The 57,671-nt window shown below is 54.8% G+C and carries 46 protein-coding genes and 5 pseudogenes (1 of these 51 running past the window's edge); 39 read left to right on the top strand and 12 right to left on the bottom strand.

What is annotated here, in order from left to right; translation table 11 throughout:
- From SM755_RS23095 to SM755_RS23080, 4 genes and pseudogenes are all read left to right on the top strand, one after another.
- Positions 1–579: the 3' portion of a formate/nitrite transporter family protein gene (locus SM755_RS23095; RefSeq protein WP_008415516.1), read on the top strand. 378 nt of this gene lie to the left of the window's left edge; 579 of the gene's 957 nt are visible here — the last part of the coding sequence; the start codon falls outside the window, past its left edge; it ends in the stop codon at positions 577–579.
- Positions 580–778: 199 nt separating this feature from the next.
- Positions 779–937, top strand: coding sequence for a hypothetical protein (locus SM755_RS23090; protein WP_013199640.1), 159 nt, complete (start codon positions 779–781; stop codon positions 935–937).
- Positions 933–1,076 (top strand): annotated as a pseudogene (locus SM755_RS23085) (IS1595 family transposase); the annotation flags it as partial. The gene SM755_RS23090 and the pseudogene SM755_RS23085, both read left to right, overlap by 5 nt.
- Before the next feature lie 51 nt (positions 1,077–1,127).
- Positions 1,128–1,433: a putative quinol monooxygenase gene (locus tag SM755_RS23080; protein WP_248898341.1), complete on the top strand. Its 306-nt coding sequence runs from the start codon at positions 1,128–1,130 to the stop codon at positions 1,431–1,433.
- A gap of 97 nt (positions 1,434–1,530) precedes the next feature.
- Here SM755_RS23080 and SM755_RS23075 read toward each other — a convergent pair.
- Positions 1,531–1,956 (bottom strand): annotated as a pseudogene (locus SM755_RS23075) (type 1 glutamine amidotransferase domain-containing protein); the annotation flags it as partial.
- Here SM755_RS23075 and SM755_RS23070 point away from each other — a divergent pair.
- From SM755_RS23070 to SM755_RS23050, 5 genes and pseudogenes are all read left to right on the top strand, one after another.
- Positions 1,942–2,463, top strand: a pseudogene (locus SM755_RS23070) (recombinase family protein); the annotation flags it as partial. The pseudogenes SM755_RS23075 and SM755_RS23070 sit on opposite strands and share 15 nt — an antisense overlap.
- A gap of 304 nt (positions 2,464–2,767) precedes the next feature.
- Positions 2,768–4,663 (top strand): transposase, encoded by a 1,896-nt coding sequence (locus SM755_RS23065; RefSeq protein ID WP_323174757.1) that lies wholly within the window; start codon positions 2,768–2,770, stop codon positions 4,661–4,663.
- 203 nt (positions 4,664–4,866) lie between these two features.
- Positions 4,867–6,075 (top strand): hypothetical protein, encoded by a 1,209-nt coding sequence (locus tag SM755_RS23060; RefSeq protein WP_323174756.1) that lies wholly within the window; start codon positions 4,867–4,869, stop codon positions 6,073–6,075.
- Positions 6,072–9,035, top strand: a complete 2,964-nt coding sequence (locus SM755_RS23055) for an AAA family ATPase (RefSeq protein WP_323174755.1) — start codon at positions 6,072–6,074, stop codon at positions 9,033–9,035. Before SM755_RS23060 ends, SM755_RS23055 begins: the two co-directional genes overlap by 4 nt.
- A 186-nt stretch (positions 9,036–9,221) precedes the next feature.
- Positions 9,222–11,159 (top strand): annotated as a pseudogene (locus SM755_RS23050) (PD-(D/E)XK nuclease family protein); the annotation flags it as partial.
- A 9-nt stretch (positions 11,160–11,168) separates the two neighbouring features.
- On the opposite strand, the gene SM755_RS23045 reads toward SM755_RS23050, so the two are convergent.
- Together SM755_RS23045 and SM755_RS23040 are read right to left on the bottom strand one after the other, a co-directional pair.
- On the bottom strand, positions 11,169–12,605 hold the full coding sequence (locus SM755_RS23045; RefSeq protein WP_323174754.1) for an IS66 family transposase: 1,437 nt from the start codon (positions 12,603–12,605) through the stop codon (positions 11,169–11,171).
- A gap of 244 nt (positions 12,606–12,849) precedes the next feature.
- On the bottom strand, positions 12,850–14,208 hold the full coding sequence (locus SM755_RS23040) for a cytochrome P450 (protein ID WP_323174753.1): 1,359 nt from the start codon (positions 14,206–14,208) through the stop codon (positions 12,850–12,852).
- A 201-nt stretch (positions 14,209–14,409) separates the two neighbouring features.
- On the opposite strand from SM755_RS23040, the gene SM755_RS23035 reads away from it, so the two are divergent.
- From SM755_RS23035 to SM755_RS23020, 4 genes are all read left to right on the top strand, one after another.
- A complete protein-coding gene (locus tag SM755_RS23035) occupies positions 14,410–15,492 on the top strand; it encodes an ArsR family transcriptional regulator (RefSeq protein ID WP_323174752.1) in 1,083 nt (360 codons plus the stop codon).
- 262 nt (positions 15,493–15,754) lie between these two features.
- Positions 15,755–16,243 (top strand): TrkA C-terminal domain-containing protein, encoded by a 489-nt coding sequence (locus tag SM755_RS23030; RefSeq protein WP_323174751.1) that lies wholly within the window; start codon positions 15,755–15,757, stop codon positions 16,241–16,243.
- 32 nt (positions 16,244–16,275) lie between these two features.
- On the top strand, positions 16,276–18,018 hold the full coding sequence (locus SM755_RS23025) for a cation:proton antiporter (protein ID WP_323174750.1): 1,743 nt from the start codon (positions 16,276–16,278) through the stop codon (positions 18,016–18,018).
- A complete protein-coding gene (locus SM755_RS23020) occupies positions 17,993–19,696 on the top strand; it encodes a cation:proton antiporter (protein ID WP_323174749.1) in 1,704 nt (567 codons plus the stop codon). Before SM755_RS23025 ends, SM755_RS23020 begins: the two co-directional genes overlap by 26 nt.
- A gap of 176 nt (positions 19,697–19,872) precedes the next feature.
- On the opposite strand, the gene SM755_RS23015 is transcribed toward SM755_RS23020, so the two are convergent.
- The gene (locus SM755_RS23015; RefSeq protein ID WP_323174748.1) at positions 19,873–20,097 is read right to left on the bottom strand and encodes a hypothetical protein; all 225 of its coding nucleotides are present in this window, start codon (positions 20,095–20,097) and stop codon (positions 19,873–19,875) included.
- 480 nt (positions 20,098–20,577) lie between these two features.
- Between SM755_RS23015 and SM755_RS23010 the strand changes: the two genes are divergently transcribed.
- From SM755_RS23010 to SM755_RS22960, 11 genes are all read left to right on the top strand, one after another.
- Complete coding sequence (locus SM755_RS23010; protein WP_323174747.1) at positions 20,578–20,859, top strand: hypothetical protein; 282 nt, start codon at positions 20,578–20,580, stop codon at positions 20,857–20,859.
- Entirely contained in the window at positions 20,852–21,337 is a 486-nt protein-coding gene (locus SM755_RS23005) for a pilin (RefSeq protein ID WP_323174746.1), read from the top strand. The genes SM755_RS23010 and SM755_RS23005 overlap by 8 nt, the downstream gene beginning before the upstream one ends.
- Positions 21,338–21,551: 214 nt before the next feature.
- Positions 21,552–23,114, top strand: a complete 1,563-nt coding sequence (locus SM755_RS23000) for a hypothetical protein (protein WP_323174745.1) — start codon at positions 21,552–21,554, stop codon at positions 23,112–23,114.
- Positions 23,115–23,287: 173 nt separating this feature from the next.
- A complete protein-coding gene (locus SM755_RS22995) occupies positions 23,288–23,971 on the top strand; it encodes a hypothetical protein (RefSeq protein WP_323174744.1) in 684 nt (227 codons plus the stop codon).
- Entirely contained in the window at positions 23,972–25,180 is a 1,209-nt protein-coding gene (locus SM755_RS22990; protein WP_323174743.1) for a hypothetical protein, read from the top strand. It abuts the gene before it with no gap.
- A 3-nt stretch (positions 25,181–25,183) separates the two neighbouring features.
- On the top strand, positions 25,184–28,516 hold the full coding sequence (locus tag SM755_RS22985; protein ID WP_323174742.1) for a conjugal transfer protein: 3,333 nt from the start codon (positions 25,184–25,186) through the stop codon (positions 28,514–28,516).
- Positions 28,509–29,657, top strand: coding sequence for a hypothetical protein (locus tag SM755_RS22980; RefSeq protein ID WP_323174741.1), 1,149 nt, complete (start codon positions 28,509–28,511; stop codon positions 29,655–29,657). The genes SM755_RS22985 and SM755_RS22980 overlap by 8 nt, the downstream gene beginning before the upstream one ends.
- Positions 29,650–32,754, top strand: a complete 3,105-nt coding sequence (locus SM755_RS22975) for a type IV secretory system conjugative DNA transfer family protein (RefSeq protein WP_323174740.1) — start codon at positions 29,650–29,652, stop codon at positions 32,752–32,754. Before SM755_RS22980 ends, SM755_RS22975 begins: the two co-directional genes overlap by 8 nt.
- Before the next feature lie 346 nt (positions 32,755–33,100).
- Positions 33,101–34,375 carry a hypothetical protein gene (locus SM755_RS22970; RefSeq protein ID WP_323174739.1) on the top strand — a complete coding sequence of 425 codons (1,275 nt, stop codon included), beginning with the start codon at positions 33,101–33,103 and terminating at the stop codon, positions 34,373–34,375.
- Between the two features lie 227 nt (positions 34,376–34,602).
- Positions 34,603–34,905, top strand: a complete 303-nt coding sequence (locus SM755_RS22965) for a hypothetical protein (protein WP_323174738.1) — start codon at positions 34,603–34,605, stop codon at positions 34,903–34,905.
- A gap of 899 nt (positions 34,906–35,804) precedes the next feature.
- The gene (locus SM755_RS22960) at positions 35,805–36,242 is read left to right on the top strand and encodes a universal stress protein (RefSeq protein WP_323174737.1); all 438 of its coding nucleotides are present in this window, start codon (positions 35,805–35,807) and stop codon (positions 36,240–36,242) included.
- Positions 36,243–36,260: 18 nt separating this feature from the next.
- Here SM755_RS22960 and SM755_RS24610 read toward each other — a convergent pair whose 3' ends face one another.
- Positions 36,261–36,485: a universal stress protein gene (locus SM755_RS24610; protein WP_369335286.1), complete on the bottom strand. Its 225-nt coding sequence runs from the start codon at positions 36,483–36,485 to the stop codon at positions 36,261–36,263.
- A gap of 197 nt (positions 36,486–36,682) precedes the next feature.
- On the opposite strand from SM755_RS24610, the gene SM755_RS22955 reads away from it, so the two are divergent.
- Both SM755_RS22955 and SM755_RS22950 read left to right on the top strand, forming a co-directional pair.
- Positions 36,683–37,450 carry a transposase gene (locus tag SM755_RS22955; RefSeq protein ID WP_323174736.1) on the top strand — a complete coding sequence of 256 codons (768 nt, stop codon included), beginning with the start codon at positions 36,683–36,685 and terminating at the stop codon, positions 37,448–37,450.
- A gap of 284 nt (positions 37,451–37,734) precedes the next feature.
- On the top strand, positions 37,735–38,493 hold the full coding sequence (locus SM755_RS22950) for a TrkA C-terminal domain-containing protein (RefSeq protein WP_323174735.1): 759 nt from the start codon (positions 37,735–37,737) through the stop codon (positions 38,491–38,493).
- Between the two features lie 156 nt (positions 38,494–38,649).
- On the opposite strand, the gene SM755_RS22945 is transcribed toward SM755_RS22950, so the two are convergent.
- From SM755_RS22945 to SM755_RS22930, 5 genes are all read right to left on the bottom strand, one after another.
- Positions 38,650–39,795, bottom strand: coding sequence for a zinc-dependent alcohol dehydrogenase (locus SM755_RS22945; RefSeq protein WP_013199655.1), 1,146 nt, complete (start codon positions 39,793–39,795; stop codon positions 38,650–38,652).
- A 273-nt stretch (positions 39,796–40,068) separates the two neighbouring features.
- Positions 40,069–40,227, bottom strand: coding sequence for a universal stress protein (locus SM755_RS24605; RefSeq protein WP_369335285.1), 159 nt, complete (start codon positions 40,225–40,227; stop codon positions 40,069–40,071).
- 139 nt (positions 40,228–40,366) lie between these two features.
- Positions 40,367–42,055: a cation:proton antiporter gene (locus SM755_RS22940; RefSeq protein ID WP_323174734.1), complete on the bottom strand. Its 1,689-nt coding sequence runs from the start codon at positions 42,053–42,055 to the stop codon at positions 40,367–40,369.
- Positions 42,048–43,733, bottom strand: coding sequence for a cation:proton antiporter (locus SM755_RS22935; protein WP_323174733.1), 1,686 nt, complete (start codon positions 43,731–43,733; stop codon positions 42,048–42,050). Before SM755_RS22935 ends, SM755_RS22940 begins: the two co-directional genes overlap by 8 nt.
- Before the next feature lie 362 nt (positions 43,734–44,095).
- Positions 44,096–44,359, bottom strand: a complete 264-nt coding sequence (locus SM755_RS22930; protein WP_323174732.1) for a hypothetical protein — start codon at positions 44,357–44,359, stop codon at positions 44,096–44,098.
- A gap of 227 nt (positions 44,360–44,586) precedes the next feature.
- Between SM755_RS22930 and SM755_RS22925 the strand changes: the two genes are divergently transcribed.
- From SM755_RS22925 to SM755_RS22885, 9 genes and pseudogenes are all read left to right on the top strand, one after another.
- Complete coding sequence (locus SM755_RS22925) at positions 44,587–45,147, top strand: hypothetical protein (RefSeq protein WP_323174731.1); 561 nt, start codon at positions 44,587–44,589, stop codon at positions 45,145–45,147.
- 317 nt (positions 45,148–45,464) lie between these two features.
- Positions 45,465–45,665 carry a hypothetical protein gene (locus SM755_RS22920; RefSeq protein WP_323174730.1) on the top strand — a complete coding sequence of 67 codons (201 nt, stop codon included), beginning with the start codon at positions 45,465–45,467 and terminating at the stop codon, positions 45,663–45,665.
- Positions 45,662–45,967 (top strand): hypothetical protein, encoded by a 306-nt coding sequence (locus SM755_RS22915; RefSeq protein ID WP_323174729.1) that lies wholly within the window; start codon positions 45,662–45,664, stop codon positions 45,965–45,967. Before SM755_RS22920 ends, SM755_RS22915 begins: the two co-directional genes overlap by 4 nt.
- 250 nt (positions 45,968–46,217) lie before the next feature.
- A complete protein-coding gene (locus SM755_RS22910) occupies positions 46,218–46,508 on the top strand; it encodes a hypothetical protein (protein WP_323174728.1) in 291 nt (96 codons plus the stop codon).
- Entirely contained in the window at positions 46,509–46,844 is a 336-nt protein-coding gene (locus SM755_RS22905; RefSeq protein WP_323174727.1) for a hypothetical protein, read from the top strand.
- A 51-nt stretch (positions 46,845–46,895) separates the two neighbouring features.
- Positions 46,896–47,498, top strand: a complete 603-nt coding sequence (locus SM755_RS22900) for an ArsR family transcriptional regulator (RefSeq protein ID WP_323174726.1) — start codon at positions 46,896–46,898, stop codon at positions 47,496–47,498.
- The gene (locus SM755_RS22895; protein ID WP_323174725.1) at positions 47,495–47,995 is read left to right on the top strand and encodes a hypothetical protein; all 501 of its coding nucleotides are present in this window, start codon (positions 47,495–47,497) and stop codon (positions 47,993–47,995) included. The genes SM755_RS22900 and SM755_RS22895 overlap by 4 nt, the downstream gene beginning before the upstream one ends.
- A gap of 827 nt (positions 47,996–48,822) precedes the next feature.
- The gene (locus tag SM755_RS22890) at positions 48,823–49,722 is read left to right on the top strand and encodes a DNA-binding protein (protein WP_323174724.1); all 900 of its coding nucleotides are present in this window, start codon (positions 48,823–48,825) and stop codon (positions 49,720–49,722) included.
- 204 nt (positions 49,723–49,926) lie between these two features.
- Positions 49,927–50,811 (top strand): annotated as a pseudogene (locus tag SM755_RS22885) (IS1595 family transposase).
- Positions 50,812–50,882: 71 nt separating this feature from the next.
- On the opposite strand, the gene SM755_RS22880 reads toward SM755_RS22885, so the two are convergent.
- Positions 50,883–51,659, bottom strand: coding sequence for a hypothetical protein (locus SM755_RS22880; RefSeq protein WP_323174723.1), 777 nt, complete (start codon positions 51,657–51,659; stop codon positions 50,883–50,885).
- A 12-nt stretch (positions 51,660–51,671) separates the two neighbouring features.
- Positions 51,672–52,541, bottom strand: coding sequence for a hypothetical protein (locus SM755_RS22875; protein ID WP_323174722.1), 870 nt, complete (start codon positions 52,539–52,541; stop codon positions 51,672–51,674).
- A 164-nt stretch (positions 52,542–52,705) separates the two neighbouring features.
- Between SM755_RS22875 and SM755_RS22870 the strand changes: the two genes are divergently transcribed.
- The 4 genes from SM755_RS22870 (at position 52,706) to SM755_RS22855 (ending at position 57,572) form a co-directional block, all read left to right on the top strand.
- Positions 52,706–54,094 carry a hypothetical protein gene (locus SM755_RS22870; RefSeq protein WP_323174721.1) on the top strand — a complete coding sequence of 463 codons (1,389 nt, stop codon included), beginning with the start codon at positions 52,706–52,708 and terminating at the stop codon, positions 54,092–54,094.
- Positions 54,091–55,509 carry a hypothetical protein gene (locus SM755_RS22865; RefSeq protein ID WP_323174720.1) on the top strand — a complete coding sequence of 473 codons (1,419 nt, stop codon included), beginning with the start codon at positions 54,091–54,093 and terminating at the stop codon, positions 55,507–55,509. The genes SM755_RS22870 and SM755_RS22865 overlap by 4 nt, the downstream gene beginning before the upstream one ends.
- A gap of 157 nt (positions 55,510–55,666) precedes the next feature.
- Positions 55,667–56,593: a transcription initiation factor IIB family protein gene (locus SM755_RS22860; RefSeq protein ID WP_323174719.1), complete on the top strand. Its 927-nt coding sequence runs from the start codon at positions 55,667–55,669 to the stop codon at positions 56,591–56,593.
- Positions 56,594–56,687: 94 nt separating this feature from the next.
- Positions 56,688–57,572 (top strand): hypothetical protein, encoded by an 885-nt coding sequence (locus SM755_RS22855; RefSeq protein WP_323174759.1) that lies wholly within the window; start codon positions 56,688–56,690, stop codon positions 57,570–57,572.
- Positions 57,573–57,671: the final 99 nt, after the last annotated feature.

Raw genomic sequence — 57,671 nt, 5'->3', positions numbered from 1 at the left:
CCGTTGCTGTTGCGCGTCTGGGGGATCGTGCTGTTCGCGAACGTCGTCGGGGCGGGCCTCGGAGCGTTCATTCTCGCCAATAGCCACGTCCTCTCGACGGCAGCGATGCACGCCGGCGCGGAGTTCACCAGGAGTGGGCTCGAACACGCGTGGTGGGACGTGTTCTTGAAAGCTCTGTTCGCGGGCTGGCTCGTCGCCGGGGTAGTGTGGCTCGGTACTGCTGCGCAGGACACGATCGCCCGCCTGTTGCTCATCTACAGTGTCTTCTACATGATCGCTGCAGCGGAACTCTATCACGTCGTCACGGCGGCGGCGGACGCGCTCTTTTTCGTGTTTCTCGACGTCCCCAGCCCTGGGTTGCTCGTTGTTTTCTACGATTTCTGGCTACCGGTGTTGCTTGGGAACACCGTCGGCGGCGTGTTCTTAGTCGCGCTCGTGAACTACGGTCAGACCGAACAACGGCGCTTCCCGGAGGTCCGCGAGCTCTCCGCGCGCGAGGTGCTCTTCAGCTGGAAGGGCGGCCGATCGCACACCACGCCCCGCCCGTACGTCGAGGAGAACGAGCCCGGAACCGACTGATCGACGACCCGTCGCTCCGCCCTCAACGAACTCGTCGTCTTGGAAACCCCGCAGAGCGAGATTTCCGGTGGGGCCTTGTGGTATTCCTGTAACTGTTTCGGTTTTTGGAGAAATAAGTTACTGAGACCTGTCTCTTCCTGTTTTAGCCGGTAGATTTTGGCTTCGACTTCGAATCAGAATCAACGGCCGATAGCGTGGTGTGTCTCTTCGAAAGCCCATAGACGACACTGGCGCGGACGGCCAACAGGAGCACGAGCGCAACGAGGACAAGTTGGCCGACACCGAGGATTTGCTCGGAGGACACCTGGAGCCCGATGGCGATGAACAACACCGTGTTGAGCAGGAAGACGATCCATAGCTTCCTTCGTCAGTGGCTGGCGAAGTTCAGGGGCGTCTCGAAGCACCACCACCAGAAATACCTCGGATTCCTCGGACTGAAACTCAACTCACCGGACGACTGGTTCGAGAAACTGCTATGTTGCAATGTATCGGGATGAGCGTCTAGCATAAATGTTTATGTGAGTTGCACACACACGTACGGACTGGGTATGACCGACGCAAACGTCGCCCTCCTCGTTCGACTCCAAGCACAGTCCGGCAAAGAATCCGATGTCGAGGAATTCCTCCGTTCGGCACTGCCGATAGCCGAGGAAGAACCGGACACCACCACGTGGTTCGCGCTCCGCATGGACGATTCGACGTTCGGCATCTTCGACACCTTTCCGGATGAATCCGGTCGGGAAGCGCATCTCTCGGGCGAAATCGCTGCTGCCTTGGAGGAAAACGCGGACGAGCTGTTCGCAGAACCGCCGGAGATAGAAGAAATCGACGTACTGGAGGCCAAACTCCCCTAACATCTGAAATTGGACAGACAGAAGCAGCAAAGACGAATCTCACATCTCGTTCACGAACGCCGGACGTTGCGATGGACCCTTTCGTGCTACCGCGCCGTTAGTGGCGACCCTCCTCGAACTCCTCGATGATTTTATCACAGAAGGCATCCAAGTCGTCGGGCTTGCGGCTGGTCACCAGTCCCTCGTCGACGACGACTTCCTCGTTAACCCACTCGCCGCCCGCGTTGCGGATGTCGGTCTGTAAACTGGGGAAGGAAGTCAGCGTCCGACCCTCGACCACGTCGGCCTCGACCAGCATCCACGGGCCGTGGCAGATGACTCCTGCGGGCTTTCCTGCCTCGATGAACTCCCTGACGAGATCCACTGCGTCGCCGTCTGCGCGGAGTTGGTCCGCTCCGACGGAGCCACCCGGAACGACGAGCGCATCGTAATCTTCGGGGGAGACCTCGGAGAAGGTTTTCTCCACCTCGAACGTGTCACCCGGGTCGAGGTCGTTGTTGACGGTTTGGACCTCGCCGGTTTCGTCGAGGACCTCCGCGAGAAGGGCATCGACATCGACCTCGTGAACCAACCTATCGGGACCGTCGGGGAGGACGACTGGATGGCCGAGATGATGCTCAACATGATGATGGTGTTCGCCGATGCCGAGCGCAAGATGATTCGCTCGCGTGTCCAGGAGGGCATCGACGCCGCCATCGCCGACGGCAAGCGCGTTGGTCGCCCACCCTTCGGCTACACCGTCGAGGACGGCTTCCTCCAGCAGATTCCCGCCGAATACGTTCGTGCCCAGACGTTTATCCGCGAGGTGCGCAAGGGCCGCGAGAAACACGCCACCGCCGCCTTTTTCGAAATTCCCGAGTCAGCCGTCCAGAGCGTCCTCGCACGGGCCGAGGCGAACTACGACGTCCCGTTCGACAACGACCAGTGGCGACTCGAACGCGCAAAGGTCAGCGCTGGCGAGAAGGACCTCCCGCCGCTCGATGGCCAGAGCGAACACCCACCCGCACCGACGAGAAGACCAGAACAGTAACTGTTCGTGGGAGAGCAAGCGTTCGGAGTCATCAGTGCGCTTGAGCCAACCGACTCGATCATGAGCAGGTGACAAGGCGGTCGTCGTACTCGGCAGAAACCGATGGGACAACATTCACTGTACTACGGTAGCCGCGTGTACGCAGCGAGCCCTCCGTCCAGTGTTCGTCTGCCGGACGACTTGTGGGTACGGTTAGATATACGATATGGGTACGAAGTCAACGCCAGAGTCGGACTCAGCCGACACAGATGCACGTATCGACGCAAAATCATCCACCACAACCCCGCTGAACGACACGGCGGAGATGGTGGCAGCGGCTCTCGTCGCCGACGCCACCGGCTACAACGACCAGCCCCGGTTTTTCGAGGGCGAACCCGACGGGAGTGGTGATGGTCTCGACGGTTTCGTCGCGGATGTCACGACCATCGCACAGGCACAGTGCGAGCGGTGGAAGAGCTACGCCGATATCGAGACGCTGATCTGCCACCTCCCGATCGATCATCTCACGTTCGCCACACACGATTCGTTAGCGCCGTATTCGGGGCGATATCCGATGGCAGTCCACGTTCGAGCGGCTCTGCTCAAGGAACTCAACGGCTGGGACGAAACCGCACTCCACGACCACCTCCGAGCCCATCCCTCGCTCCGTCAAAAGCTCGGCTTTGAGTCGCTCCCGAATCAATCGACGTTCTGGCGTGCGTGGAACGAACGTTTCAGCGAACAACTTCGTGACGCCGTACAGGAGTGTGCCGATACGATTGTGAGGGCCGCACGCGCCTGTGAGGTGTCGCTTCCCGATCGGATCGAGACTCACGGACCGGCTGACTCCGACCCCGACAGCCGTCCCAAGCACCAGCTTGTCGCCGCAAAGACCGACGAGGTCTGGCAGCAGGCCAAACCGTTCGTGACCGACGCCTTCGCGCTCTCTCGCGGCCAGAACTGGCAGATTCACGAGAACGCCTTCTGGGAGCAACACGCCTACATGGGGATGCGCGAGGACATGTACGCGCGCAGCGGCCCCGCCTCGTTCTCGCTCGATACGACACGAGAGCGGATTCCCACGGGATCGACCCACCGCTATCAGATCGGGAAGCTCTCAGTCGGGGGGATTCGGGAGATGCTGCGCAACACCACGCGGATGTTGATCGCTCGCGCCCGCCAGAACGGCGAGCTCGGCGGGCCGGTCTTTGCGGCTATCGACGTGACCAAGGGATTCCCGTTCACTGGCGACGAAGAGGGCCACGAGGACGACATCCTCGGCTACAAGGACGGCAACGACTACTACCAGTGGGCCGTGCTCAAGATCGTTGGGATGGACGTCCCGCTCGTGCTCGACATTGTCCCGCGCGAACGAGGCCAATCGAAAGACGAGATCGTGGAGAAACTGCTGGAACACACGACCCAGATGGTGGATATCGACCTCGTGATGATGGACCGTGAGTTCGACAGCGACCCAGTGAAAGAGACCTGTGAAGAACACGGCCTCCACTACCTGAATCCGACGCGCATCTTCACGAACAGCGACGAGGCCGAGACCATCGAGTGGATGTACCGCAACGGCAAACGGTTCCACGTCACGGAGGAGAAAGCCGACGAGGGGACGCTCACGCGTAAGCAGGTCTACCTCCCGAAACGGTCGAACTCGGACAACGAGGATGAAGACGACGATCTCTCGGCAGTCTGGACGGAGATATGCGGCGAGTGGGGGTTCGAGGACGTGGAGGGCGAACCGAGCGAAGGGATGTCGTTCTCGCGGCTGCTCGCGGACATCCAACGCGAGGAAGACATCGAAGAGCGCAAGCAGAGAGCACAGAACGGAGACGTCGACACCAGCGAAACCGTCGTCTTCGAGACGAACCACCCCTACGTGACCACCCGCGACGCCGACGGTCAGCAGATGAACGGAAAGGAGTTCATTCACATGATCGAGCGGCTGATCCGGTGGTATCGGCACCGTTGGGGTATTGAGAACGGCTTCAAGAAGCAGAAACACTTCATGGTGCGAACCACCTCGACCGAACGCGACTATCGGTTCTTCAATTTCGCGTTCGCGTGCGTCCTCTATAACGTCTGGCGGCTGGTGGACCTGCTCGTGAAGATCGCCATCGACGGCGAGAACCGCACATACAAGCCCCGAGTGGATGCGAACCAGTTTCTGACCGTGGCGAAGCAGTACCACGGGCTCGATCCGCCTGACTGACGCCCGGCCATCCCTGCGACCGCCCGGTCGTGAGCGTCGGCTCTATCGGACGTTCGTTTGTTTCACGCTTTGAGGAACTGATTCTGAGATTGCGGCCCGATTCCGTCAGTGGGTTCTTTGCTACGGCAAGAAAACACCTGCAACGAATGTCCGTTCCGTGCATTCAGCGGCTACCTAGCCGACATCAGTTTAAGAACAAGCACATGAGCAGCCGTGCGAATGATGTCGAGCTAAAGAGGCTCTGTGAGGGCACAAAGATCTGGGGCTTCCGCTTTTTGCGCGGTGCTGCCGTTGTTCCGTGGACATGCTCTGATGTAATGCAGAGGGAACTCAAAAATGAGGTTCTTACATTCTGCCAAGACGGTCCCTCGTATTCTGTCCATGTCCAATGCAACCCCGATCCATTCAACAAATCGTGGGTCAACTATCGAAAGGAACTCTTTGAGACCGAAGCTCAGGTGTCGTGTATCGTCGCAAACTGGGGGAGTGTGCCACCGATCGGCCCCTTTGGCTATTCCGGGATCTACACTACAACAGATGATTCAACTACGCTAGAGTCAGAGTACAACGACTCATACGAGCGAGGAGGGTTGGTAGCGACCCAGCCGGACATCGGGTGTGAGTATCTCTGCCTCATCCCGGATGACATCGTAAGTACAGTCATATTCCGACGAAAAACAAACCACGGAACGCCCAGTGGGTCGGCGATGATGGCTGATCTCAAAGTCTCAACGACAGCTGTCTTCGATACAGCTACAGATGAGTACCAACACAAAAATCCGGTCTATCCGGCGCCTGAACCGGATCCCTGCAAAGAGTGGCGAGAGCAGCTTAACACGACCCCACTAAACCGAGAGCTGTTGACCGCACTCCTTCGCGCAGAAATCGAAGCGGGCAGTCTTCCAGAACAATTTCCCACCAACCAGAAAGTTTCTTGGGAATCTGTTGAATCCCTCAACGGCGAGATGTCTGAAGAATTAGGACATCTCCTGGAGAATCACCCACGCCGACGTGGTGTCGGTGAGATAACACCGAGCACGAGAGATGCGCCTGAAACAATTGCCGAACGGCTAATGGAAGCACTCTCATTTGCAGAGGATGAAGCCGATATTGTCCTCAAGAACGCCTTCGACCGAACCGACGTTCCGGTCAACGCAGAATATCGGGTTGAACAGGTTCCCATCTGTTTGACGACGCTTCCCAACTCAACACCTAACAGTGAGATCGACCGAGCCCGCTGGTTCGTAGAGTGGTTGCGAGTAGACGGAGTCAACTTCAAACCAGTTGCGCTGACTTCTAATTTCAGCTCCAGTAAAGTCAAGACATTGGCCGGATATGAGGACGTCTCTAATATGGTTCGTAATCCAGAGCGAGTCGATGCAACCGATGGATTGGAGGAGATCACGCTATGAACGGATACAATCGCCTTGAACGGTTATACGATGAAGAACACGTAGAACAGGTAGAGGGTTCGGACGAACTTTACAAAATCACACATCCTCGAAGAGGGTACGATGACGAGACAATCCTTGTTCGGTTTATACAACCAGATGATGACTTGGACGAGCTCGAAACGGAAGACAACCGTCAGCTCGAGGTTCTGTTCTATGATAATGAAATTCCGAACCAGTGGAATATCCAGCTCTTCTGGGCATATCCCGAAGAGATGGATATAGACGAATCAAGGCGTACAACGTTCGAGTCTAACACGCGATTTGCGATACGACGTTTTGTCGCTATCGACTCGTTGGATGCGTTTCTGCAACCGCTCCAAACAGTCATTCGAGATCTCGAATCGATGGAAGTCGAGTTCAACCGGGGGGAACTTATCCAGGAGATTCTCGAAGCAGATCTGGGGCTTCTCTTTGAGACCGACTCAACCAACCGGGATGAGCGGCTTGAAAAACTACGCAAAGGAAGTGATTTGGAGGCTGGACCCACGAAACCGAATTTGCCGAAGGGACCTGGGGGAATCATTGACTCAGTAGAATTGGGGCCAGACTTCCGCCGGCCAGCTAGCAAGAGAACGCTGGATGCAAAGCCGTTCACACTTCTCTACGGACGGAATGGGAGTGGCAAGACTAGTCTTCTTGATGCGGCCACGCTTGGAATGGTTGGGCAAGTCCGAGGTGAGACTACTCAGCGGAGCTGGAAATATCGTGACTTGAATGTGACCCTCACAGGCAACGGAGACGGACCGGTCCGGCTTTCGAATGACACGTCCGACGTGGCTGATCGGATCAGCGCTTGGTACGGCTTTCGACCAGAGGGTAAGGCAACACGTCACACCGAGTTCTATCATGTAAATTACCACGAGGCAGGGTCGACTACGCGACTCGCAGAACTCGATACGGACCTAGATATTGAACAAACAATCCGGCGTTCGTTGTACGGTGAGCAGTTGTCGAAGGCCCGTAGTGAAAAAAGAGAGTTGGTAAAAGAAGCCGGTAGCCGGATTGAACAGGAAGAAAAGCGGATTGCGGAGTTGACTGCCGAAATCAGAGAACTGGAGAATAAGGCTGATCGAGCAGAGAACTTGTTTTCTACTGCGCGGACAGCTCGCGAAGAACTATCGCCAGGGATGAGAGAACTCATTCCGAATCCTCCGTCGCGCCGCCATGACGACGAAGGAAGTGGGGACTCCAACGAAGAGTGGGTCGATACCTGGACAACCTGGGGTGAACGAGTTGCTAGACTTGACGAGAGCCTTAAGAGTGCGGGCCTGAGCAGCGATGAGCCAAAGACGCCTGAAACGTTAGCATCCGAGCTGGCCACCGAGAGAAACCGAACAGAAACAGCGATTGACAAGCTTGAGGATATTGAAGAGTGGCAAAATAGACAGAAGCAGCTAAGGGAACTTCAAAAAGAACTTAATAGTACACGCTGGGGAGAAGCACCGCCAACTGTCACATTCGTTGCAACCATCCTCTCAACTGAAGAATTCGAGATTTCAGATCTCCGCGCCATAGAGAAGGCACTCTCTGATGAAGGTCCTGAGTCAGAGGAGTCGCTCGAAAAATGGCGAACACGGGTAACGGCTGTTCTCAAGGAGGAGCTCGAAAGACTCTCTGACAAGAGAGAGGCGATTCGAGAGATTTCTGACCTCCAGGAGAGGCGTGAGGAGCTCTTAGACGAGATCCGCTCACAGACCGAGGAGTATCTTGATATTACTGACGAGGTTGCACACTGTCCAGCCTGTTATGTCGAGCAAACAGAAGCGTCGATTCGAAATCGAGAGCAGCCAGAGGGTCTTCTTTCTTCGGAATCGGGAGTCCCCGATCAGTTACAAGCGGATATCGAACACATTGAAAATGCACTCGAAGTTCTGGACCGACCCACTTGGGAATTGGTAACTGACAAATTCGAGACCCAATTTGGTGATTTTTGTCGTGCTGAAGACTTCTGGGGAGTGTTTGAACGAACAAGTTTTGAATCTCTACCAAGCGTGTCCGACGCTCACGTCATCAGGTTTGGTGAGGCGATCCGACAAAACCCACTCTGGAATCTAAGCAGTGGAGAAGCTATTGAATTAGTGGGGCATAGACATCAGAAAGCGACCGAGAAGCTGGAGTCACTGGAGAAATCCGTCGAAGACTTCGCTAGACCGATTGATGACGTTCAGAAAGCCATTCAGCGACTAAAAGATCGGCGTATAAAGCTTGACGCTGGCATTCAAATCCTCGAGGATCACGCAATCGGAGAACACCAACAGAACGAGTTTCGTGTGGCGGCTGATCGAACAGTGCTGCACACCGCCAAGTCGGAGTTCCAAAGCGATGCGGTCGTAGTTGAGTCAGTCGCGCAGATCAACGAGCAAATCGAGAAAAAGCAAACTGATCTGGATCATCATCAACACAGGAAGGAAGGTTATGAAGACGGCATTGAGCGATTACAAACTGTCTTCGACAAAGCGGGAGGTGACGAGAATCTCACAGCATACGTCCGGGAACATATGTCGGCAATAACGACGCTGTTTCAGGCGTTCCAACGCCCGTATCAATTCAATGAGGTGCAACTCAATGACGACGACGAAGTTCGTGTGATTCGCCGGGGGCAGGATGACCAGAAGCCAGAGCCGATCACTGATATGAGTTCAGGCCAACGGGCTGCCTTAGCACTCGCAATCTTCGTGACGAACAATCTCACCCATGCACATGCGCCGCCAGTGATGCTGCTGGATGAGCCGTTCGCACATCTGGACGATATTAACACGATTTCATTCTTCAACTTGCTCATTGAGTTGGCAACACGCCGAGATGGTGAGCAAGACCGACAAGTGATCTTCGCGACTGCAAATGAGGACATTGCAGACCTGTTGGAGCGGAAGATTGGTGACTCGCCCAAATTTGACCGGACCCCCATCGAGGGATAGACTCCGGTATCGATTATCCTTGTCACCCTCTGGACAATGAGCCTGCGCACGTGTTTTGTACTCCCACTACCTCACCAGGGCCGATTTTGTGCATTTCTCAGAGGCTACGGTGTTTCTGTGTTGACTCTAGTTTGAGTCGGCTGTTCCGACGATACATTTTTGAAACTCACCTGAGTCCGATAGTCCGTGTCAATTACACGAGCGAAGTCTATCGATTCTCTCTACGAGGAATGCAAGGATTTCGACCTTGTGCTCGTGCCGGATGCGCCGATGGCGAGCGCCCTGAACCGGCGTCTTGACCAACCCCACTTCGGGCCGTTCGCGATCACACCACGGCGCCTGGCTGCCCGGCGCCAAGAACAGGCCGAGGATCGACTCGCATTTCTCGAAATCATCGAGACGACTGATCTCAACTGGAAGGAGGCGTCCTATGCGGTCGGGAACATCCTCCAGTGCTGGGAGTACCAGGGGACGGCTGACGCTATTCTGGACTACGAGCAGTTCGCGACGACGGCAACGCACACCGCTGTCGACTGCATAGCAGAGATGGACACGACGTCTAATCGTCTCACTGAGTACAGTATCGAAGCCGACACGTCGGTCGCTGTCGTCGGCTTCAAGCAATTTACCGAACTCGAACGCTCGATCCTTCCCCCAGACTACGAGACGGTCGACCCGTTCACCGAGGAGTCATTCGATCATCCCCCCTTCCGAATTCTCGACTCACCGGCCGCAATCGTCGACGCGGTCCTCGATACGGTCACACCGGAGAACGCCGACGACGTGGCTGTCGTCCTCGATGCAGCTAGTCAGTACTCCTCGCTGATTGAGTCGGCGTTGGAAGCTGCAGAGATTCCATACTACGGTGGTCCGGGGTTCAATGACGATGCCCGTCACCGCGCATTCCTACAGCTCCTTCGAAGTGCCCACGCTGGCCGGGATACGCGAGTAGGCGACGTTCGACCACTCCTGACCCAGCTCGGGATGCCCGTCGACATCGAGCACGACGAGAAGCGTCTCTACGACCTTGATCGCCCGGAAGTAGACTGGATCCTTGAGTTCCGTGATGAGATTCGTTCCCGCACATTCGAGGAGGCCATCGACGAATACGAAGCAGTCACGGACGCCTCTATCGACGCCTTCAGAGAGGAACTCGCGACGCTCGGCCTCCTCAACGACGCCGTCACCGAACCGGCAGTTGACCGTCTCGAGTTCTATCTACAGTCGTACGAAGTACCTGTGGATCGGGAGAACGAAGGTGTCCTATTGGCAGATGCAAAATCGGCTGCTCACGTCGACCGCGCCGTCGTGTTCTATCTCGCCCTTGACGAAGGTTGGACACATTCGTCGCCTCGCCGCCCGTGGGTCGACCGAGATCAGGAGTTCGAGCGGAACATCCGGCAGTTCCAACTCCTCCTGCAGAACGGCGTCGACCAGTACTACCTCGTGCAGGACACCGCCGGTGGAACGTCCGTCACCCCGTGCCTATACTTTGAGGAACTGTTCGACAAGGAGTTCGACCGATTCAGTGATTTGGACTCACTACAGCATTCACGAGCGTCTCGAACGACACAGGACGGATTCGAAAAAGAACCACTCGATGTCTCCCCCGAGGAAGTCACCGCACTCAGCCAGTCGAGCCTGAACTCCTACGTCAACTCACCCCGCGATTACTTCTTCAGCCGACTCGTCGACAACCCGGACAAGGATCACTTTAGGCAAGGGAACCTGTTCCACGACTTCGCGGAGTTCTATGTCTCGCATCCGGACGCCATCACGTCTGATACACTCGACGATGTAGCCGCAGCCATTCTCGACGAAGTCGACCCGTTCCTCCGGGGCGTCGACCGGGAAGTCCGACTCACCAAGTACCGTGTCGGTCTCCAGACCATCGTTGAATTCCTGAATGCAAACTCCCCTCACGGTGACGCCCTGGTGACGCCTGACGGTGGTCGAGAAGAGAACTTCTTCGCTGAGTATTACGACCGCCCCATCGATGCGTCGCACACCGAACGCTGGTTCGAGAACACTGATCTCGGGTTGAAGGGCAAGATCGACCTCGTTCACAGCCCGACCCGACTTCTTGACTACAAGAGTGGCTCAAAGAAGTCAGCATACTCGATTGGTACGTGTTTACCCCGAAGACGCAACAGCGGGTACAGCCTGAGCACGTGAAATCATCTCGTTGTTTCGAGCAATTCGCTTGAACTCGTCATAGGGATTGCGTCCCTGCTGGCGGCAGGTCGCCAGCAGGGACAAGATTGTCTCGTGGACGAACATACCACGGTCGTTCCGAAGCGTTCCAATGAGCTTCCGGAGAACCACCGGTTCACGAAGCGCGTTTTCGGCGGCGTTGTTCGTCGGAGAGACCGCTGGCTCACCGACGAAGGTGAGCCAGTGGTCGAGACCTCCTTCGATCTTCCCGAGTAGTGTTGCCACTGGTCCGTCGGGAACTGACCGCTCAATCAGCGACTCAAGCTCTCTTCGCGCCACACGCTGAAGTTCTGCTCGCTCACGTATCGTCAAGTCGCTCTCCAGTCGGGTCTGGAGAGCGACGTATAGCTGTCTGAGGGCGTGGCAGATCGCTTCGCCTTCTGCTTGCTTCTCGGCGGCGTCTTCAGCTTCTCGAAGGATGTGCGCCCAACACCGCTGGAGGTTGCTACTGAAGGCCGGATACGCCGTCCAGCCATCACAGATGACCGTTCCCGCGAAGTCCTCGCCGAGGACTTCCGCGGGAACATCACTTCCTCGACTCTCTCTGACTGCGTACAATGTGTGGTTCTTGGTGGTGAACGTCCAGATCCACGCCTGTTCGCCGTCGCGTTTGATTCCAGTCTCGTCAACGTGGACAACGTTGGCTTGCTGGATCTGGCGGCGGATTTGCTCGTACTCACAGCGACCGGCGCGCGCGGCGCGCTCGGTCGCGTGCCACGCAGACGCGCCTGACAGCTCCAGTCCGTGGAGTTGTTCGAAGCGGTCGCTGATCTTCCGGTAGGGAAGGCGGTGGTCGTACCGAGAGAGCGCCGCCTGTGCGATAACGTTCACCCCGAACTGCCCCGATGAGGGGCAGTCGGGGTGTGAGGCGACAGTCTCAGTTCCACAGAAGTGGCACTCGTAGTAGTGGCGGTTATACTGAGTGACTTCCGGTGGCTGTGGATCGGGGAGTTCCTCGACGAGTCGGGGGCTGACGCCCGCCGACTCGTCGAACGTTTCACCACACTCTGGACAGCAGTCACAGGTGACCTCGATTTCTCGATCTGGGTCAGGAGGGTCGCGCCATTCCGGGTCGTGTCCGGACTTTCGGCCGGGCGTGCCACCGTCAGTACGTGGCTGTTCGTCGTCCTCGTCCCCGCCGGACGAGGACGACTCCTCTTGCTCTGATTGGTCCTTGCTCGGCGGAGTATGCGGGCCCTCGTACCATCGGACCTTGGCTCTGAGTTGCTTGTTCTCTTTACGGAGTTGCTGATTCTCTTGCTTGAACTCTTCTTTCTCCTGCTCAAGTTCATCAACGCGATTTTCGAGAGCAGTGATCCGCTCAAGCAGTTGCTCCACCTTCTCGTCAGTGACCATCACAACTCTCCTCGGCCAGTGCAGACGATACGGGACGGTCTCCGGCAGGGAGACCGTCCCTCGGGGAACACGCTGTCGTCTGCATTGCTCTACTGCGAGGTCAAGGGCAACTTATGAGAGAGTGGCGAAATCGTTCTGGGGGTAAACACGTACCGGCACTCTATTGAATAGAGCTAATTTTTCCACCTGGTCTGAACAGCTATTCTTAGTAGTGTTGTGAGTGGAGAGCTACAGCTGTGTTTGTCTACCGTTGCCGAAGCCGCATCGGCAGACCATTTTTTGTCTGTGTGGTGATCTCCGGTTCGATCGTGATCGTCGGATCTTCGCCAGCCCACTCGAGAGTCCACTGTTGGCCGATCGTCGCCAGCACTAATGTCGCCTCGAGGCGAGCAAACTCTCGACCAATACACGTCCGGCGACCACCACCAAATGGAATGAACGCATGGTCCGGGAGTTCCTCTTCGAACTCCTCTGTCCATCGGTCAGGTCGGAATGACAGGGGATCATCGTAGAACCGCTCATCACGATGTACCGAGATAATAGACAGATGAACTTCCTCGTTGGCTGGGATCTGGTACTCACCAACTTGGATGTCTCGAGTTGCTTTCCGAGGGATCGTATGGATTGGTGGATATAGTCGGAGTGTTTCGGTGACGATCCGATTTGTGAGATCGAGGTCTGCAATATCCGCCTGTGTCGGTGGTTCCCCATCCAGAACGGTGTCGAGTTCGTCGTGGAACGCCTGCCGGATATCGGGATTCGTCGCGAGCGAGTACCAGGCGAATCCGAGTGCCGCAGCGGTCGTCTCGTAGCCAGCAAAGATCATCGTGAGCATCTGGTCTTCGACTTCCTCCGTGCTGAGCTGGTCTTGACCACTTGCCTCACGAGCCTTGTGGAGCTTAGATAAGAGTGTCTCATGCTGGAGGGCGTTTGGCTGTGAGCTTCCCTCACTTTTCGAATCTACATCGTACTCCGCAAGCAGTTGGCGAACTTCGGTTCGGAGACGCTCTACTGAGTTGCTGAATTCTCGCCGTGATGGTGTTGGAATCCAATTCGGTAAGAGCCAGGATGTCGGTGCGAACCATTTATTGAGTCCATCCGATGCAGCCCGGAGATCGTTACCCTCGCCTGGTGGCAATTCACGTCCGAAGAGCGTTGCGAAGAGAATCTCTAGTGTGAGATCCTGCATTTCCGATTCAATATTTCGGGTTTCGCCCGCCTCCCAGGTAGCAAGTCGTCGTTGCGTGGCATTGACCATATACTCACCATATCCCTCAATTCGCTCCCGATGAAACAGTGGTTGGAGGATTCCTCGCTGGCGGCTCCACTGATCTCCCTCTGTTGAGAGCAATCCATTGCCGAACACCCGTTGAAAGTCATCGGTCTTCCCGAACGCGTCGATATCAGTCACTAATGCCTGTCTGAAAAACTCGGGATGTGCTAGGACGTAGACGTTTACGCTTGGAAGTTCCATTCGATAGAGATCTCCACACTCGTTCGTTGCGCGGTCAACGAACTCAAACGGACTTCGAGCAAAATCGAGTGTGTGCCCAATCACTGGATGCCCCGAGGGTGCAGGAGGGAGACGAGCGTTCGGAGTCATAGTAATTCATCCATACAGAGCACAAATAAATCCACTGCAGATCTACGTTCAAATGTTAGCTATATGTGTTTATAAAATGAATTCTTCTAGGCCACCTCGTTTTTCTCTGATGATCAATAAAATTGAATAACTATTATGCTAAAGAGACGAGTAGAAAAATCCATCATAGAGGTCACGACTGTGACAGTGAATATACGCCGAGTGAAGAACCCTCTCACAGACGAAAAGCTCTGTGTTCGTAGCGTTATCAATGAAACAGTCGACTCGGCGCGTCTCGATGTCTTACGAGCCCTGAGCGAACTCTCAAGTCCCATAGCACAGATCAATATTGCACAACAGGCCGATATTTCCCGGCAAGCTGTCTCGAATCATCTTGCAGTGCTTCGAGATCGCGGATTCGTCAATAGCCATAATGCGGGGATTGAGCCGACCGCTGGAGGACTGTTGCTGCTTGACGTTATCGAGAGCTGTCTTCAAACGGTCTCAGTCGAGGAGCTATCATTCCTGACTCGCTCCGAACATCCATTCGGCATTTTACAGGAGCTCGAGCGACAACCATATCGGCCAAGTGAGCTACAATCGGCAGTAAGTAGTTCCCCCTCACGGCCTACAATCGGGCGTACCCTCAAGGGTTTCGTGAAGTATGGCTGGAGTCTGGATGACGGGGGACCACACCGGATCACGTCAGCTGGAAGTCACGCTTTGAATGCCTATGTCGATCTAATAACATCGGTTGAGCAGCTCATAGCAAAAGCGCCTTGGCTACAGCGCCTCCCGCCAGAAGATGCAACCTTCCCCATTCAAGAGTTGGCCGATGCTGAGTTGATCATCTCCAACCCCACTCACCCCTCATCAGTGCTTTGGACAGCTCTCAAGCTCTATGACCGAAAAACGAGTCGCTTTCGGGGATTCTGCTCTATTTTCAATCCAATCCTGTTTCACGCCTATCGAGGGCTGCTCGAACTCGGCATTGAATCCGAGGCTATTCTTGATTTGCCGACCTACGTCGAAGCCGCCGAAAATCCACAAACCCAGTATGTGGTCAGCAGTTCGGGGTATAGCAACTACCGGCCGCTAGTCCTTGATGATGCGCATACGCTCGGTATTGGGATCTACGATTCTCGGAAGGTCGCTATTGCAGCGTACAATGAATCCGGTAGTGGAAAGCATATCGCGATGATCGTCAGTTCTAATGAACAGCTCGTTGAATGGGGGATCAATCTGTACGACTCGTATCGTGAACGAGCTCAACCTGCTTCTGAGCTAGAACCAATAAGATCATAGAAGCCTTCAAACGCTTCTTTTATCGACAATCCAAACTGCGTATAGAGTTCCCTGTCTATGTTGAAACCCCATTCTGCAGATGTATTTTTGCCTGAAACAGCCGTTACGTAGATGTGCCAACCTAACATGGTTTCTTCTATCAGCTATGAGTGACAGCGCTGACCACTCGAACAGCGGTGAGAATGATTCCAACACTATCTATTAGTTATTTGATTGAATGGTTTTTCACCACCATTATGTACTTGGGCGTGGAAGTGGAAATATGGAAATTTATGAGGGTGATCTCCGCGGTATTGGGAGAAAATTCGAGATTAAGTTGGATGAGAGTGAGATTTACGTTATTATCATCCATAATAATGGGCGGAGAGAGGTCTACCGAAAAGATTCCCCTGATACTGATGGAGAAAAAATCATGGACCTTTCAGATCATGAAGCCAGAGTCATGGGAACGATTCTCGAAGGAGCGTACTTCCAGCCTATCCGTACAGACTCAACTGAGGCTCAGCTAAGTGAGGATATCATAATAGAATGGTGGACACTCACCAATGAGAGTCCCATTTTAGGGCAAACGCTCGGAGAAGCAGAACTTCGCTCACGAACAGGCGTTACTATCAGCGCAATCATTAGAGGTGACGACGTAATCTCGAATCCTGATCCGAACACTACGTTTCATGCTGGAGATAAACTCGTAGCCATCGGTTCATCTGACGAACAAGATTCGCTTGAACAGTTGCTCTACAGCACGAATTGATCGGAAATATTGATTACTCTCCCAGACACCTAATGGTTACTGAGATCGCTTTTGCAGCAGACTTCGCAATCATCATCGTAGTTGCAACCATCGTTGGTTTCATCGCCCGACAGACCGGGCAACCAACGATCATCGCTTATATCCTGACTGGCCTGATTCTCGGGCCAGTCTTCCTTGACTTGGTCACCGAGGAGGGACTCGTTGAACTGATGGCTGAGCTCGGTTTGGGATTTCTCTTGTTCCTACTTGGCATCAAAATGCGGTTTGATGATGTCAGAGACATCCTCCGTCCAATCGTCAATATTGCGGTCTGGCAGACAGTTCTCCAAACCGCTCTCGCATTTGCCGTCGCCTATCTCCTCGGGTTCGGACTTGTTGAGACCATCATTATCGCTCTTGCGACGGTCTTCGGGGCCACGCCGATCATCGTGAAGATCCTGTCCGATAAAGATGAGATCACGGAACTCCCCGGGAAAATCGACGTTGGTGTCCTCATTGTGCAAGACATCTACCTTGTAATTGTCCTTGCACTTCTGAGCGCCGAATCACTCGGCAATCCCACTGAGATCGCAACAACAATTGTGACGATCCTGTTCATGATGTCGTTCATTGCCATCTTCTCGATCGCTTCGTCCCGCTATATCCTCCCGCAGCTGTTCCGACGGATTGCAGACAACAAAGACATCTTCTTCATTATTGGGATCGCATGGGCGTTCTTCTTCATCGCTATCTCAGAGCAGTTCAATCTCTCACTCGAAGTCGGTGCGTTCCTCGCTGGGATCAGTCTCGCTCAACTTCCGTACAGCAAGGAACTCGAAGAGCGGGTCAGTCCTGTCACGGATTTCTTCATCCTCGTGTTCTTCGCCAGTATTGGGCTTCGTCTCGCTGCTGACGATCTCCTTACGTACTGGGTGGAAGCAGTTATCGCCTCTCTCGTTCTGATGATTGGAAACTTCTGGATCATGTTCTACTTGATTGACCGAGAGAACTTCAGCGTCGAAACCTCGTTTCTCGGATCGATTAATATGATCCAGGTGAGCGAGTTCTCACTTGTTGTTGGCGCAATTGGTGTCGCTCAAGGGTTTATCGATACCGCCATTCTCGGCTATCTCAGTCTCATGGCGATTCTCACGATGAGCATCTCGACATATATCATCAACTACAACAAGCAAATCTACCAGCGAGCTGAGCCGTGGTTTAGCCGGTTTGACAGCGAAGAAAAAGGTGACGTAGACCTCGAAGAATATCGAGATCACGCAGTCGTGATCGGATACGACAAAATCACCGAACGTGCATTACCAACGCTAAAAGAACAGTTCGGACAGGTCGTACTCATCGACAGGAAGACCGCTCACGTTGAAGAACTCAAGGACCACAGTGAGTACGACGTCATCTATGGTGATTTCAAACACGGTGAAATTCGCAAAGCTGCTCAGCTCAAACAGGCGGCGTTCGTATTGAGTTCTACCGTACAACCAGAGATCAATGAGCGACTTCTTAGCGAGGTTAGTTCGGACACCACTGTATTTGTTGAGGCAGAGTACATCGAAGACGCACGCCGACTGTACGAGGCGGGCGCGGATTACGTCATTATGAGCACTCACATGATGGCAGATCAAATGATCGAATATTTAGATCAGTATTTCGACGATCAACAGGACCTCGTTCGGGCTATCAGGGACGACGTTCGGCAAATCAATCAGGAAGCGGTCGAACGCCCGTCTGAGACGTCATTTGACGCAGACGCTGATGTCCGAGGTGATGTGGATGGTTGATTTACTGACCACACTTGCCGTTATTTTCATCACGGCGGGGGTTTTCCTCATTATCGCTAATCAGTTCTCGCTGTCTCCTGTTCCGTTCTTCATCCTCGCGGGAATCCTCACTGGAACAGTAATAGACGAGGCGTCATTGCTTGAACTCGCTCAATGGGGAATCGCCTTCCTCGTCTTCGTGTTCGGTGTAGGGGTACGACTTGATACAGTACAAACTGTTTTCCGAGACAGTGAAGTGACATCTGCCGTCCAACTCAGCGTGATGGGTGCGTTTGGGTTCTTGTGCGCCACTCTCTTGGGCTTTGACACGCTCAATGCGGTGTATTTCGCAATTGCTGCTGCACTCAGCTCGACGATTGTCGGCGCTGGTCTTCTCCAATCAGAGATCCGGAATAACCTTGTTTATGGGCGGCTCGCCCAGTCGATGCATCTCGTCCAGGATATCCTTGCGATCATATTTATTCTGGTGTTGAGCGTTGGTGTCTTTTCCAGCGATGCTATCGCGGCGAACCTCGGTTACGGCGTCATATTACTCGTCGGAGCGGTCATTATCCAGCGGCACATCTTTGGTCAACTGTCTCGCTTCGCAGGGAACTCTCAGGAACTCATGTTGATGGCCAGTATTTCTATCCTCATCTGTTTCCTCGCTGCCGCAGAATACGTCGGGATCTCCAGTGTCATCGGCGCATTCGCAGCTGGACTTGCGATCAAAGCTGATTTCACCGAGAATCCAGATATGCTGAACGGGATCGAATCGATCAAGGACTTTTTCGTTGCGATCTTTTTCGTAACGCTCGGAGCCTTAGTCTCGACTCCCTCGTTACCTGTAGTGAGCACTGCCTTCGTGCTGGTCGTTCTTACAGCGGTCCTTAAACCCGCAGTCACACTCCTCACGTTACTCTGGGAAGGGTACGATACTCGAACGGCTTCCTTGACGAGTTTTGGCCTTGATCAGGTAAGCGAATTCACGCTCATCATCGCTATTCAGGCACTAATTGTTGGGCGAATCACGCCGACATTATTCGATGCAATAATTCTGGCTGCGGCTGCGACAATGATTACATCGGCATACACACGTCGCCATGACGAACAATTGTATCAGTCGCTACTCAGTGGCATTCTTGGTGGGTCGCAGTCAAACAAAATTGATTCCCAAAGCCACGTTGACAAAACGGTTCGAGAGCACGTGATCATTGTTGGGTTCGGACGCCAAGGCCGTCGTATTGTAAACTACTGCGAAACTCACGGGCATCCTTATGTTGTTATTGAGAATGATCCAACACTACTTGGTGAGCTAGAATCGCAGTGCGAAAACTACGTATTCAGTGATGCGATGCACCAGTACACGTGGGAGAAAGCCCGTATACAAGAAGCGAGGCTGGTTATTTCGACGATTGATCAGGGACGCGTTTCGAGTCGAATTCTCGATCGTAGTGATAGTGCCGATGTGATTCTTCGATCCTCAGACCTCTCGGAAGCAAAGTCACTTCTCGAGAAAGGCGCGCTCTACGTTACTGTCCCCGATCTCCTCGCATCAGGACAGCTAAATGAGCATGTGTTTCAAGTCATTACTGGCTCAACGGACCGAGAGCGCTTACGACAAGAACATCTCTCCGAACTGGAGACCCTGGAGGACCTTGGATTCGATTCAGTAATGAAGAGATCAAATACTGTCTGAAAAGCCGCTCACTGGTAAGAGTCAGTATATGGATTATACTGCTGACCGCATTGTTCACAGTAATAGTGAGAAATTCGCCAGCCACCGCCGGTGGTGAACATCGGTTGGAATGAGTTTCGAGCATTGCACTGCGGGCATTGAACTGGCTGTTTAAACATAAGGAACTGCGTTAGTAGTTATTTATCGGATATCGAATATCCATGTTCAGAAAGCGTGGCACGAATCTGATTTTCATACTTAGAAGGTATCTCTTCGCGTGGGGTTACTACTTTGCTCTCTAATTCAAGCATCTCAAATTCGATTGTTTCGGCTGCAATGTCTCCTCGTTCGTCCACTCCAATGATTTCGACGAGTAATCCCGGTCCAAATTGGTGCAAAGTAGTAGATGTTATCTCTTCCATGGTTGGATTCCTACGACCACGGAGTTAAACCCTCTAAAGGAGCGCTAGGTGAGCGTTCACTGATTCTTCAAATCCTTCTCCTGAGCGGCTACACAACACGGCTACCGAAAACATGTTAGGGCTATATGATTTCAACAGTACCAGTTCTCTTTAATCAAATAACGTTATGTATTACACACATATTGACGTGTGAACGCCAGTGAAAATATGCCCCTTCTTCGAGAGCTATCGCTTGGTGAGAACCAGTGGCAGAACCCTCAACAAAGAGAATTTATGCCCGGATTGCTCGAGAAATACCCTCGCTCCCCTTCACTCGAATTGCTGACGGCAGCGATGAACACCTTCGAATCAGCGTCCGAGTCATAGCGAAGCTGTTTCCTCAAAACCCTAAGCGGAACGATCACTCTATGATCGGGGTTCCACACGCTGAGGCTCTTCTCTCAAGTGTCCGCAGTCGGCGATTGATGGGTGAGTAGGAGAATGGGAAAGCGAACTACCACTACGACGATATCGGTCATGCCTGCCGACGCCCTGTTCCTCAGCTGGGCGACCGGTATCAATGCATCTGGATTATTCCGCGAAGCACTCGCCGAACAGATGACGTATCGTGACATCGAGCGCGACAGACTCGTTGCACTCGTCGAGGAAGCGCTCAGCGACGAAGAACGTGACCTCGACGAGCTGATCAACCAAACTTCGTGCCTCGAGGATCTCGAAGACAGCCTCGACACATCCAGGATCGACTCAGTTTCCCATGAGTAATCGTTCACCGCCCAAGGCGACCGAACCGTCCGATGAACACCTCGATATCTACGAGAAGACCACTGAGTCTCGTAAAACGAAACTACGAGTACAGCCGCCTATTGCCCGTGTTCCACCACAGATTTTCTCGCTCGCGATCGGCCTCACAGTGTTACTTGTTGCAGTGAGTCCAGCTGCGGCACAAAGCAATGTTGGCGATGTGTACTGCGGCACCGGTGTCGAGACCGGTATTTCCATCGTCTTCGGTGCCATTGCTGGTCTTGGACTCCCTGCAACAGCCTTCTATCTCGTCCGATCCGGTCTCTCGTACATGCGTGCTGGTGGCAACCCCGAGAAAAAGAACAATGCGAAACAGCAGCTCGTGATGTCGGGTATTGGATTCGGAATTATCGTGCTTGCGCTCATCTCACCCGAGTTGATCGATAACATCGGCAGTCAGATGGGCTTCGGCTTCTCGGACTGCGTCAAGCCGTTCTAAATCCATGACCACCTCCCGCTCGATAGCCGTCGTCATTGTCCTTCTCCTCGCGAGTAGTGCACTGATCGGCCTGACAGAGGGAACCAATTCGTCCGATCAATCCAATCAGTCGGCCCCGAACTCGAGTGTAGCCATTCCCGATGACGGACCCGACTATGGCGTGAACGAGACCACGTTCCCACTGCTTTGGTCGGAAGGTATTGACGATGGAAACTTGTCGATCGACGATTTCGACGACGACAACGTCTCATCTCAAGAGGAGTTCGCTTCTGGACTCGCCCAATCGACTGATATCCTCTTCGAGGAGCCTCCAGAAGATGTTGAAGTCTGGAACAGCGGCGATTTTCAGGATTTCTCCCCTGGTGATGAGCGGACTTCGGTCTATCCAGAGAGTGCAGAACTCGAAGACGGGCTCTATATCCAGGATGCACACGTGAGCATCTTCGCGATACAGCCATCGACCGTACTGCATTCTGGGAATGAGTCAACGCACTACATCGCACCTGATGGCAAGGTACTCGTGCTCAGTGATTATCGGGTCCGGATTCCAGACAATGATGACAACGGATCGATCCGTGAAGAATGGTCGGTCGCCGAGACAGAGATTGACCGGGTCGAACTCTTCGCTGATGGCCAGACAATCGACTCCGGTGACGGCCACCAATCGACGCTCGAGTACAGCGAACTCTCTGGGGACCCGACGCTCACCGTAGAGGTCGATATCTCCGTTCAGCTTCGCCAGGAGGTACAGGTCTGTGACGATTACGACGCTGTCGCGGATATTTGCGAGGGGTCGTGGAACGAGACCGTCACGCACCACCCTGAATTAATGACGGTGACGGAATCACAGCAAACGACCGTCAATCAGCTCGATGACGGATCTGGACAGCAGATCGACTTCGAGGCTGACGACGATCGTGTCGGTGCTGCTGTTCATCCGGATACGGCCTGGTCGGCGATGGAGGTTGACGACAACGCTCGTGTTCGCGGGAACTGGTGGTTCTACTCCGCGGGGAAGACGGGCTGGCACACGATGGCCACAAGCACGGAAACGAACACCTCACGAGCGAATTCGTCCGTCCGACCTGCGCAAGTCCACGCTGTTCCCTATCAGGATCAGCCGGATGTGCCGAGTAGCGCGACAGATGATGCAGAGCCACCGCTCGTCATCGAGGAAGCATGGGGCTCCCAGCGGGACGGACCTGACCTTCCCGAGGCGATCGACATCACTCCCGCTGAGACCTATGTGAGTGCGACGTCAGTCGCCATGCACTCGGAGACACTCCCGGTGGATGTATTTGACGAGGTGACCGTCGACGGCGTCGTTCGCGGCCAGTCACATACGCTGTCGCTCTCTGAAGCGAGAACCGTACGCGAGACATCTCTCGAGTTGACAGTCCTCGAGGCGAACTCGACGCGAGCTGTTGTCCAAGCTGAGGTCACGGAGAATGCGACCGGCGATCCAGTCCCCACTGGAGAGGTTGAAATCGGCAATCAATCAGCTACCGTGAACGCCAGTGGAATGGCTGTTCTTGAGGTTGAAGCTCCGGCATTGCTTGTACAGGGACAGTACATCCCCGAAGAATGGTGGCATGCGGGCCAACTGTACTCTCCATCAGAGGATCGAGCGCAGACACCCGCGAACTTCCCCGAGTTTCAGGCGATCGTCCAGTTGGTCCTCGTGACGCTCCTCTGGTTCGTGCCAGTTACCGCGGCCGTGTACGGATTCGACTACTTGTCCGGGGGCGATTTCCTCGGACTCACAAATCAACAATGACAGAAGACACTCATACCCACGACAATCGTATCGCCCGCCGATCAGTTCTCACCAGCGTCGGACTCGGCACAGCCGCGCTTGCTGGTTGTCTAACGGGATCATCCTCAGATCCAGAGGACAACAGTACGGACGGCACTGATGTTGAGAATAGTGACGTCTTCACTGACGTCGAGATGGGCGAGGAAGACCTTGAGGTCGAGATCGCTGACGATGCTTCAGTCGAGTTTGTCAACCTCATCGATCCGGATGGAGAGCTGTATGATCAACAGCGCCTCGAAGGTGGCGAGACCCGGACATCGTTCGAAATTCTTGGACGGTATGATGATGCCTTCTCCTCTGGAGAATACGAGGTAGTCGCTCTCGACGAGGATGACGAGCAGCTCGAGACGACGACGGTTTCCCTCGAAGCAAACTGTACGATCACGGATGTGCTGTGGGCGGCAGAGAATCCCGACATGGACTGGGAGACGGACTCGTCTACGTGGGACGAATATGCGGCAGTCGTTATCGAGAACACAGGGACCATACCCTCGTTACTCACTGAACTCGAGTGGACGGGGGCTCCGGTTGCCCAGTTGCAATCTAAGGAGTCGCAATCATACTACCATGAGACGCGCTTACCGCCGGGAGAGACGACCGTCTACTCCGCAGGATCAGTGTATACAACTGAAGATGCAATTCAGTCACTCGACTGTGAAGAACTCGAAACGGAACCGATGACCGTAACTGCCGTCGTTCAGGTGGGCCCAGATCCGTCGTATACTCAGCAAATTGAGTACGGTGGAGACCAGTCATGTAAACTCACCATCATCGATGGTAGCTCAGACGAGTCGACATCCGATGGAGGCGCGAGTTGAATGGGATGGCTGAAAGAAGAAGTTGAAGACGCGATTGAGAGCGTCATCGAGAGCATTACCGAGGCGCTTCTCGAGCTTGTAAATGACATCTACGAGGCCCTGTTGGCACCGATTGTCGGCGTTCCAGCACCAGAATCGGACTCGCGATATATGGTCGTCGGTACTCCGGATAACGCGCCATGGGATAGTCTGTATCAGGACGTGTACCTGGCGTATATCATGCCATTGACGATCATGCTGTTGATCATCGCGTTTGCGTTCATCGGCCTTCGGACGAGTTCGATGAGTGAGTACCGACGAAAACGCCTCCTGCGACGCATGGGACTCGTATTTATGGGGACCTTCGTCTGGTTCCCACTGGTGTCGATACCGCTGCAGTTCGTCGACGCGATAGGAATGACGATCGCGCCGATCGACGATATGTCGGCAGGACTTGGCGGTCTCATTCAGTCCTCGCTCGGAGGAATGTTCGCAATTCTCGCGATGGTTGTCGTGACGAATTTCTTCTTGGTCGTTGCAGGATTTATTGTCGCCCTTCGTTGGATCGCGATTTGCGTTCTGACGCCGCTCATGCCGTTATTAGGCGTCTTATGGGCGATGGATGTCTGGCCGATTAGCCCAGCGGCGAACATGGCACGTCGAGCTGCCGGGATCTATCCGGGGCTCGTGCTTGCCGGGCTCCCGCCAGCGGTTCTCTTTCGCTTTGGGTGGGAAATCGGTGGGCTCGAAGCGTCCGTTGCGGGGCTCTTCGCGTTATTCCTCGGGCTGACGTTGATTCCCGCAGCGATTATCGCGATGCTCATGACGGTCTACTGGAGCAGTCCGGCGATGCGGACGCTCGCACAGAGAGGCGTCTATGCAACGAACCCAGCCGCGGCTAAATCGGCTGCGACGAAGGCCAAACGCGCCTCTGGAAAATCCGTTCTCGGTGCCCGAAACGTCCATCGCGGATACGCTGAGAACTCCTATGGAGCGATAACGAACAGCGGACAGACGACGCTCGGAAGCGGGAGTTCGAACGCATATAAGATCGGCAAGTCAGCCCGCTCGACGAAAAATCACGCTGGGCAGTACAACAACCTTCGGAAGTCGAAGACAGGCCGAATGCGCGATAAGGCCAAAGAAGATGCTCGACAGGTCAGCCGGAAGACGTCGTCTCGAGCGAAGCGCGGATTCAAAAACACGAAACGAAAGGTCTCACGGTGGTAACTCATGAGTACGAATACAACGGATAGCGAGTATAGCGCGCGGAAAATCCATCAGTCACTGGGTGGCACAACAGCGTTCTTTCGTGGCTACACGATCGGCGAACTCATGTTGTTCCTCACGGTGGCGTTCGTCACAATCGTTGCAGCGACATTCGTTCCGGCAGCACTGACTATCCCGACACTCGGATTTGGGCTCATGGTCACGGGACTTCTGTTCTTGCTTCACAAAGTGAAGCCAGAGTATCTCTGGCTCACTGAGTGGCTCGTCGCTCGTCTCAGCTGGACGATCAAGAACAAAGAGTACACTCACGGCGGCGAGGACAACAGTGAAGTCCGGTATCTGACCCGTGTAGATCGGGTGTATCCCCATGGTATCGAGCGAACTGACGGTGCCCTCGTCGGTGCGATGAAAGTCGAGCCAGCGAATATGGCCCTCGAGGATGATGATGCCTGGGCGAAAGCCGTCCAGTCGCTCTCGGAATTCGTCAACTCGACCATCGACTTCCCTGTGAAGATATACATCACGAGTCGGGAGGTCGATCACGACGGCGTCGTCCGCGCGCATCAACACCGGCTTCGTGATTCCGATGTCCGGTCGCGTCCGGTCCTGAAACGCCTCCTCGAAGAGTACCTCTCCGAAAACACGAACGATAGCGATGAGATAGACTCCGAGACGACAACAGTACGGGAGTATTACGTCATCACCCCTGTGACCGACGGTGACGTCGGGCAGTTCGACGAGACCGGTGATAGTGTGCTCGCGTATCTCGCAGATGTGCCTGTTGTCGGAAGTCTCTTCAAACGCTTCCAGTCTGAGGATCCCAGTGACGATGAACTTGATCGGCTCAAAGAAGAACAACTCGAGTCGCGTCTCGCTCAGATCCGTCGGAACGGTTCGTCACTGTATCGGTGCTCGATTACTCCGGTCGACGCGTACGACCTCGCTCGCATCACGAAAGAGTACTGGTCGTGTCAGCCTGAAGAATACAGCGATATCACGGAGGCGATTGGCACGTTCCCCGTTGTCGCACACGGAATCAGCGATGGTGTTCCGGCAACTCCTGATCCCGAAGACGTTCTCGAGGCCAGGGCCGACCGCGAGGACTCAGAGGACAAGGAGTGGACGTTTTCAATCGAAGATTTCGAGGACGAGGACAATGAGAAGCCCGAGACTGATGCGGAGACGGCTGTTTCCGCTGATGCCCGTCTCGACGACACATCGACGATGCACCAATCGGTCATCGCTCCGTCGACGGTTGACTGGGAGACGACCTGTGCCGTGATCAACGACGAGACGTACGCCCGAACCTTCTGGATCGAGCAGTTTCCTGAAGAACCCTCAAGCGGACTCTTCGAGCGGCTGTTACTCGAGACAGAGCTTCAGACGGATCTTAGCATCCATCTGGATCCGTTCGACAGTCAGTCGGCCCAAGACATGATGGCCGACTGGATTTCGGATTTGAAGATCAACCAGCACGATTCGAACAGCCTCAAATCTGAGGATCTCCAGGAAGACATCGACCAGGCGAAGTACATGCGGTCGCTCGTCCGCGCGAATAAGGCATCGTTCTACCGAGGCGGCGTATTCATCCGCCTTACGGCGGAGTCGAAGCAAGAACTCGACAACCAGACGACCCGCCTGCGATCAATCATCAAAGACGCGCCAGCGAACTGTACCCTCAAAGTCGCGAGTCGATGGCAGGAACGAGGACTCGCGACTGTGTCGCCACTTGGGATGAACGAACTCGGTCGCGATCGGATGTCGACGCTGACGAACCAGGCGATCGGCGCCATGTTTCCTTTCTCGTCGAATTACCTAATGATGGATGGCGGAATCGAGTACGGCTATCACGGTCATAACGGCTCACCCGTCCGAATCAACCCGTGGTCGCTCGAGACGGGTCACAGCGAACTCGTCGTCGGGATGCCCGGTGCCGGGAAGACGTTCGGCGATATTATGCGCCATCTCCGAATGATGAAGCGGCGTAACGACACGATGCTCGTTCTCGTCGACCCAGTCGGTGGCTTCCGAGGAATTGCGGACGCCTTGAATGCGAAGACGATCACCGTCGGCGGCGATACGAAACTGAATCCGCTCGAAATTCGCGAGACGCCCCAACACGTCCTCGAGTCCAGTGACAGTATCTCGCCTCTGTCGGCGAAGAAAGACGAGGTCTACGCCGTGCTCGAGAACTTCCTCAATGCTCGTGATATCGAACTTGGCGCTGAAACAGGTGTCCTCTCGTACGTCATCGACGAGGCCTATCGGCAAGCAGGGATCGTCGAGGACGACGTCTCAACGCACACCTCTGCAAACTCGCCGACGATGCAAGATATCCACCGCATCCTCTCTGACATCGCCGAGAACCCAGCCGACCACAACATCGCGGAATCCGAGTCTGCTTGCGAGCGTGCGGCACAGTATGCAGATGAACTCGCAATTGCGTTCCAACCGTTCCGTGAGGGCGGTTCCTACGAAAACCTCTCCCACCGCTCTGAGATCGACATCCTTGAGGGCGATAACAAGGTCGTCTACATCGATCTCGGACAGATCGAGGGCAGTGCATCAGGGATCGACCGCCAGACGTTCCTGATGCAACTACTGCTCTCGACGGTGTATCAGCAGGCGAAAAACACACATCGAAACGTCGAGCTCGCGATCGACGAGGCCCACTACCTCTTCGAAGACCAGGCCAACCTCGACTTCCTCGAGACGGCGTTTCGTCACCAGCGCCATGCTGGTCTCCGAATGGTGTTGCTCTCCCAGACGGCTCAGGAGTTCTATGAGACCGAGCAGGCCGAGAAGATCATCGGGATGTGTCCGATCAAGGTCTTTCACAAACTGCCCGATCTGGATGACGAGACAGCTGACAAAATCGGCCTCACAGAGGAACAACGTCGGTACGTTCGGCGGGCTGATGCAGGGAAGGAAGATCTCGGATACAGTCAGTCGCTCGTCCGTGTCGAAGAACACGGCACGTATCCACTACACGTCGTCGCCGACGACTTCGAAAAGCGTGTCATTGACTACGAACCCGACGATCGGACATTCATCCAGCAGGCGATTAGTGACGAACCAGGGGAACTGCTCGCGTTCGAGGACTTCGTCGAAACTGAGGCACAACGAAACGCGCTCACAACTCGCTTCGATCTTACTGAAGACGAAGCAAGTTATCTTCTCGAAGACGGCCTCACGAGAGGAGAGATTCTCGATGCGATCGTTGAACACGCGCTCGAGAAGAACCCTGACGAAGCGCGTGTACGAGCCGACGGTGGTGAATCCGATGCCGAGCTCGATACGACCTCACAGAAAGCGGAGAATCAGGACCATGCCTAAACTGGGTCGCATCAGTGAGGTTCTTCGCCCATCGCCGCAATACGAGGCGACACAACTCTCGTTCAACGAGCAAGAAGCGTTCGTCCAGCAACCAGAGACCGCTCCGGGGACGCTCCTTCAGATCCGTCCCTTCAAAGAGAATCAGGGAGTCGTCGACGGCGCCGGACTGCTTCAGTCGGTCCACGACGTGACGACGAACTTCCGAGGGAAGAACACGAGTGACCACCACACCTTCGAGGTCTGGTTTGACGAGGGCAAGATCAAGTTCTATATGCACGCCGCGACCGAGGCGGCCGCCGACAAATTTCGCCGTCGAGTCGGGAATAACTACGCCAACAGCGAGGTGTTCCCCGTTGAAAACGGGGCTGCCTTCCCCATCATCGAGCCCAAGGAGTACGTCGCCGGCGCATGGCTGGAGATGGAGAAGATCCCCTATTATCCGATTCGTCACCACAATAGCGAGGGGTGGGAGACGGACCCATACGGCGAGATAACGAGTGAGATGCTCTCGCTTGACGATAGCAAGGTCGTTACACAGGTCGTCTTTCGACCAGCAAAGCAATCCTGGACGGATGGCGATCGGTTCAAGCATAACAGCATCGATGACCTGGCTCACGCCCTCCGCCAGGGGGCGTCGGTCGGTTGGTTCAATCCGCGTACGCGACCAGCGAGCGAGAAGGACAAGCAAGCGGCGAAAACCATCGAGCAGCAACGCGGCGAACAGGCGTTCCACGTCAACATCCGTGTCGTCGCAATTTCATCGAACAAAGACGAAGCCGAAGCCCGCGCCCGCGGGGTCGCAGGGATGTTCAGAAAGTACTACAATGCCATCACCGAGCAGGGTCTCGATGATACGCCGGTGTGGCATCGGAAGGAAGGCAAGCGTGCGAGGCAGCTGCGCCAGCACGTCGACAGAATGGCTACCCGTGAATGGATCAACCGCCGCATGATCATGACTGTCGACGAACTCGCTGGCGTCGCACACATCCCGAACAGCGAGATCGAGACACCGAATATCGACTGGCGGTACACCCAGCGCGGCGATCGTATCCCTGCCGACGCCGCCCAGTACGAGCAACCCATGGCGAGTGACAGGCCCGAGAAGCAACAAACCGAACAGGGAGGGCAGGATAATGTTTGAACGATTTTTCGGTCGTGACGACTCCAACCAGTCATCTCATACGGATACGGATGCTGGCTCGGATGAATCGATAAGGGACAAGGATCCGCACCCGACTCCCAGTTCCAATTCGGATGCGAGCACTGAGACTGAAGCGGACGCGACATCCAAGACTAACCCAGGCGTTCAGTCCCGACTCGGTACAACGTACGATATCCTTGAACGAGACACCGTCCGCATCGGTGGCAAGCCCGTCATCACCGAAACGGCCAGTGAAGGCACTGTCGCGGGGTCGCACGTCCGCGAGATGTTCGAATCGGGTGTCGATACCTCATCTGCGCCACTCTGGATCGGCTACGACGAGGATGCGCAACGTGGGTTTCGCGAAGCACCGCTTCGCTTCGAATCACTGTTTCGGCACATCTGGATTACAGGGACCACCGGCTACGGGAAAACCACGCAATTGCTGAATATGATGGTCCAGTGGGCGTACACTGGCTACGGCTTCGTCTACTTCGATCCCAAGGGCCGCGACTCTCGCGAACTCCTGCGGAAGCTTCCCGATGACCGTCTGGACGACGTCGTCTGGATCGAACCCGGCTCATCTGAGCACGACAAGACGGTCGGGCTGAACTTCCTCGAGGTACCCGAGTGCGAGACTGAGGAAGAGCGTGAAAACGAGATCGAGAATCGTATCGAGAACCTGAAAGCGATCTTCGATACGGACGAGTACTGGGGCATCAACATGGAGTCGATCACCGAATCGATGGGTCGAGCGATGATGCAGTCCGAAAAGCCGTTCTCGGTGATCGATATGTACTTCACGCTGTTGAACGCCGAGCGACGCGAAGAGTTCGCCCTCGACATCGACGATCCCTATGTACGCGAGTTCTGTCTCGAAATCGCGCGAATGGAAGACGAGACAGTACGGCCACTCCTGAAACGGATCAAATCGTGGGTCGAAAATTCGGTCATTCGACGAATCATCTCCCATCGAGAGAGTACGATCGACTTCCGCGAGATCATCGATAACGACCGAATCGTTATCGTCCGTACGCCGGTCGAGAATACGGATATCAAGAAGATGATCACACTCGGTGTGATGCGAAACCTCTGGAGTGCAATTCAACAACGGTCGTACGAGCACAATACCGATCCGGAACCCTACTTCGTCCTCTGTGACGAGTTCGACGACATCGCCAGTGACAACCTCGATATCGAGTCCATGCTCGCCCGTGCTCGGTCGATGCGCCTCTCCGTGACGCTCGCCTCCCAGTATCCATCGCAGTTTGACGAAGACACGCTCAAAGCGATGCAGAACAATTGTGACAACCTCATCGCCTTCTCAGTGAACGACGTAGACGACGCCCAGCTCTTGATGAAGCGGTTCCGGGACTACACAGCAGAGGATCTCATTTCGACGGATCAATACCAAGCCTGGACGAAACTGCCCCTCGACGGCGGTCGGTACTCCGAACCCGTCCTCCTCAACTCGTTTCCGCCGTATCCACCGCTTCGGTCAGCTGATGCGGTCGACGACATTATCGAGCAGAGTTTGGACCGCTACGGAACGACCCCGCTAACCGACGCTGAGATTCTTCAGAACCTCATCTACAGTGACTCTAACGAGGCAGCTAACCCGACGAAAATACTGGATGAGACGATGGCGGAGGCGATTCGTGCGGTCCAAATTCGGGATGGCGTGCGGGCAGAAAACGGCTGGGTGGATGTCATCGCCGTCGATGAGGAACTCTCAGCACGCCTCGAGAACAGCCAGCTCGACATTGACTATGCGTACGAAGATTTTCCGGACGTGCGTGAAGCGTCACGATTGATCGAAGTCGAGTTGAAGAACGACGACATCGTTACTCGCCTCACCGACGAAGGAGAGACAACGGTACAGCCTGAGACTGGCGCTGTCGGATCAGCAGGGGGAACGAGTCACGATGCAGTACTCATAGATACCGAGACGGCACTCACTGAGCGCGGATTCAGTGTCGATGTTCTCGAGCAGGATGGAAGCGAGCAACCTGACGCCACCGCGACCCACCCAGATCACGACGTCGTCTTCAACATCGAGGCTGAGACGACGACACCTGACCGGCCCGCGAAAGTCTTGCAGAACCTCAAACGAGCGCACGAGGCCGACCGCATTCCCATCTTCGTCGTTCGACCTGGTGATTCTGACACACAGTGGGCCACGCGGGTCGAAAACATCCTCTCACCGCCACTGCAAGAGCGGGCTGACGGCACTGAGCAGTTCTACAATTGCGATGAGATCGTGATGTTCGGTGGTGGAGCGACGGTTCACGGTGGCGTAACCGCTGTTCGGCCACGCACATCCGAGTCAAATCGCACGGTCTGGACGCGAGATACTGGCAACCGCGTTCTTTCAGACGGAGAGACAGAGTTCGTTCGTATTCCAGACGAGGGGGCACTCTCGAAAGACGCCGTTCCGGCCTACTACAGCTATGACCGAGAAACCGGCCAGTACACCCTCTACCAAGCTGGAGAGACCCACGTCTATGATTCAAAAGACAACTTCGAAGGGGATTGGGTGCCGATCAAGCGACCGTTCATCCCCGAGGTTGAGCTGCCAGATGCAGACGTTTCGCGCGATAGCTACATCGTGCTGATTGTACCGCAAGTTGGCAGTCCTCTGATCTTCCACCGTAGAGAGACGCATACGCTGTCTGAAACCCCCGACTACGAAGAGCTATGGCCCAGTGCTTCTGCTGACCCAGGCCAATCCGATATTTCGACGTATAGCTCCGGTGAGGAGACTCCGTCAGGATCTGATTCTCCGGCAACAGACGAGACACTGAATGTCGATCCGAGTGGCGACGGCGTTGAAGCGTTTACAGCGATGTACGTCAGGCAAGTTGAGGGAACCAAAGTTCCACAGGATGATCTGTTTCAGGCGTACTCCAACTGGACTGATCAGCACGGTATCGATGGGACAAACAAGGGCTGGTTCACGCGGAAGTTGCGGAACGTAATCGACCTCGAGACCGATCGGTCCAGAGTAGACGGCGACCGTGTCCTGTTCTACATCGGACTCACCCTGACACAAGAGGGACGCACATTACTCGATCAAGAGTATATATCGGATGTATGAAATACTGTGATAGCGCCTTAGCAGGTCTTCTCTCTCGATGGCATTCAATCCGCAATACTCCCCGAGATAGGCACTCACACAGGCAGTATCTCGGATTTACATCACCTGTCCACGCAGACTGGCCATCCAAGGAAACTCCACGGACAGGACTGTCCACGCATAATCGCATGACGAGAGTGCTGTCCACGCAAAATCACCGTCCAAAACCAACTAGTATACACTGGGTTGCACCTGCAGAACGCTGCACGGGCAGACGGATTGGACAGTATATCGGTTGCCAGCAATTGTATCGATGTTCTGATATAGTTTATTCGATGGCTTCAGTCGGTGATCTTCGGAGGTATCAATGAGAGATTCAGAGATCTCAATCGACAGCGCAGCACTGCCAGCTAGCTTGCGAGAGCGCGAGCAGTGGGTGTGCTGGCGGGAAGAAAAGCGAGATGGAAAATCCACGAAGATACCAGTGACACCGGAGACGGGTGAGTTCGCATCGTCGACGGACCCGGAGACGTGGACCGATCTTGAATCAGCGCTCGAGTTCACCGAAACGGAGAACGCCGATGGCGTGGGGTTCGTCTTTACTGACGAGGATCCGATCGTTGGCGTCGATCTGGATGACTGCCGCGACCCGGAGACTGCCGACGTCGACGATACGGCACGGGACATTATCGACCGACTCGACTCCTACACGGAAGTGTCGCCGTCCGGAACTGGCTACCACGTGCTCATCAGTGGAGAACTCCCAGAGGGACGCAACCGTCGCGGAAGTATCGAACTGTACGACACCGCACGCTTTTTCACCGTCACTAGTGACCATGTCGAGGAGACCCCCGATCGGGTAGCGCGCCGGCAGGACGCGCTCGTGGCGATCCACCGCGAGTACGTCCAGGACACCAACAGTGATGCGGCAGTCAAATCCGAACGCCAGGGCACTGCTGACGATCACTCAGAGACAAATGGTACAGCTAACGTCGACCTCGAGAATGAGGCACTTCTCGAGAAAGCTCAAAACGCCTCGAATGGATCGAAGTTCAAGCGACTCTGGAACGGGAATACAGCTGGATACGAGAGCCAGTCAGAAGCCGATATGGCACTGTGTTATCTGCTGGCCTTCTGGACCGGCGGTGACAAGGCACAGATGGATCAACTCTTCCGGCAGTCCAGCCTTCTTCGAGAGAAGTGGGATGAGATCCACTATGCGGATGGATCGACGTATGGTGAGAAGACTCTCGAGCGAGCGATTGCGAATACGTCGGAGTTCTACGACCCAGACTCCGGAGGCGAGGCTACTCAGACCTCCCTCACAACAAGTGAGGCGTCTTCGAATACCGGCCGTAACGAATCGAGTCGAAATCACGCGTATTTAGCTGAAAAGAACCGCCTGTTGACTGACCGTGTTGACGAACTCGAGGCAACACTCAAACGGAAGAACGAACGCATCGACCAACTCGAAACAAAGCTCGAGGACCTCAAAGCTGCACGTGCAGATCGCGATCGCGAGAAAAGACGCACCAACAAAGCGCAAGCCGCCAATACCGACGAGGCCGATGAAGCACCCGAGAGTGCGTCCGCGTGGAGCCGGACAAAACGGTTGTTCGGAAGTCGTTCTGAGGACCGCTGAAGCCACGACATAGTGTTTATCACCCCGGAAGGGGGTGACGAGGCTCTCAAACTGCCCCGGAACAACAGATGACTTCCAAGCAACATCACCAACGAGACCGTGGTATCGATCGAGAACTAGCCCGTTCAAATACATCTGTACCGCTCTGGTCCGATCTCCATCTTTCAGTTCCAAACGGTCGAAGCAGGAAACCGATCATCACGTTCGTCGAATGTGTCCTCGTCGAGTTGACGCACGAGGACGTCGGCGGCGAGTATCGCTCCTCGAACATCTGGGGTGTCAAAAAGACACAGTACATCGCAGCCGATGCGACCGGCCAGATGTTCACGAAGCAGCATTACGACGAACGACTCGGCTGGCACAAGCAGACGCTTCCCCGCCAGGACGTACGCAAAGAACTGGTTAATCGCCTCTCACGGCCCATGTCGTCGGCAACGAACCAAAGTCATGCTGCTCCCGTTGAGAAGCCCGACACATTTAGGGTGAAACCCGAGTGGCAACTGCGAACCGCTTCACAAGACAGCAGGTGATGACTGACCGCTACCGACGAGTATAGAACCTCGACACTGAATGAGTGGAGTGAGAAGTACAGGGTAACCAGTTACCGGAGCAGCTATCGTTCTCTCCGGGTACTGTCAAAATTCGCCTGCTGCATACAGAGGATTCGTAACCGAGAAAGAATCTGAGACACTCAAATGGGAATGTGACTCCAAAGTTGTTGGTTGGTACAGCATTAGTATTACCGACGGTGAAGTGCGTTATCATCGGCCTGAAACTCAATAAATCTATGTCCAGGCGGAATAGCTGAGTTGCGAATGAGAATTCTGCTCAGATATGGTCAAAGCAACACTCCATTTGTGGTCTTTAACTCTGTAGCCGTGGAACTCTATCTTATGAGAGAGGTGAAATCCACTACCATGCATAAATTTGGGGACGGATGACTCGTCGAAATTGTAGGATTAGATGAATCTGGAGAGATTTCTACTGAAACTATTGAACTTGAGGTTGTAGACCCGCATCAAGGGAGAGTTAAACCTCGTGGAGAGATCCCCCCAGAATATGAAGAACAAGTTCATGGTACGCTTTCAGAAAACGGATATTCAATATTCGAAAAATAAACGCATGGGCCAATATCATGTTTGATCCGCCAACTCGGTGTCCGAATTGTGGTACTGTTGGTTCTTTCAAGGCGATATTCACCACAGGTGGAGGGTGGCGTATCTCCCATTATTACTGTGAGGATTGTGGTCAGCGATACAACCCGTATACAAAATCATTCGAGTAAGATAGATGTGCAAACGGAAATGGCAATCCTATCCGAGTAAAAGTATTTCACCACCTATCTTGAAATAGGTTTTGAAGTGGTGGGATATAGTTTGCTATCATTTCAGGGCCCACCGTTTTACGTCCGTATAGCGGTAGTCTACCTATGTACGACAGGATTCTTATTCCGACGGACGGCAGTGAGAATGCAGAACGTGCATCTATGAAGGCTACCAAGATAGCAGATCAGTATGAGGCAACGATGCACGCACTGTATGTTATGGAGAAAACACGCGACGAACCTACGAGAAAGACTCCTGAGCAAAAGTTTTCCGAAGAGAAGCGAACTGGGAGTAGAGCCGTCGAAGTTGTAGATGACCACGGTCAAGATCATGGAATCGCTGTTGAAACGGTGATTGAGCGGGGAGTTCCTCGAACAGTAATTGAAACCCATGTGGATGAAAACAACATCGATTTGATCGTTGTTGGATCAACGGGTGCTGATTCAGCGAAAGAAAAGTTCCTTGGAAGCGTTTCAAAGTATATCGTGAATGAAGCACCAGCAGATGTCTTAGTAGTTCGACCTGACGCCGCTCTTGTATGATCATTGTTTAAATCCGACCTATTTTACCACCATGACTGGGGTATCTGCCAGTTTTATGACGCGGTCAGAGACACTCCCGAGAAGAAGTCGTTCGACCGCTGATTTCCCCGTTCGACCCATAATGACCACATCAACAGGGTTGTCGAGCAGATACTCGATAATGGCCTTTTGTGGCGTTTCCAGCACAACGATCTCTTTCGTCTCGACCGGTGGAACATTTATTGAATCTAAAGCGTTCTGTATTACTGAACCTCCCTTTTTTCTAAGTTCGTTGGAGTGTTTTCCCGCTTCAAGAACCTGTTTGTCATGCTCTATTGAAAATGGAAGACAGCGACGGGATTACTCCGTAATGAGTATGAGGAGACGAGGTCGAGAAGTGCGACGCCCATAATCGCCTTCTCGACCTCGTTGAGACAGCACTACGTGTAGCTAAACAAGCGTTGGGGAAGCAAGCGGGCAAGCCCGACTCGGGCGGGCTTGCCCGCGAGGCCCATATCGTCGCCCACTGTATTCGCAAAGAAGAGGGCCATAGCTACGCCGAACTCGTTGATCGATTGAGTCTCATGCCGAAGATCTGTGACCGCCTCGGCCTCCATTCAGATGCGCTTCCTGATCCGACCACGTTCTACTATTCGTTCGATAGGTACGCGATGTACATCTGGCGGGCGTTGCTGCGCGTCTCAGCGCAGCAACACCCACACTCTGGTCACGTCGCACTCGACAGCACGTTCTTCGAACGCAAGCAAGCCTCGCAGTACTACCTCCAGCGCTGTGAGCGCAGCGTCACGACGATCAAAGCGACGACACTGACTGATACAGAGTCGTTGGCGGTGCTGGACGTCCATTGCTGTATCGAGCGCGAACATGATACGAAGGCAGGCCCGCGGGTCGTCCGCCGAAACGCGGACGACCTGCGGGCCGTGGCCGCCGACAACGGGTTCCAAGACTGGCACACCGAATACGAGATCGCTGGATTAGACGTCGAGTACCTCGTTCACTACCGTGGATCGTCAGCGACGGCGGTTGCGAATAACACACTCATCCGGGCAAAGGGCTATACGCAGCGATGGATGGCAGAAACGTCGTACTCGACAGTCAAGCGAACGCAGGACTCCGCCCTGCGTTCGCGGTTCTGGTACCGTCAATTCCGTGAGATCGTTCTCTCATTCGCACTCAACAATATCAAGAAGCTCGCTCAAACGCTATGATCGTACTCCCGTACCGCATTTTCAATAGAGCACCGTATCCCCGACTCAGCCTTGTGCAACCGGTGGCCTTTCGCGGGCCGCGAGTGTTGCACAAGGGACGAGAGCGGAATCCTCGGGTGGCGTCGGGATGATCCGACGTCCATGGGCTTTGTTCAGACGCTTCTTACAACGGTTAACATGGCCTGACTTCTGTCATGCTGGATCGATCAATACAGTCTGCTAAGATAGCGATCCCGTTGAATGGGGACTGCGTATTTTTACAGTTCGCTGTAGAACACCATCTCATGGTAGCGACAAATCAAATCCTGTCCGTTTTCATCATCTTTGCCCTCATACTACTCGTGACCCGGATCGGAGCGATTGCACTCCGAATGACTGGTATCTCACCGGACGTGGCCTCATTTCAGGCAGCATCAGCATTTTCGGGAGCGGGGTACACGACCGAAGAAGCAGAGTTTACGGTCTCAGACCCAAGCAGACGAACCATTGTCATCTGGCTCATCCGACTCGGAAGCATCGGGATTGTGAGTGTGCTTGCGTCGGTCCTTCTGTCGTTCACTAACGCCGAGGGCGAAAATATTCTTACTCTCATCTACATTATCGGTGGTGTTATCGGGATTATTCTTCTCGCTCGTAGCCAACTATTGAATCGAGCATTGACGCCAGTTATTGAATGGGCACTTGACGGTACAACGGATCTTACCATCCGAGATTACACGCAGGTGCTCGGTCTTCAGAGTGAATATCGCGTCGCCGAAGTTGAGATCAATGAAGACGAATGGCTGGCAAATGATACAGCCAGAGAATTGAATCTCTCTGACGAAGGGGTGATCCTGCTCGGGATCGAGCGAAGTGATGACTATATCGGTGCCCCCGGTCCAGATACAGAGATTCAACCGGGAGATACCGTTACCCTCTATGGGAAAGAAGATCGATTACAGGAACTCGCAGACCGAGACGAGGGGGACGTTGAGGCCCACAATGAGGCGCGTGACGAACACGAAAACACCCTCGGTGAACAAGAACAGATCATCGATCGGTAAGCAGTTCTTGTGACCGGCTGGTTCATCGAGTCGAGAAGAGATACGACAGTTGTCACTGCATGAGCGGCGGCGAGAAGCACGGTCCCTACCGCTACCGCGTGTATCGAGAAGCAGGTGACGTTCGTACAGGATCTAACGGGTTGAGTCGTTCGCCGATTACGGCTCTAAGACGACTTTAATGCAGTCGTCCTCCTTGTCGTTGAACGTTTCGTAGAGTTCGGGCCCGTCCTCGAGCGAGCCCCGGTGGGTGATGATTTCCGCGGGATCGATTTCGCCGTTCTCGATCGTCTCGAGCAGCGGGTTCAGGTAGGCTTGAACGTGGGTCTGGCCCGCGTTGACCGTGAGAGCTTTGTTCATCAGCGGGCCCATCGGCATGTCGTCCACTCCGTCGATGTAGACGCCTGGGATCGAGAGGGTTCCGCCCTTGCGACAGGACTTGATCGCCTCCTGGAGCACGTAGGGACGGTCGGGCTCGTCGGGGACGTGATCGACGCAGGTGTGATGGGCCTCCGAGCCGACGGCGTCGATACACCGGTCGGGCCCTCGGCCGTCGGTCTCGTCCATCAGCCACTCGTAGACGTCGTCCTCGGAGTAGTCGATCACCTCGGTGTCGGCGTGACCCTCGGCCATCCCAAGGCGTTCCTCGATCCGGTCGATTGCGATCACGCGGTCGGCGCCCATCATCCAGGCGCTCTGGATGGCGAACTGGCCGACCGGGCCGCAGCCCCAGACGGCGACCGTGTCGTTCTCCTCGATCTCGGCGTTCTCGGCGGCCATATACCCCGTCGGGTAGATATCGGAGAGGAACAGTACCTCCTCGTCCGAGAGGTCCGACTCGATCTTGATCGGGCCGACGTCGGCGTGGGGTACCCGCAGGTACTCGGCCTGCCCGCCGTCGTACCCGCCGAGGGTGTGCGAGAAGCCGAACAGACCGGCTGGCGAGTGGCCCATCGTCTCGGCGGCCATCTCGGCGTTCGGGTTCGTCTCGTCACACAGCGAGTACAGATCGTTCTCGCAGAACCAGCACTCGCCACAGCTGATCGTGAAGGGAATGACGACGCGGTCGCCCTCCCGGAGGTCGTCGACCTCCTCGCCGACCTCAACGACTTCGCCCATCGGCTCGTGACCGAGGATGTCGCCCTCCTCCATGCCCGGCATGAAGTCGTTGTAGAGATGGAGGTCCGAGCCACAGATCGCCGTCGCCGTGATCTCGACGATCGCGTCGGTCGGCTCCTTGATCTCCGGCTTCGGGACGTCGTCGACCCGGACGTCGCCCTCGTCGTGCCAGCGGAGTGCTTGCATAACGATTAGTACTAAACAGCCGTCTGCATGATGGTGTGGCTTGTCCTTACAAAGTCCTATTAAGTGTTCTATTGAAATGGAAGACAGCGTGGCGATTTGCCGATTTCAACGGTTGCTGTTCGGTAATATCCACACTCCTTAGTCTCGAATATACTCGTTTCGAGATGAGTTCGTGGTTCATCGTCAAAATGGAGGGGAATTACGCCACTTCCCAGTAGAAATTCGTGAATTCTCGACGCAAAATTTTCTTGACTCCGCTGCTGTACCGCATTTTCAATAGAGCAGTTTGTCAAGGCCTGCGGCTTCACTTTTATCGACTGCCGTTAAGAGATGAACCTGAGCCTGGCTCATTTCTCCGAGCGCTAACCCGTGCTCCAATGCCCTTGTGCTGGATTCACTTCCATCCACTGGCACCAATATGGAATCATACATACCCGAGTAATTGGTTTCCACGCAAATATTTGTTCTCTCCAAAGAATTTTCACAACTTCACAAGATTGTGTGGTCAAGCTGATTATGTTCCCTCCAAACAAACATATCAGACTGTCTCCAAGCTAACTCACAACGCTGATTAGTTACCCGTGTGGTGCCCGCGTAAAATCAATTCTGCCTCTTCGAGCGCGGTTCTGCCTTGGGATTGGAGTTCATCCCTGTCAATCTCTGAATCTATCGTATCACGCACGACCTGCAACAAGCGTTCGGATGCCAGAAGGTCTGGAACCGCAACATACGTGGCCCCCGCTTCGAACAACGCTAACGCTTCTTGCCGTCCATCAGCCCGAACGATAATATCTGTCGAAGTATTCAATGAAAGAAGGTGCTCGGAAAGTCGTCTGTCCGACGTTGTAGAGTACACGAGTTGACTCTCTGCGACATTTGCTTGGTCGAGCGTGTGATCGACCATTGCATCGCCAAATACGTACTGCTCCTGCTCAGCTTGTACCTTCTTGAATTGATCCGGGTCGTGCTCAATCACAACCACATCAACGTCCAGATCATTGCAAACGGATGCGATTCGGGCTCCGAGGATACCATAGCCGACGATGATAACGTGGTCCGTCACATCCGAATCGACCTCGCTTCGAGCAAGCGACTGCTCGTGGCTCGACGCAAACCACTTCGATTTCGAGAAGAAGCGAGACAACTGCTCATCGTATTCTTTCGTTATGGTTGACGTGATCATCGTTACGGCAGAAGCGAGGATGATCGCTTGGAACACCGGCTCCGAAATCCGTTCGAGCAACAGCGCTTGAATAGCGATGATCAGTGCAAACTCGCTCACCTGATCCAGTGTAAAGCTCGTGAGACACGCCGTGCGCGTCTCATACCCTCTGCGGATCAGCAAAAAGATCGTCACTACTGGCTTTACGATAACGACGAACAGAATCAGGATTCCAGCGAGTGTAAGCACCTCGATGGCTTCTCCAAGAGCTCCAGGGAAGGTAACGAGGCTTCCAAGCGTCACGAAGAATATCGCACTGAAAAACGAGTTCAGCGAATCTAGACCGGAAAGCAGGGCTAAGTTGTTCGGGAAATCGCGTGTTACGGCAAGTCCTGCTGCGAAGGCCCCGACCGCAATAGAGATTTCCAATGCTACCGATCCTGCGATGAATGCGATCAGCAGTCCAATTCCGGTGAGAATGACGAGCTCGTCGTTATCACCAGCTAATTTCGCAAGCAGATCAAACAGGTAGATTCGGATGAGTATCGCGGTCGTGAGAAGAACGACGCCGTATCCGAGTTTGAGCGCCACGCCATCGAATGTAAATACCGCTGCGCTGAGGACGAGAATGAGAAGAATGGCGAACAGGTCCTGGATAAAGTGAATCGACTGAACAAGCCGCCCGTGTACGAGATTGAGATAGATCTCGCGTTTGAACAACTCCTGCCCAACCAGCGAGGAACTGAGCCCAGCAGCGATAGCAAGGTACGTTGCGTCAAGGATACCGAGTCCGAATCCAAGCGAGACAAGGAACGCTATCCCACTGACGATGAGGAACTGAGCAGCTGCGACGTGCTCACTATCACTGGCGACGCTTCGAAGGCGACCTGGTTCGACGTTCACCCCGAAAATGAAAACGAGGAACGCGATGCCCCACTGAGCGAGTTCCAGCGTCAAGTCCTCTCCGACCAGGGGAGGTAACAGCAGTCCGACAACGATGTACACTGGGATCGCTGGAATAGAGAATCTATTTGCGATGACGAGGAATCCAGCAGCGAGTATGAAGATCGTCGCCAGTGAAAAGAGAAGTTCACTCATCGGTGTTCACCCACTGTAGACGCCCATAATCATGGTCTCTAAGCCTCTTGAACTCTGCTGGCTCCGTGAGGTAGGTTCGTAGTTGTTCGTCTATTGTGTCCTCAGCAATCAATGTGCTATGAATGACGAAGTCAGCTCCGAGGTCATAGAGTTCGAATGCGTCTTCGATTAACTCAGCTTCAACGAACACAAGTGACTCGTCACTGACTTTATCTAATAACGTCTTGTTGACATCTAACTCAACTGATGTGCTAAGCGCAAAGGCAGCCCGTTCGAGTTTTGCCTCCGAACGAAGTTCGCTGTGCTTGAAATCTCCGTGAATCACGTCATATTCTTCGGAGTCAAGATATTCTGCGTCCTCGGGGTTGCGATCTATAATGACGACCTCTCCGAAGTGCTCACGGAGTAGCGGGAGAAGATCGCGCGTCACCTCATCGTGTCCGATGACCACCGCATGGTTCTGTCGAGTAGTAACCCCGTCATCATCCTCTCCTTCTCGTTTAAACCGCTGTAGGTGCGGTTCCGCCCGTTCGTAGAGCGTGTAGTTGTAGTTCAGAAGGTACGTCGATGCACTCATCGTGATGATGGCGAGAAGGCTCAAAAAACCGAGTACACCCTCACCGATGAGTTGCTGCGTTAACGCAAGAGTCCCTAGTACGAGTGAGAATTCACTCACCTGGACCATGTTGAGCGAGCCCACAAACGAAGTTTCGAGGGCAAACCCCTCTCGGTAGATCAATGCAGCCATCACAACGAAATTCGCAGCCATAAGAAGAACGGACGCGATTATTGCTTCTCTCCAGTAAGCCAACAGATGCTCGGCAGTCAGCTGAAGTCCAATACTCGTGAAAAAGACCAACATAAAGAAGTCTGTGATCGGTCGAATCTCTTCGGATAATTGTGCACTTTGAGGGACCTGTGCAAGGCTGAGCCCAGCAATAAACGCACCCATCTCAATAGAGAGTTCCAAATAATCGGACGCGCCAATAAACAGGAACGCCCAAGCAATCCCAACGATGAACAGTGCTTCTCTATTTCCCGACACTTCAGCAAAGAGTCGTGGGAGAAGATACTGTGCTGCAACATAAGAGAACACCGCGATGAGTGCCATGAAGAAGAGAACGAATGCGACACTTGAGAGGATTTCAACCGGACTTTCAAGAGAGTCAGAACTAAGAATTGCGAGGAGAACAACGAGGTAAATGTTTTGGAGCATCAACACTCCGATATCGATTCGGCCCGGTAACGTTTCGAGTTGGTCGTTTTCTTGAAGGACTTTAACGATAACCGGTGTCGCACCAAAGACAGCTGCGAGTCCGACTATAACGAGTTCACTTCCTTGAAAGCCAAGAACCCACGCGACAGCTAACGCTAACCCCGTCTGAGCGATGGTTCCTATCACAGTTAGCGAAACAATCGGACGGAAAATTTCTCTGATATCTTCGTACCGCAGCTGTAGCCCCACTAAGAAGAGCAGAAAGCCGAGACCGAGTTCGGCCATCGTGTCGATAAGTTCTGTTTCTGTGACCAGACCAAACACTGCCGGGCCGATCAGGAGGCCCGTGAAGAGATACCCAACGAGAATGGGTTGGCCCGTCAATCGTGCACCGTACCCGAGGCCGATGGCGACGAGGATTATCAGGGCAAATTCCGCAGCAAGTGCGACCGTCTCTGGCATTCGATGTATGAGAGGATGGTTTCTCTGCTTCAAAGAGTCTATTCATTCCAATCTTCAAGCGACCATTGAATCTGAGGCCTAATTCGGACCCTCACTCTCCCCAATCGCCCTCAAAATAAGCGATGTATTCGGAAATCCCCATTTGGCTTTTTCATGCCAATTTATCTATCATATTGGCCACATAGTTCTTTCAGATTCCGCCTATACTGAGAGCTCGACCGTTCGCGCAAATCGCGCTCTACAGATGCTACATTTGCGCCCTGTATGCAGCAAGCTCACAAAAACACCCATCTGAATTGGCAAATATCTCTGCGGGCAGTTCGCACGTGTAGTGAGCGGTACGTCTCAGACTACAACCGAAGTCAGGTTTCCGGCGCCGTCACACGGAGTTCATCGTCGACCTCGTAGAAGTAGCCTCGCTCGAGCAGCCGGGTAAGCGCATAGTTCGCGTCTTCAGGTTCAAGAGTCAGTTCATTGGTTCTCAGAAGGATCTCGAGTGCTTGCTCTCGAGGGACCGACTGCACATTGTCATGATCGTCCGAATTGAGACAGTGCGTGCAAAGGACATCGTACGCGTCTAGAATCCACTCCGAAAGCGGCAGCCGTGGATCAGTGCCGTCGTTCATCTCGTCTTCGTACCTGGATTCTTCAGTATCGAGTTGCTTAAGAATACCCCACTGTGGAAGTAGAACCGGCTTCGCGGGGCAATTAACGGACTCGAAGCCCGCTTTCGAATGAACGACTCTCTTTCTTTCCAGTCAGCTCTTGCACTCCCCTATCGATCGCCCAGTCCGGAAATCGTTTTTTCGCACCTAAGGGGTGAGGCGCGACCACGTGTGCCTCGAGAGTATCCATGAGTACAGATCGACCAATCCAACGCAAGCAACACCAGGAGCACTACCATGACTGCAACACCAGTGACCGAGAGCGAACGTATTCCGGCGACGTCGCTCGACTGAATGGACACGAACTCGTTGCCGTCGACGAGTGGCTACCCGGCACGGAACCTACACCATACGAGATTGACCTCACTGATGGATACGAGTACCGAACGCGCTACTGGCACTGCCGGAACTGTGGCCAAGAACGAAACCATCGTCGCGAGTTTACCGACCACTGTGAGACACCAGACCCACCGACTCCGCTCGAGGCCAGTGCCTACTCGATCAAGGAGCCGCGAACCCGCCGGGCACTGAGCGAGGAGATGGACGTTCGCTTCGCCAGCGTGGGCTTCATCTACGAGGTCGTCAGCAAGAGTGGGCAGACCTACGAGGTTGACGTTGAGGCAGAGACGTGTACCTGCCCGGATTCTGAACATCGCCAGCCCGACGGTGGCTGCAAGCACCTCAGACGCGTTGATCTCGAGATCCGAACTGGGATCATCCCCGCTCCGGATGGGACGTTCAACCGGTGACTGCGGGTTGAACTGGTCGTTCGCTCGAGATGGTTTGTCGCCCCCGGAAGGGCTGCGGGGGGCTCAATGAAGCCCACCGCAGCAATTCATGAGAACAGCTGACGGAGCAACAGCGTCATCAGACGCTGAGACGACTCGGTTCCTGAAGCGAGGTATCGCCAGATGACCAATCGCAACGCGTGCCGAATGCCGAATTGTTCGGCACGCACTCGCGATCGGGCAGGATACGCTGGCCGGTTCTGTTCGGACAGCTGCGAGGTCCGATACGACCACCTGCAGGCGGACGCTCGAGATGCCGCTCAGGAGGATGCGTACTGATGCTCGAGCAGATCGACCACCGTGGCAAGCGCTTCACGATCGATGACGACAGCACCCGCGACAAAGCGGGAATCAGACGCTGTCAGCGAGCAGCCGCACTCGAACGCCAGGCCCAGCGAGAACGCCGCAAACTCGAGCATGCGAAAGCGGTCGCTGGTTCAGCCGGTGCAAATCCCGACGTCGAGGTGCTCGACCGATGACACCAGATGACCCTGATCCACACGACATCCCTGGATTCGACCGAGCACTCGGTGTCGATGATCCGATTCCTGACTCGGAGTACGGTGATCAGGGGTACCACCTGGAACACGACGCCGCCGATGGCGGTCATGTTCCCATCGACGACCTTCACGAGGCGCTCCTCAAGGCCGAACGAGCCCTCTGCGAGATTGATGAGCGACTCCCCGAACCGATGACGCTCAACAGTTCGCTCACTGAACTGGGTGCCACCGCAGATGCGTATGTTCGGCTCGATCCTGAGCACCGCAACAGCGGGGAGTAAGCCAACGTACTCAGCCTAGTCGCTCGTCGGAGGTAGACTCTTTGTATCTACCTTTGAGTTGGGCCTCTTCTGCAATTCTGAAGAAGGGAGACTAACTTTAACCAACAGTTCCGAGTGATATCCCCAATTTTGTTAGTTAACACTCGCGGAGCTAGACCTTGTTCTATCACTTCATCTGCTACCAACATACGAGTTTATCGGCGCCGGGAGGCGCGAGGCGCGCTCGAACAGCGTCCTCGAACTGATCCTCATGACTGGTTCAGATGCAATCAATAACACAGCTGACGCTCACAGACGGCTTAAAACCGGACTCCTCGCTCAAGACCAGGCTGCGACTTACGTCTCGACGGCAGACGTCGACGAAACGACCGCCCGATGCCTCGTTGGTGCTCTCTTCGAGGACGATGTGGTCATCCCGGATTCCGGACAGCGAGTGCTCGTTCACGAACCAAGTGGCGAAGCGTTTGATTCGATCAGGCAGCTAGCTGTCTTCCATCTCAGGTGGACGGCCGCTCGCGACGCCTGTGAGGAGGGAACGTAAATGCAGCAGACTCTCTCCGGATGTGCCTTCTGCGATGCACTCCCCAGCTCGAATCTGGGTGAAGCTCATACTTGGGGGACGGACGAACGGATCACTCACCCGATCTGTGTCGATTGTGCGATCCAGACACAGCCAGATCCCGACGAGCGCAACCACCACGCCTGCGACGGGTGCAGACTCGTCGTTGACACACTCGCAGCACTCACGCGGTTTCGAGTGGAACTCGGTCACTTAAAAGGACCACTGCAACTGTGTGCGCGGTGTAGTTCCGGTGGACCAGCCACATACTGGACTCGCGACCTCAAGGAGCATCTCGTCGTGTCGCCGGAGGAGTGACCCCAAACACTCTTTACTGTTTCGCTGTAAACTGTAATCAATACCAAAGCCATGTCACGCACGTCAAATCGAGCCAACGGCGACGTCATCCGCGACTTTCTCTCGGTCGCGGACCTTCTCGAGGAGCCGCAGCTCGCTCAGCTGTATGCGTATATCGATCAAGAGGGGGAAGTGACCGTACAAGAGATGTTGGACGCCCTCGACCTTGCGCAGGGGACAGCATACACCTACGTCAACCGGCTGGTTGACACTGGCGTCCTCGAGGCGACGACTGACGAGCAACCACGGACGTATGTAGCTCGTGACATCGACCTGACCGTCACAGCTGCCGATGGAACCAGAGAATATACGATCACGCCAGCTCTCATCGATGCCGTCGGGCGCCGCACGACCGACGATGACATCGATACATACATCCATCGGCACGGAATCGCGGGCCTCGCGACAGCCCTGACCTACACCGTGGATCGAGAGCGGGGGGAGATCACCCACCAGCTGATGGCTCGTGATCTCGATATCTCGCCGCTCGCGGCCGAGATCATCCTCCAGGCGCTTCGGCCCATTGTCCACGAGCACTTCGATATCGAGGAGGCTGGCGCGTCGGTCGCGGATATCGAGGGTGTCGATCGAGACGTTGCCGGCGACGACACGTGAGTGCCATTCACATCGCGGATACTGGCCTGTTCGCAGCGATGGGGCAACCTTCGAATCGCCGGTATCGCGTGGTCAGAGCGTTCGCTCGCCGGAACGATATCACGTTCGTCCTCCCCGAGCGTGTCTACGATGAACTGACCGTCAACGATTCCGATGTAGAAAATCCGCCGATCGACACGGCAATCGACGAGGGGTGGGCGCGAGTCGCAGATCCGTTGCAGTATACGAACGCGCTGGTATCACGGACAATGGACGGTGTCCAGCAGTATATTGCCAACGCGGATGATCGCCCTGCCGACGAGATTGAACGTGCGGATCCAGCGCTCGCCGGGGTCGCCGCTCAGGCGTTCGTGGAAGGGAGGGCAGACCAGGCGTACATCTATACGACCGATATTCTTGCCGGTGAAGGGGCTGAGAGCGTGTTCGCTAGTGAGGGGTACGGTGATTCAGTCACGTACGTGAACGGCTTCCGCTTCATTGAGGATCTCTTGAAGTAGTCCACTCCTCGGAGAGCCCGGACGCCGATCACTGTGGGCCAGGATTCGAAATTGGCGAGTCTGCGATCGTCGTCTTCTTCTCGAAAGCCCTCGGCCGTTCACGGCACGAAGCGCCGTTAGCTCGGGAGAGCTTGCTCTCCCGTTGCTCGGCATCCCGCGACCGCGCGAGACTCCGTCTCGCTGGCCCTCGTTCGCTTCACTCACGAGGACGCCGCTGCGCGCCTCACTTCGCTCGGTGCTTACGGGGTCGGGGGACGACCGAGACGGCCTCGCCCTTTCTGAGTCCACCAGGACGATAGATGGTTCGCCGAGCGACGCGGCCAGCTGGCCAGATGGTACGTAACGGCCCGCCCCGCTCGCCGCTGCCGCCCTCCGCGTCGCTCGCGACCGACCATTCCGGGCGTGCGGGCGCTCTCCGCACCGCCCACGCCCGTTCCGGGCTAAAATGTATGTGCCCTCGACGCCAGCGGGTATCCCCGTCGGTTGCGCCCCTTGCGGGCTTTCGCGTTCCAGGGCTTGGTGCCGCCTGCGCTGTCGCGCGCCACACCGCGGCGCGCGTTCTCGGCGACAGTCGCCCTGGACACGGACCCGCAGTCCGGGCCGGACACGAGCGGGCATATCCCGCTGGCCGCTCGCTCCGGGCGGGTCGGCGCGCGGTGCTGGATGATTCGCCTCACTAGGGCGCGCTCTCGCTCGCGCCCATAGGGCGCTCGCGAAGGCGCGAGCGAGAGCGCGCAGATGGTTCTGTCGGTCGTTGTCGTCGGAAAACCGCGATGTAGTAGCATCGCGGTGTCGGGCGCTGAGCGCCTTCGGATCAGTGAGATCCAATGTCAAGTAACAACGCTACCAGTAATGTAGTTTCGGTCGATGAACAGGCATTTGAAAAAGCGGACGAAGCGGCGGTCGACGAAGACGGCTTCGAGGTCGTCGATGAGACGCCGAAGTTCCAGGCAACGGTGCAGATGGAGGTGCAGGCAAAGGTCGATGCGAACCACCCGGACGGGATGGTCGACACCAGTGACGAGCGGATCTATGGGGCGACCCTCGAACAGGAAGAGCGCATTCGGGCGCGGGAGGCTGAGCTGGAGCGCATCAGTGCCCAAGCAGAGATGGGGACGCAAGAAGGTCGGGAAAAGCGGACGCGAGACATCGCGGCGAAGCGGAGTGCTGAGCGGCGTGCAGAGTTCCAGAAGCGAGCGGCGAGCGTGAATCCGATGGCGGACCCGGAGCAGGACGATCCTCGTGCAGAACTCGCGCAAGAGCAGTTGGCGGCGGTGAACAAGCAGTCGATGCGGCTGGCCGAGAAGCTGGATGGCTGGTCGCGAGCGGCGATTGGCCAGCGGCTGAGTGAAGCCGTCGTCGGTGGAAAAGACCTGATGAGCGCGGTCGTCGGGGTGTTCGAGGAGTTGCAGACGGCGCCGGGACAGGTGGTTCCCATCGGGAAGCTCGAGGGCGTCAATCGCAAAGAGGTGAGCATCGAGGGTCGTGTGACCCAGCTGTGGGAGAGCGATTCACCGGCAATTCAGCAAGTCGGACTCATTGAAGACGAGAGCGGGCGAACGAAGTTCACGAGTTGGGTCGCAAGTGACCAACCTTGGATCGGTGAGGGTGAGACGGTTCGCATTCACGGAGCAGCGAAGAACTGGTACAATGGGCGTGTCTCGGTGGCTCTGACCGGCTGGACCACAGTCCACTTCCCTGAGCGCGGTCGGTGGTGGGAAGCGTAGCCAGAGGACGCGGCCTCTTTTTTATGTGCCGGACCGACCCAGACCCCACCTCCCCACCCTCCGCTCCGTGCTCGCTTCGCTGCGCGCGCAGCCACAACCTATAGAATTAGTTCTAAACGCTCTTCGGAAGCAGATTGTTGGTCAAGCAGAGCTGGCGCTGTGAAAGCGTAGCGGACAAGGGTGATGCGTCAACATCACCCGACTATGTTCCCAATTGAAGTCTTTTGCTCAGAGGCGAGCGCCACGAACCTGCTGGAGCAGGTTCGCTGGCGCGAGGGCCTCCAGTGCCCGCGCTGCCAGTCTGAATCGGTGATTAAGTACGGCAGCTATCGAGAGTATCAGCGGTATCGCTGTAAAAATTGTGGACGCACGTTCAACGACAAGACCGGCACGATCTTCGCGCACGCGAAGATCGGCGTCGATAAACTGTTGTTCGCGTTCTACTCGTTGCTCCGGTTCAACACGAGTATCCGCTAGTTAGACGCTGAACTTGATGTCTTGTATCTGTCGCTTCACCGGCGCGTCGAGCGTTCTGGCGAAGCGCTCGACGCGCCTCGCATCGATCTCGTTGGCCCGATCGAAATCGATGAGTTCTACGTCTCTGCCGGGAAGAAAGGCCGCGAGCGCGACCAATCGTCGCGCTCGCGTGGCCTGTCGAAACGTGGGCGAGGAAGCTACGACCAGGACAAGCCACCGGTGTTTGTCCTCGTTGATCGCGGCAGCGGTCAGCGATACGTAATCCCGTCGAAATCCGCCGACGAATCGACCGTGCGACTCCTCCTCGATGATCACGAGGAGGAGTCGTCGACAGTCTATACCGATGGATTTCGCGCGTACGATCCACTGGAGACGGATGAATGCTACCAGCGAGAAGCGGTTATTCACGGCAAAGGCGAGTACGTCGACGGAGACGCACACGTGAATACCTGCGAGAGCCACACGTCGCTGGCGCGACGGTGGCTCTCGCCATATCGAGGTATCTCGAAGGACAAACTCACAGCGTATCTCAGACTCTTCGAACTTCGCCGGAGAATCCTACGCCAACCCGGACGAGAAGCCCTAAGAGAAATCGTTCGAACTGTTCTCTGACCCACCAACAATGTCCTTCACAAGAGCGTAGTTCTAATTTCGTGTCGGAGAACTCAATCGGATGTACTACTCTAATTGTCCAAATCGAGTGAGGCTGTTGATTTTTCTTCACCTGCAAACGTCTCCAGCAAGTACAGAACACTGAACCCGAGGTTCTCGTGGATCCAATCCTGGTTCGAGTAGATATCCGAGAAGTCGCCAGTTACGAAGTGACTGATGCCGACTTCTTCTTCCAGGAATATCGCATCGCACAACAGCGCGATATCGGCGTTGTTCTTCATGCGAACTGGCCACTCCTTCAGCTGTCTCTCGACATCCGGATACTCCCGATCGCGCATCGGCTCCAGATATACGCGAGCCTCAATCTGATCCTTATTTTTAATTGACCTCTCCATTAGGACATCTTTTAGCTTTCGAGCAGCTTCACGAGCTGTCCGCCGAGAAATCTCCCCTTCTTTCTCGAAGTACCATTCAAAATACTTCTGGAGTCGTGGCCGCACTTCTTTCTCCTCGGACTCCTTCATGTCGAAGCGGTCGACGTACTCGTCTATCACCGTCTCAATGTCGAGTTCGTCGTCACGGTAGGTCTGCAGCTTCTTCCCGAACTGTCGTAACTTCAATCGGAGCTTTGCCCGTTTCTCCCCGTACAGCCCTTCGTCCCGTTCGAGTCGGATGTCAGCGCTTCGTCGACTGTTGTGTTCGGTACTTGAGCAGTATTCGTAGACTGCGTTCTTCCCGGTATAGATTGTGTTGTCGGTGTCAAACAGGCGTTTGGCCTCGGGGTACCACCGGTCGTTAAGGAAAGTGAGTCCGAGCAAGCAGTTGGTGTCTACGAAGTACCGAGTCATAGGGAATAGTAGTTAAGGAGCGGTTGAGGGCCCGAGAAGGGCAAATGCAACACCATCGGCGGCCTCCGATACTACATCGTTTTCTTCCAAGTCCGTGTATAGACGGGAGCGTTCTCGTTCGATAAGTTGGAGTTCTTTCCGGATATCGTCTTGTCGGCCTTCGAGATCTTGGCTGTCGAGTTCTTCAGCAATTTCTTCCGGGGTCAGGCCCGTGTTTTCGCGTTGGGCCAAGTCGATGCAAAAGATGGTCCAGAACAGGTCAGAGATTTTCAGGGCTTTTTGGAGCCTGTATTCTTTTGCGTCGAGTTCAGCGCTTAGAACCGAGTACCAGAGATCGAGATCCCGCTCAATCCAAGGGTAGTCGTCGACTGGAAAGGTGTCGATAATATCGAAGACTGTATCTACGACTGCTTTCTGGCTGGAGTCTACTTCAGGATAATCAGGTTTGTCGTCGATAGCGTCACTGAGTTGTTTGTCGAGTCTTCGGTAGTGGCGCTGGACGTCGTAAGGCGCGTCCTCGTACATCTCATCGGTCAGCCCCTCCGTGTTTTGTTCATACAGCCTGTTGAGCGCTCGGGAAAGTGCGAGACGAGCCTTCGTTTCTTCTTCTTGGGGAAGAGTGACCTGGGCAGCTGAAAGGCTGCATCGGATTTCTCGGGCATCCTCACTCCAGTCTATTGTGACTGGGGACCCTCCAGTCTTCACCATGGTTCCGAACTTGTACCAGAAATGTTGGATATCTGTGTCCAGCCCGACGTCAGAAAGTTCCTTGTCAGCAAAGTAGAGCAGTTTGTAGAAGGTTTTCGGGCGTAGCGGGTTTGAGTAGAATCTCTCGTCCAAGAGAAGGGCCGTCACCTCCCCTACGCTCAGTGTAGAGGTCATGCTTATTCTAAGGTATCAACACCCCATCTAATTATTGTATTGAAAAAGGTGAATCTGAATCGTGAAGCTTCAAAACTACAACTAGGTATTCTATTCCCAGTCGGGTATTGACTGTTCATTACGACGAAATGATTTAGGAACTGTATTGTGAGGTTCAACATAACGTGGCGCTCACCAACCTCTTAGGCGAACGCGAAGCCCTCGCGAAAAATTCGGAGATCTACGGTGACAAGGTCCAGGAGTACATGGAGGCAATGGGGTACTACATCACGGAAACATCGCCTACCCATGGCGGCCTTGTCGACCAGAAATACGAACTCCCAGAGATCAGGGGTGACCGGGAGGTCTGGGTCGAACTCAAGTGGACAGACCAGCGCCGTCACGGGAAGAAATTCCTGGAGGAGATGGGGAAGTACTTTCTCCACTACATGGACCGGCCTCCTGAGAAACGGTTCGACGTGGCCATCTTCGGGCGGAACCTCGAGAACTTCAAAGAGTGGCGGAAGATCTTCGACGTCACCAAGCAGACCGACGAGGCAATCCAGGAGTTCTACGACCGGGTCTGCGAAAACGACAAACTCTCAGACGATCACCGAAGGAAGATCGAGAGCTATCCAATGGACGATTTCGAGGAATTCCTGAGTGACACCCACGTCTACCAGGCCGACTATGACTCGCTCTTGATGAAGATCGAGGAGTTCGAGAAAGACGACCGGTTCAAACCGGACTTCTTCCAACGCGAAGCCGAACCAATCACCGACAGAGCAGAGCTGACGACCAACCTCGTCGAGATAACAGAGTACCCTGAAACTCTGTATATCGGAGACCAAGTAGAAGGAGCGACACAGCAGGTCGCATTCAAGCTAAAACCCTTCACGGTACCGACCTGGTTTAAGTCGAACAAGGTGTACAGTCTGTTGCCGCCAGAGGAAATGCCGAAAGCGGTCAAACAGTTCATCGATCCGGACACGGTCGAGGAGAACGGATTCCAGTCCTGGGTAGAAGCCGACCAGGGGAACGCCGATATCGGGGAACGGCTGATCCGGGCCGTTGTCCTATCCAAGGGAGAAAATCGTGGCTGCATCGCGATACACTACCGTAGCGACTACCACCTCTACTTCCCGCACGAAGACCCCGAGGCAGAGGTCCGAAAAGAAGAAGGACGACAGGTCACCCGGTACTTTGGTAACGGAGACTCCCCATTCTTCCGACACCACTCACTTCGTATCGGCATACTCGAATACTCGGGGCAATATTTCCTGACCCTGAAACCAGCTATCCTGTTCACCACCAACGGGAAAGAGAACCGGATCACCGGGGAACAAGCCAAACCGCTGCACGACAGGTTCAGTCCTAGTCGGCACGGAAACAACCGGAAAACACGGAGTCGAATCAATCACTGGTGGAAAATTCTAGACTATGGCGAACCCAAACAGGAGGAGTTGGATATCGGGACAGAACCTGTAATGCTTGAAGTCGACAAAAGACCGCCCAAGGACACCGACGAACGGGACGACGCCATGCAGAACAAGTGGCTGGGAGAGTTTCAATGAACGAGTTCACTGCCGAAGTCCTCGACGAACCCGGCTTGATGTTCGCCAACGGCCAAGAAGCCATCGACCCTCGAGTCGGGCTAATGGAGTACGGTCCGAGAACACCGTCCGGTAAATCCGAACACCAAGTCATCAACATTGGATACATCGGGTCCGGTCGCTCTCTCGGCGCAATCGAGAAACTGTTCAAGGACATGGAGCTGGCGATCACCGCCGACGAAGACAAGTCGAAGCGGTGGAAACCACCGTTCCCTGGCCTTGGCGAGCGATCGTCGCTGAACTTTACGTTCAACACGCAGAAGCGGTGGCGACAGACGATTACTCGAGGCGAGATCCGTGACCTGAACCAGATCCGGAGCAGGAAAGACAGGTTGGAAGAAGCGGTCGAGATCATCAAAATAAATCTTGAAGTCCTATACGCGAAAGAGACTCCGCCTGACGTCGTGTTTATCGCGATTCCTGAAGCGATGTGGGACGCCTGCACTCCATCCCACCAGGACCATGCCCGAATGCAGTCAGAGACCAGCGACTTCCACAACCGGATCAAGCTGCTGGGGATGGAAGTCGGGTTGCCAACGCAGCTGATGCAGCCGAAGACTCTCCGCGGTGAGGACGTCCAGGACAAATCCGAGATCGCATGGAACATCGCGGTCGGAACACTCTACAAGGCGCAACGAGGTCATCCCTGGAAGCTAACCGAGTTGGAGGATGGGACGTGCTTTGCTGGGATCTCCTTCTACAAAGAACGAGGCGGTGACAGATCCCGAACTCGGACTGCGATGGCTCAAGTATTCCTGGAGACAGGGGAGAACTTCATCCTTCGAGGTGATCCTGTCGAAGGAGAAAAACACGGCCCAGGAAACAACCATCTCGCAGAGGAAGACGCTGAGCAACTAGTCAAAAAAATTCTCAGGCATTATCGTAGTCACAAGAAGACTGAACCACGACGATTGGTACTTCACAAGCGGTCAGAGTTCTGGGAAGACGAGCGTAAAGGTTTCATCAAAGGTGCGGGAAGTATCGAGTTGATGGACTTCGTCACGGTGCGAGAGCGACACCCGGTTCGGGCTTTGAGTTCCGGAATCTATCCGGCGCTTCGAGGAACTATGCTCTCCGCCCCTAACAACGAAGAACATTACCTGTACACGAAGGGATACATCCCCGCGTTGTCGACGTACCCGGCTTCGAATATCCCAGAGCCAATCGTAGTCAAACCAGATCCAGAGGTCAGTGATTCGTCACCGCAAAAGCTGTGTCGGGAAATGCTAGCATTCACGAAGTTGGATTGGAACACATCGGACTTCTGCACGAAGCTCCCAGTCACGATTGGGATCTCAGATGCCGTAGGGAACATCCTTGCTGAGGCCGAAGCTCAAAATACTCGTCTAGACATCCATTACTACCACTATATGTAGGACTTTCAAGCTGATAGAAGTCGAGTCTACCCATATTCAGTAGTCCCATTTCATCAGATCACAGTTGGAGAGGCTTCCAAGGCGTCGGTGTTTATCTGCCCCTCAATGGGTGAGGGGCTCGATGTTGAGGCGAGCTCCCCGTAATTCGGTGAGAACGATGGCAACTAGAGACATCTACGAAACTGGGTTCGATGAAGACGTTCAGGCAAAGTCGAGTACTAACCAATGTCCCGAATGTGACGGGCGTATCACTACGAACGCGGTCGAAACAGTCTGCGAGAACTGTGGACTCGTTATTGACGAACAACGAATCGACCACGGTCCTGAATGGAGAACTCACGATCAGGACCAGCGAAAGCGGACGGGCGCTCCACTGACTGCGGCACGTCACGACCGAGGGCTGTCGACGGAAATCGGTCGGTGGAAAGATGCGAACGGGAACGAACTCTCCGGGCGAAAGCGCCAGCAGCTATCCCGGATGCGGCGTGAACAGACCCGTGGTCGCTTCCAGTCGAAAGCCGAGCGAAACCTCGCACACGGCTTGGGTGAAGTTCGAAGAATCGCGAGCGTCCTCGAGCTCTCAGGTTCGGTTCGGGATCAGGCGTGTCAACTGTTCCGGAGCGCTCAAACCGAAGATCTGCTTCGAGGCCGATCAATCGAGGCGATGGCGGCAGCAAGCGTCTACGGGGCCTGTCGATGTAACGGCCACTCACGGTTACTCGACGACGTCGTCGACGCAGCACACGTTGAACAATCGAGAGTCACGAATGCGTACAAGACACTGAATACAGAACTCGGACTCCCAACTCAACCTGTTCGACCGAGCGAATTCATCCCCCGTCTCGCGTCGGAACTTGATATTCCAGCGTACATCCGACAGCGAGCTCGCCGGTTGGCTGAACAGTCAGAATCGACAGGAGTAGCGTCGGGCGTCAAACCATCAGGATTCGCAGCCGCCTGTCTATACAAGGCTGGTCGCGAAGAGGTACGATGGCTGACACAGGCGGAAGTCGCTGCGGCCGCGAGCGTCACTGCGACGACTATCCGGTCGCATCGAGACACGCTGAACGAATTGGCTGTCTGAAGACGCGCTCTGCGAGTTTTCTGCCGATTCAACTTCGGCGTTGGGGGCCGAGATTTAAATACAGAGACGAAGGAAGGTGCTGCCAGACGACTTTATGAATGGACGACAATCTGATTTTGAAGAACTACGACCCCTTGGCGAAGCGAACCACGTTCCCGACAACAATCTTTCTGGACAAGGGAACGCTGGGCAAGGAGAGGGACTGCAAAAGGAAAGGCTCGAATCGTATCCAAATCGAACGAGATCGACACGAAGCGAGTGTTCCTCGTGCGGTGCTTCGATTCCTGCGAACCGTACCAAGTGTCGGTTCTGCCTCTCAAACCATCTCGATGGAACCAGCGACGATAGTCGCGCCCTGGATACTGAGTGGACACTACTCCACGTCGTCCATCTACTCGTCGAGGCGTCGACGTTCTACGCCGCCGTCGCGAAGGGTGCTGCTGCGGCTAGGCTCCTCACGAAGGCTGACAGAGATCCAGCGGTCGACGACTGTCAGCTGATTTACGACCTCGATGCAGAGCCCACCGCACAGCTGGCCGATAAGTGGCCCTCGCTCCCCGAAGCAGTTCGAGCTACCTCCAAAAGCGGTGAACAGCTTCTCGCAGCCGTTCGTGATCGGACGGGACAGACAGATTCGACGCATTTGCGGAATGAAGGGGCGCACACGACGTTCCTCTACGACGAGGGTGGGTACGACATTTGCGTCGAAGGTCGGCTTACAGCCCTACTGGAGAGCGCGGAGAACGACGTCTGGTTGGTGCCAGCAATTGCACTTCAGCGATCCGTCGACGACGAGCACTTAGAGGATCGTCAACCCAGTGCTCCCTCGAAAACACGTCTTGAATGTCGCAAGTGTGGTCGAATGACTGAGCATCAGTTCCAAGAGCTCGAGACTGTCCCAAATGACGAGTGGTCGGGCCAGCCAATGTGGAATTGCCAAGTATGTCAGTCTCCTCGTCACGGACCAGATCCCGAGTAGGATAATCGGCTGAGTAGTATCTCGCTCTTATGTAGAACTGCGGAAAGACCGTATAGTTACACTGAGCCGGTACTAATCTGGCAATATGGCTTCTACTCA

The organism is Natrialba sp. PRR66 (genome assembly GCF_034808065.1).
GTDB classification, from domain to species: Archaea; Halobacteriota; Halobacteria; order Halobacteriales; family Natrialbaceae; genus Natrialba; species Natrialba aegyptia.
This window is presented reverse-complemented; position numbering and strand designations above follow the sequence as displayed.

Excerpts from the sequence above, each read along its gene's own strand:
- SM755_RS23010 (WP_323174747.1), top strand. The coding sequence starts at position 20,578 with ATGGGAAAGCGAACTACCACTACGACGATATCGGTCATGCCTGCCGAC.
- SM755_RS22860 (WP_323174719.1), top strand. The coding sequence starts at position 55,667 with ATGGCAACTAGAGACATCTACGAAACTGGGTTCGATGAAGACGTTCAG.
- SM755_RS22960 (WP_323174737.1), top strand. The coding sequence starts at position 35,805 with ATGTACGACAGGATTCTTATTCCGACGGACGGCAGTGAGAATGCAGAA.
- SM755_RS23055 (WP_323174755.1), top strand. The coding sequence starts at position 6,072 with ATGAACGGATACAATCGCCTTGAACGGTTATACGATGAAGAACACGTA.
- SM755_RS22975 (WP_323174740.1), top strand. The coding sequence starts at position 29,650 with ATGTTTGAACGATTTTTCGGTCGTGACGACTCCAACCAGTCATCTCAT.
- SM755_RS22950 (WP_323174735.1), top strand. The coding sequence starts at position 37,735 with ATGGTAGCGACAAATCAAATCCTGTCCGTTTTCATCATCTTTGCCCTC.
- SM755_RS22985 (WP_323174742.1), top strand. The coding sequence starts at position 25,184 with ATGAGTACGAATACAACGGATAGCGAGTATAGCGCGCGGAAAATCCAT.
- SM755_RS22940 (WP_323174734.1), bottom strand. The coding sequence starts at position 42,055 with ATGAGTGAACTTCTCTTTTCACTGGCGACGATCTTCATACTCGCTGCT.
- SM755_RS23060 (WP_323174756.1), top strand. The coding sequence starts at position 4,867 with ATGAGCAGCCGTGCGAATGATGTCGAGCTAAAGAGGCTCTGTGAGGGC.
- SM755_RS22925 (WP_323174731.1), top strand. The coding sequence starts at position 44,587 with ATGAGTACAGATCGACCAATCCAACGCAAGCAACACCAGGAGCACTAC.
- SM755_RS23080 (WP_248898341.1), top strand. The coding sequence starts at position 1,128 with ATGACCGACGCAAACGTCGCCCTCCTCGTTCGACTCCAAGCACAGTCC.
- SM755_RS23040 (WP_323174753.1), bottom strand. The coding sequence starts at position 14,208 with ATGACTCCGAACGCTCGTCTCCCTCCTGCACCCTCGGGGCATCCAGTG.
- SM755_RS22905 (WP_323174727.1), top strand. The coding sequence starts at position 46,509 with ATGCAGCAGACTCTCTCCGGATGTGCCTTCTGCGATGCACTCCCCAGC.
- SM755_RS22890 (WP_323174724.1), top strand. The coding sequence starts at position 48,823 with ATGTCAAGTAACAACGCTACCAGTAATGTAGTTTCGGTCGATGAACAG.
- SM755_RS22900 (WP_323174726.1), top strand. The coding sequence starts at position 46,896 with ATGTCACGCACGTCAAATCGAGCCAACGGCGACGTCATCCGCGACTTT.
- SM755_RS23015 (WP_323174748.1), bottom strand. The coding sequence starts at position 20,097 with ATGGAAGAGATAACATCTACTACTTTGCACCAATTTGGACCGGGATTA.
- SM755_RS22880 (WP_323174723.1), bottom strand. The coding sequence starts at position 51,659 with ATGACTCGGTACTTCGTAGACACCAACTGCTTGCTCGGACTCACTTTC.
- SM755_RS22995 (WP_323174744.1), top strand. The coding sequence starts at position 23,288 with ATGGGCGAGGAAGACCTTGAGGTCGAGATCGCTGACGATGCTTCAGTC.
- SM755_RS24605 (WP_369335285.1), bottom strand. The coding sequence starts at position 40,227 with ATGTATGATTCCATATTGGTGCCAGTGGATGGAAGTGAATCCAGCACA.
- SM755_RS22855 (WP_323174759.1), top strand. The coding sequence starts at position 56,688 with ATGAATGGACGACAATCTGATTTTGAAGAACTACGACCCCTTGGCGAA.
- SM755_RS22980 (WP_323174741.1), top strand. The coding sequence starts at position 28,509 with ATGCCTAAACTGGGTCGCATCAGTGAGGTTCTTCGCCCATCGCCGCAA.
- SM755_RS23065 (WP_323174757.1), top strand. The coding sequence starts at position 2,768 with ATGGTGGCAGCGGCTCTCGTCGCCGACGCCACCGGCTACAACGACCAG.
- SM755_RS23020 (WP_323174749.1), top strand. The coding sequence starts at position 17,993 with ATGTCCGAGGTGATGTGGATGGTTGATTTACTGACCACACTTGCCGTT.
- SM755_RS22915 (WP_323174729.1), top strand. The coding sequence starts at position 45,662 with ATGACACCAGATGACCCTGATCCACACGACATCCCTGGATTCGACCGA.
- SM755_RS22970 (WP_323174739.1), top strand. The coding sequence starts at position 33,101 with ATGAGAGATTCAGAGATCTCAATCGACAGCGCAGCACTGCCAGCTAGC.
- SM755_RS23045 (WP_323174754.1), bottom strand. The coding sequence starts at position 12,605 with ATGGTCACTGACGAGAAGGTGGAGCAACTGCTTGAGCGGATCACTGCT.
- SM755_RS22990 (WP_323174743.1), top strand. The coding sequence starts at position 23,972 with ATGGGATGGCTGAAAGAAGAAGTTGAAGACGCGATTGAGAGCGTCATC.
- SM755_RS23025 (WP_323174750.1), top strand. The coding sequence starts at position 16,276 with ATGGTTACTGAGATCGCTTTTGCAGCAGACTTCGCAATCATCATCGTA.
- SM755_RS22920 (WP_323174730.1), top strand. The coding sequence starts at position 45,465 with ATGCTCGAGCAGATCGACCACCGTGGCAAGCGCTTCACGATCGATGAC.
- SM755_RS23030 (WP_323174751.1), top strand. The coding sequence starts at position 15,755 with ATGGAAATTTATGAGGGTGATCTCCGCGGTATTGGGAGAAAATTCGAG.
- SM755_RS23005 (WP_323174746.1), top strand. The coding sequence starts at position 20,852 with ATGAGTAATCGTTCACCGCCCAAGGCGACCGAACCGTCCGATGAACAC.
- SM755_RS22935 (WP_323174733.1), bottom strand. The coding sequence starts at position 43,733 with ATGCCAGAGACGGTCGCACTTGCTGCGGAATTTGCCCTGATAATCCTC.
- SM755_RS22945 (WP_013199655.1), bottom strand. The coding sequence starts at position 39,795 with ATGCAAGCACTCCGCTGGCACGACGAGGGCGACGTCCGGGTCGACGAC.
- SM755_RS22930 (WP_323174732.1), bottom strand. The coding sequence starts at position 44,359 with ATGAACGACGGCACTGATCCACGGCTGCCGCTTTCGGAGTGGATTCTA.
- SM755_RS22865 (WP_323174720.1), top strand. The coding sequence starts at position 54,091 with ATGAACGAGTTCACTGCCGAAGTCCTCGACGAACCCGGCTTGATGTTC.
- SM755_RS22875 (WP_323174722.1), bottom strand. The coding sequence starts at position 52,541 with ATGACCTCTACACTGAGCGTAGGGGAGGTGACGGCCCTTCTCTTGGAC.
- SM755_RS22910 (WP_323174728.1), top strand. The coding sequence starts at position 46,218 with ATGACTGGTTCAGATGCAATCAATAACACAGCTGACGCTCACAGACGG.